Source organism: Microbacterium wangyouchuni (genome assembly GCF_054072595.1).
The window spans coordinates 281222-336798 of record NZ_JBSVRM010000005.1; the positions used below are offsets into that span (position 1 = coordinate 281222).

The window sequence follows — 55577 nt, forward strand, 5'->3', positions numbered from 1 at the left end:
CGGCTTCCTCCGCCTTGCGGATTTCGCCGCGGTAGAGGATGTTGACGGCGCCCTGGCCGCCCATGACAGCGATCTCGGCGGTCGGCCAGGCAAGGTTGACGTCGGCACCGAGCTGCTTGGAGCCCATGACGATGTACGCGCCGCCGTAGGCCTTGCGGAGGATCACGGTGACCAGCGGCACGGTCGCCTCGGAGTAGGCGTAGAGCAGCTTCGCGCCGCGGCGGATGACGCCGGTCCATTCCTGGTCGGTGCCGGGAAGATATCCGGGAACGTCGACGAGGGTGACGATCGGGACGGAGAACGCGTCGCAGAAGCGGACGAAGCGGCTGGCCTTCTCGCCGGCTTCGATGTTCAAGGTTCCTGCCATCTGCGAGGGCTGGTTGGCGATGATGCCGACGGTGCGTCCTTCGACGCGACCGAAGCCGATGAGGATGTTCGGCGCGAACAGGGGCTGAACTTCGAGGAAGTCGCCGTCGTCGACGACGTGCTCGATGACCGTGTGCATGTCGTAGGGCTGGTTCGCGGAGTCCGGGATGATCGTGTTCAGCGTGCGATCAGCATCCGTGGTTTCGAACTCGAAAACGCCCTCGTAGGAGGGGAGCTCCGCCATGTTGTTGTCGGGCAGGAAGCTGAGGAGGGTACGTGCGTAGTCGAGCGCGTCGTCCTCGTCTTCGGCGAGGTAGTGCGCGACGCCGGAGCGGGTGTTGTGCGTGTATGCGCCGCCGAGCTCTTCCATTCCGACGTCTTCGCCGGTGACGGTCTTGATGACGTCGGGGCCGGTGACGAACATCTGGCTCGTCTTGTCGACCATGATGACGAAGTCGGTGAGAGCCGGGGAGTACACGGCGCCGCCCGCGGCCGGCCCCATGATGATGGAGATCTGCGGGATGACACCGGATGCGCGAGTGTTCAGGCGGAAGATCTCGCCGTACTTGCCGAGGGCGACGACGCCCTCTTGGATGCGCGCTCCGCCCGAGTCGAGGATTCCGATGCAGGGCATGCCACCGGCGAGGGCGTATTCCATGATCTTGATGATCTTGTCGCCGGCGACCTCACCGAGCGAGCCGCCGAAGGTGGAGAAGTCCTGCGAGTAGACGGCGACCGTGCGGCCGTGGATCGTGCCGACGCCGGTGACGACGGAGTCGCCGTAGGGGCGGGAGCGATCCATGCCGAAGGCGGTGGTGCGGTGGCGCACGTATTCGTCGAACTCGACGAAGCTGCCCGGGTCGACCAGGCATTCGATGCGTTCGCGGGCGGTCATCTTGCCCTTGGCGTGCTGCTTCCCCTTCGCGACCTCTTCAGCGTCGACCACGGCCTCGGTATAGCGGGCGCGGAGGTCGGCGATCTTGCCGGCGGTGGTAAAGAGGTCAGGAGTGTCCGTCACGGATTCCACACTAGTAGGGGGATGGCGCCGGGCGTTGGATGCCTCGCACAATGGGTTGCCGGATCCTTTGCAGGGTTCCACCCATCCGATGCAAAACGATGTACGAATCGGATTCGTCGAGTTCGAGTGTTCTGCATTTGCACCGGAAGCCGCACGCGAACAGTTCATGCGACTCGCCGGAATCGTCGTGGCGGTGGATCGATGTCGTTGAACGCATAGCGGAGGGCGAGTCTTCGATGGAGTATGCGACTGCCGCCGGATGGATCGTGCAGCACGAAGTCGCCGTCCGGATCTCGTGCGATCGACCAGCCGCCGTTGTGCAGTTGCAGGTGATGGAATCGACACAGCAGTATGCCCCGGTCGATGTCGGTGCGTCCGCCAGTTGACCAATGATCGATGTGGTGGGCTTCGCCGTAGGAGGCGGGTCTATCGCATCCCTTCCACCGGCAACCGCCGTCGCGTATCGCGAGCGCAATGCGCTGTTTCGTCGTGAACAGGCGCTGTTCTCTGCCGACGTCGAGTGGATTGCCGTCGCTGTCTACGCTGATCGGTATGAATCCGATGTTGCATGCATGTTGAGCAGCGAACGCTGCGGGGATCGGTGTCACGCCGTCCTCGGTGTGGACAGGGCCGTGGGTGCCGTCGGTGTTCAGGGTCTGCACCAGCCGCAATCCGGCCTGCCGGACGCCGAACACTGTTTTTGCATCGGCCAGCGCGCCAGCGCGCAGCACGTCGATCATGAGGTCGTGCGCGAGTTGATCGTTGGTGCGCGGGTCGTCTGCGAGGTCTTTTGCGGCGGCTCGTTCATCGGAGTCGACGAAGCGCGGTCCGCCGCGGCGCGGGCGAAGGGCTGCATCATGGATCGTGCGGACGAGGGCGGCTGCTTCGTCGTCGAAGATGAAACTGCCGTGGTGCACGCCGTCGGCGTCGGTCCAGAGCCGGAACGAGCGCCTCGCGTAGCGCTCTTCGAAGCGAGCGGCTGCGCCTTCGGGGTCGAGTTGGTCGCGGATCATCCGCGCAGTGGAGCCGAGTTCTTCGACTGTGCGATCCGCTGCTTCGGTGATGAGCTGTTCGGCGGCAAGCTGCCATGCTTCGCGCCACGTCTCTTCGAGTCTCGCGGCATCTTCGGGTGAGTTGAGCGTTGCACGATCAATCGTCGGTGGTTCGCCCAGGCCGCGACGGATCACGTCGTGTTGCGCGCCAGTGATAGCGCCGTTCAGCAGCGCTCGGCTCAATGGTGCGTGCCAATTGGGCGGGGGAGGTGTCGGCTGGGACGCGCTGTCGCTGCTCGGAGCGTCTTCGCTGCCTGAGCTGCCGTCATCGGTGCCCCACGAGATGGTGGGGTCATCCCCGCCATCTCCAGCGCCAGCCCCAGTGCTGCTCCCGCTTCCCGTCCCGGCATTGTTACCAGGTGCCGCCGCGTCGCCGTTGCCATAGTTCGGTGCTTCGCCCGGTCCGCCGAGCCAGCTAGAAGAGCCAGGCTCACCAGGGCCGGTGCCAGTGCCGGTGGCCCAGCCTTTGGCATCTGCTTGGCCGTCGGACAGGAGCGTCTGGCCTACCCGCGCCATGCGGTGAGCTTCGGCACGGGTTGAGCCGGTGATGTCTTGGATCAGCGCGCTCGCGCTGCGATGACCACGCGACTGTGCGAGTCCGGAATGCCCCGTCCCGCGTGATGACCGGACGGCAACGACGCCGCTCGCTGCGAGTCGGATCTGCTCTAGCTGGTTGACGAGTTCGGTGGCTTCGGTGAGGGTGGCGACGATCGCCGCGTCATCCATGGCGTTCAGTTCGATGGGCACCGTGCATGCGACACCGGCGCACTGTCCCCGCAACGCGGGGATCAGGTCGAGTACGTCGCTGAAAACTGCCATAGTTCATACTGACACTGACCTCAGACATTCGTTTTAATCTACGATAGGCGATGCGGTTGTTCGTGTCCTGATTGCTCAGCACGGCGCCGGTGACGGCATCCGTCAGATCGGGTGATTCGAGGAACTGCTTCTGCGAGTTGACCTGTGGTGAAGTCGTCGTCAGCGCACAGTTCGTTCAACCGTACGAGGATCTCGGCGAGCCACACGAGGAGTGGGTCTTTCGTGGTCCCTGTCCCGGCCGGAGCCCGCGGGGTCCATCGACCGTGGAGAAATCGAAATGATCCGAGACTGCTCACAAGACGGACTTCTGGTTCGCGACATACCCGTGCGTAAGGACGCGACAGATCGAGAAGAACCAGATCAAAACAGGCACGCCAGACGATGGCATATAAGCCCAAGGCTATAGGCCTGCGGAAGGAGCGCCTAGCGCCGGGATGCTTAAAGGATGAAAGCGCCCCGGTCTCGAGCATCTGAGCATGTTGGAATGCTCGTTCGGGAACTGCGTTCCAAAGCGACGATCAGTCGGGCGAAGCTCGCCGAGCGTGCCGACATGGATGTGTCGCACCTGGCTCGGATCGAGGGTGGCAACGGCAACCCGACGCTCTTCGTGCTGATTCAGCTCGCGACCGCACTCGAGGTTGAGCCCACGGTTTTCCTGAAAGGGCTCACCGCGTCAGATCTCCCTGAAGATCTGAAACCGTACTCCGAGGCAGATTTCCGGCGTGAGCTGCGCCGCCGCGAAGGCGAATAGTCGCTGCGCGACCGCGCATCCTCAGACAACGAACCTCCAGACGTACTCCAGCCCGTCAGCCTGGCGGAACCACGCGAGAGTAACCGTCGCGTTGTCGGTGTCGACTGCGCACAGGCACAGCTCGATCTGCTCTGCCGGAAGTACCTGCCCCCACAGCTGGGGCGGGCCGGTGGCACCATCATCGTCGTGAAATACCCGCACAAAATCCGCGGAATCCCGTCCGTCGTTCACGATGATCGGATGCTCCGGATCGTTGCGCAGCACACGCCACGGAACACGGTAGGCGGGTGGAGGCGGGAGCTCGGTCAGATCTAGCGGTCTCAGCATGCCCGCCACGGTAGGAGTGGCATCCGACGCCAGTTCGCCCGGAGATGGACCTTCTACGCGGGCGGGGGATAAGTCCTAAGAATCCCTATCCGTGGAGGAGGAGTCGAGGCTTTCGATCTCCGTTGCCTTCGGCTTTCGCCGTGCCACGGAACCGACCTGGTGCCCGATCCATCCGGCGCCTCGGGCGATGCTTCCGGCAGCACCCGCAACGGCGCCGCCGGCGTAGCGCGCACCACGCAGCATCCGTAATTCCAGCTTCTCAGCTCCTGCGACCGGTTCCAGGGCGTACGGCAGCACGGCCGGGGCAACGCCGAACGCACGCCGCGATGTCGTGAGCACACGACGACCAAGAAGATGGTTTCCGGCTCCACCGACCGCCGCCCCGAGCCCGAACGGCAGTGCCTTTCCGAGGAAGGATGCACTACCCGCCGCTGCAAAATGCTTCATGAACATCGTCTTGAGCTGATCGACCACGGGCCCGACCGCCGCGCGCGGGAGCGACTTCGTGATGAGCTCGCCCCAGTAGGCGGAGCGGCTCGCGCCTCGTCCGGTCGCCTGCTTGGTGAGCTGGCCGACGAGATCGACGCCCTCTTTGCCGAGCATCAGCGTCATCACGAGCGCACGCGCGCGATCCGGGTTCTCGATGGCGATGCCGTGGACTTCGGCGACCGACTGCGCGAACAGCGCCGTCGACTCCACGAATCCGACGGTCTCCACGCCCGACAGGGCCAGCGTGATTCCGGTGCCGATTCCCGGGACGACCGCTGTCGCGCCGACCGCCGCGCCCCCGGTGGTGACCGCGGCGAGATATCGACGTTCGAGAATACGCACGAGCTGAGCCGGCGTGGCATCCGGATTGCGCAGGCGGATGCTGCGGATATGAGCGATCACGAGGGGCCGCTGAATCGACAGCACGCGATCCAGCCCGCGCACGGTGAACGGATGCTCGTCGGAGCCGACGGGAGGAACTCCCGTATCCCACGGGGCATCCGTGGGAAGGGAGTGGATCGTGTGCACCTTCTTAGCCATCATGTTGATCTTAGAATCGCCGTCCGGGAAAACGCAGAGAGCCCGCCCCATCGAAATAGGGGCGGGCTCTGCGTGGTGCAGCGAAGTATGAAGATCAGACGAAGAGGTTCGCGCGCTCCAGGTCTTCGGCGAAGTCGACCTCGACGGCGTACAGGTCCGAGACGTCCATCGGCTCGAGCAGCAGACCGTCTTCTGCGATCGCGAGCTCAAGACCGCGCTCGAAGTAGTCCTGGTCCTCGACGCGCTGCAACTGACGCATGAACGCCTTCTTGTGCGTCGAGGAGATGTAGTTGATTCCAACAGCCTCGCCGAGCCCGCCCTTGACGGTCTTGGAGAGCTCGTTGATGAAGCCCTCGGCCGTGACCGTGTACTTCACCTCTTCGTCGCTGACCTTGGAGGTGTTGACGGTGACGAACGACTGGTCGCGCTCGATGAACTCAATTGCACGTCCCAGGATGCGCGGGTCGAAGACCACGTCGCCGTTCATCCAGAGCACGCCGCCCTTGCCGGTCGCGCTGAGAGCGCGCAGCAGGCTCTTGGACGTGTTGGTCTCGTCGTAGCGCTCGTTGTGAACGTAGTTGACGTTGGGGAAGGCCTCGATGATGGTCTCAGCGCGGTACCCGACAACAGCAGTGATGCGGGCGTCGCTTCCGAAAGCAGCGCGGATGTTCTCGTGCTGCTGCTGCATGATCGTGCGGCCGTCGCCGAGCTCAGTGAGGGGCTTGGGCAGGGCGCGGCCCAGGCGCGAGCCCATGCCAGCAGCGAGAATGACGGTCTGAAGAGTCACGAATACTCCTAAAAAGAATCTGTGTTCACGGTCGGTTAATCGACCAGACACTTCTTCGTGCCGCCCTTATGCTAGCGACGACCCCTGGGAACCCGCGGGGTATGACGGCGACGTTGCCATTTCGTGATCAGGTACACACCAGATGCACAGGTGGCAATTATTTCGCTCGATCCGGAGAAAGTCCATCCCGATTGATAGCGTAAGACAGTGACTTCTCCCCGCGATGACCGTGCTGATCAGCAGAAAAAGGCGACCGCCGCCCGTGCGCCAAGATCTGCCGAGGTGAAGGCGGCGCAAGCGCGTTCGACGACGGCGGCGAAGAAGCCAGCATCCACGACGACCTCGGCGAAGGCTGCCGCTCCGAAAAAGTCGTCATCGAACGCCTCTACTGTGAAGTCCTCGACCCCGAAGTCGACCCCGAAGTCGACCGCTGCGAAGTCCTCGCCCGCGACGTCGACCGCGGCGAAGACTGTGGCAGCGCAATCCGCGGCGAAGAAGACGGCGGCGAAGAAAGCAGCATCCAAGACCGCTTCGGCCAAGAGCGCAGCAGCAAAGACGACGGCAGCCAAGACTGCCGCGGCGAAAAGGGCAGCGGACGCGAAGGCAGCCGAGCAGGCCGCTGACGAGGCGAAAGCAACCAAGACTGCTGAGAAGACGGATGCCGTCGCAAACGACGCCGTCGTCGAAGCTCCCGAGCAGGATGCCGCACTCGAAGTTGCCACCGAGAAGACGCCGGCCAAGCGGAAGCCCCGTGTGAAGTCCGCCGTGGCCGCCGATGCCGCGGCGCCCGTCGCCGACGCAGTCCGAGCACCGGCCGAACCCGAATCTGCCGCGGAGCTCGCCGAATCCGAACCCGCCGCAGAGCCGGCCACGGAACCCGCGGCCGAGCCGGCGGCCGAGTCAGCCTCCGAGCCGGCCGAGCCAGCCCCGGAACAGGCCGCCGACACCGCAACCGCAGCAGACACAGCATCCGACGCTGTTGAGGCCCTCACCGCGGTCGTCGCAGACGCCGTCGGCGCGGCATCCGCCACTGACGCGGTCAAGATCCGCGGACTCATCAAGGACTTCGGTGACCACCGCGCTGTCAACAACATCAATCTGACGATCCCGACCGGATGCTTCTACGGCATCGTCGGCCCGAACGGCGCGGGTAAGACGACCACGCTGTCGATCTTGGCGGGACTGCTGCGTGCTGATGAGGGCGAGGTGGTGGTGTGCGGCATCGACCAGGCCGCTGACTCCCAGGGCGCCAAGCGCGTCATGGGTGTGTTGCCCGATCGTCTGCGCACCTTCGATCGACTGACCGGGCGTCAGCTGCTGCATTACTACGGTCTGCTGCGCGGACTCTCCGCCGATGTGATCGAGAAGCGCGCCGCCGACCTGGTGCGCGCCTTCGATCTCGTCGACGCCGTCGGCCGGGTCGTCTCGGACTACTCCGCCGGTATGACCAAGAAGATCATGCTGGCCGGGGCCATGATCCATTCACCACGCGTTCTCGTACTCGACGAGCCGTTCGAGGCCGTCGACCCCGTGTCCTCTGCTGTGATCCTCGACATCCTCCGCGCTTACGTCTCCCACGGCGGCACGGTCATCCTGTCCAGCCACGGCATGGACCTCGTGCAGCAGGTCTGCTCGCGTGTCGCGATTATCGTCGGCGGTGAGGTGCTGGCCGAAGGAACAGTCGACGAAGTGCGCGCCGGGCAGACGCTTGAGTCTCGTTTCGTTGAACTCTCGGGCGGCATCGGCGAGGTGGAGGGCCTGGAATGGTTGCACACGTTCTCCGACTGAGAGTCGCGTTGATGCTCGGCGCGCTTCGTGGCGAGCGGACTGTGCGCACCGTCATCGGTTTCATCATTCTCGTATCGGCGACGGCTGCCGTCTGCACCGCCATCCTGAGCCTGGGCGATGCCCCGCTGCCCGTCGCGCGTACGGTGCTCGTGCTCGGGGGCGCGGCGATCTTCCTCGGCTTCCTGCTGGGACCGATCCTGACCGGTGCCACCGATCAGCTCGACCCGCGGCGCTTCGGTGTCTTCGGCGTCAGCGAGCGGCAGATGCCGTGGATCCTCGCCCTTGCCTCGCTGGTCAGCGTGCCCTCGTTCGCACTGCTCGCGATCATCGTGTGCTCCACCATCGTCACCATTCAGCTCGGTATCCCGTGGCCGCTGGCAGCCGCAGTGGGCGTCGTGCGCTTGTTGGCGCCGACCGTTGCCGCTCGGATCGGAATGGCAGTGTGCGCACTGCTTCTTCCTGAACGCCGCTCGCGTGAACTGACGGCGCTGTTCGTTCTGATTCTCGTCGTCGTCGCCTTTCCCGCCGCGGTCTTCTTCGCCTCGCTGGAATGGGACCAGCAGGCACCTGAAGCACTCTCCGCCATCGCAGACGTCGTCGGCTTCACCCCGCTCGGTGCGCTCGTAGCCTTCCCGCTGGCAGTCGCAAGCGGCGACGCCCTCGGAATCTGGATCACCGCCATCCTCTCCGTCGTGACACTCGTCGGGTTGTGGATGCTGTGGTCCTGGCTGGTTCGACGCCTGCTGACCACCACCGACCGCCCGGTAACGTCTCGTGAGCGCTCCGGCCTCGGCTGGTTCGCTCTGCTGCCTGCAAACGCCCTCGGCGCAGTCGCCGCGCGGAGCCTCATCTACTGGCTGCGCGATCGCCGCTACATCGTCAACTTCGTCATCGTGCCGATAGCCGGTGTACTGACGGTGTTCCCGTTGCTGGTCGCCGGGGTGCCGCTGTACCTGGCAGCGCTCGTCCCCGTTCCACTCATGGCGCTGTTCTTCGGCTGGTTGCCACACAACGACGTCGCCTATGACTCCACCGCACTGTGGACGCATGTGGCCAGCGGTGTGCGCGGACTGTCCGATCGACTCGGCCGACTCGCTCCGATCCTTCTGGTCGCGCTTCCGGTGCTGGCAATCGCCATCCCCCTGACCCTGGCCACGGTCGAAAGCTGGTACCTGCTACTGCCGATGATCGGACTGGCCGCCAGCCTCTTCCTCTCGGGCCTGGGACTGTCCAGCATCTCCTCTGTCGTCTCGCCGTACGCGGTTTCACGTCCCGGGGACAGCCCGTTCGAGCAACCGCAGCGATCAGCATCCCGTGGCGGGTTCGGGCCTGCAGCCGCCTTCATGGGCGCAATTGTGGTCAGCGCACCCACCCTGTGGCTGTTCATCATGACGGTAATCGCCGATGGGGTGTACAACCCGCTCACCTTCTGGGTCGGCATCGGCACCGGCATCGTCATTCTCGGAGTCGGAGCGGTCATCGGCGGACGGATCTACGACCGCAGCGGTGAACGGCTCATGGAGTTCGTCGAGACAGCGTGAGAGACGGCATCCGCGACCCGCGACGTCGCGATGCCAGTTAGAATCGGCGCTATGAGTACTCCGCTGGACAGCCCCGATCAAGGCGGCATTGCAACACTTGATCGCGAACTGGAAGAACTTCTCAAGGAAGAGAACGTCGAACCGGGCGATCATGAGCGCTTCTCCCATTACGTGAAGAAGGACAAGATCCTCGAATCCGCGATCTCCGGCCGGCCGGTGCGCGCGCTGTGCGGCAAGAAGTGGACACCGGGACGCGATCCGGAGAAGTTCCCGATCTGCCCGACCTGCAAGGAGATCTACGAGTCGATGGTCGGCTGAGGCCGATTACCCGGCGTCGACGAACCGTGTCGGGATCGCCGGATCCGACTTGCTGAGCGCAAGTGCCCGCACGGGCAGCTCCTCGCGAACGCTCATATGGTGCTCACGAGCGGATGCCGCACCCGCAGCACCCTCGTAGGAACTGTCGATCTCGCCGCCATCGACGAGATTGACCTGCAGCGGCCGCGAATCCGGGTACTCTGCGGCGCTTCCGAGCGCCTCGAAGCCGTCGGATACGACAACCGTCTCCGCGGTGGCCGTACCGCCGCTGAGCGTGCGGAACGCTGCCTTGCGTCCGCCCTTGGACCCTTTGTCAGTCGACGCCTTCGCCACGGCGACCCAGCCGCCGCTCGGATCCTGCCGTGCGACGAGCTTGTAGACCATACCCGCGGTCGGATACCCCGATCCGGTCACGACAGACGTGCCGACACCGTAGAAGTCGACAGGGGATGCTGCCAGCGCTGCGATCGCGTACTCATCGAGGTCGCTGGTGACGGTGATCTTCGTGTTGACCGCTCCCAGCTCGTCCAGTTGTGTGCGCACCGCGGCGGCGACTGTAGGCAGGTCGCCGGAATCGAGGCGAACACCGCCGAGGCCGGTGCCGGCGACGCGGATCGCGGTCTCGACGCCGGTGCGGATGTCGTAGGTGTCGACCAGCAGCGTGGTGTCGGTGCCGAGGCTTTCGACCTGCGCGCGGAATGCGTCTTCTTCGGTGTCGTGCAACAGCGTCCAGGAGTGTGCTGCCGTGCCCATCGTGGGGATGCCCCACTGGCGACCTGCTTCTAGATTGCTGGTCGCACTGAAACCGGCGATATAGGCGGCGCGGGCCGCAGCCACCGCTGACATCTCGGCCGCACGGCGCGAGCCCATCTCCGCCAGGGGACGCTCGCCGGCGGCGATACTCATGCGTGAGGCAGCTGTCGCGACTGCGGAATCATGGTTGAGCACGCTCAGCGCGAGCGTTTCGAGCACAACGGCGTCGGCGAAGCTGCCCTCCACGGTAAGGATGGGCGAACCAGGGAAGTACAGCTCACCTTCGCGGTATCCGTGGATCGACCCGGTGAAGCGGTAGTTCTCCAGATACTTCAACGTCTCAGCATCCACCACGTCGCTATCGCGGAGGAAGCGCAGCTCATCGTCACCGAACCGGAATTCTCGCAGCAGCGACAGCAGCCGCCCGGTGCCAGCGACCACACCGAAGCGCCGACCACCGGAGAGCCGTCTGGAGAACAGCTCGAACACGCTGGGGCGCGCTGCGGTGCCATCGCGAAGTGCGGCACCGAGCATGGTGAGTTCGTATCGGTCCGTCAGGAGAGCCGTCGACGAGTTCATGCGCTCAGTTTAGTGAGCGTGGCGACGCCGCCATGACTTCTGGGCGCGGGTAGGCTGGTGAGTCATGAACGATGCGCCGATCGGAATTTTCGACTCCGGTGTCGGCGGGCTCACGGTGGCTCGCGCGATCCGGGCTCAACTGCCCCGAGAATCCTTCATCTATATCGGTGACACTCAGAACTCGCCCTACGGGCCGAAGCCCATCGCCGACGTCCGCCGCTATGCGCTCGAGGTGCTCGACACGCTGGTCGACCAGGGCGTGAAGATGCTCGTGATCGCGTGCAACACGGCGTCCTCAGCGATGTTGCGCGATGCGCGTGAGCGTTACGACGTCCCCGTCGTCGAGGTCATCGGTCCGGCTGTGCGCCGGGCCATTTCAACGACTCGCAACAACCGCATCGGCGTCATCGGCACGGTCGGCACGATCGGTTCCCGCGCCTATCAGGACATGCTCGAGGTGGATGAGCGTTTCGACGTGTTCACCGCCGCCTGCCCGCGCTTCGTCGAGTTCGTCGAGGCGGGCATCACCGGCACCCCTGAGGTGATCGCCGCCGCGGAGAACTACCTCGCGCCGCTGCGCGAAGCCGACGTCGACACCCTCGTGCTCGGATGCACGCACTACCCGTTCTTGCGCGGCGCGATCAGCTACGTCATGGGTGAGGGCGTCTCGCTCGTTTCCAGCGACGATGAGACCGCCGGTGACGTGTACCGGCAGCTCATGCGCGGTGATCTGCTCGCGCCTCCGGATGCTGTGGCACGGTACAAGTACGAAGCCACCGGCGAATCCACTGAGGAGTTCACCGCTCTGGCCAACCGGCTCATGGGCGCCGAGGTGCGCGATGTCCAGCATGTGCAGACCGGCGTCATCACTCTTCCCGATCTTTCCGAGCTGGCCGAGGCCGGCATCTCCAATGCAAAGGAACTTCATGACTGACATCGTTCGTGCGGACGGCCGCTCCGTTGACCAGCTCCGCGAGATCACGATCGAACGGGGTTGGAGCTCGCATGCTGAAGGTTCGGCTCTTATCAGCTTCGGCGGCACCAAGGTGTTGTGCACAGCGTCGTTCACCAACGGCGTTCCGCGCTGGCTTACCGGCAAAGGCAAGGGCTGGGTCACCGCCGAGTACGCGATGCTGCCCCGGGCGACCAACAGCCGCAACGACCGCGAGAGCATCAAGGGCAAGGTCGGCGGGCGCACCCACGAGATCTCGCGCCTGATCGGTCGGGCGCTGCGCGCCGTCGTCGACACCAAGGCGCTGGGGGAGAACACGATCGTCATCGATTGCGATGTGCTGCAGGCAGATGGCGGCACGCGCACCGCGGCGATCACCGGCGCGTACGTGGCGCTCGCGGACGCGATCGAGTGGGGCCGTACGAAGAAGTTCATCGGCAAGAACGCCACTCCGTTGCTGGACTCGGTCGCAGCTGTCTCGGTCGGCATCATCGACGGTGAACCCATGCTCGATCTGGCATATGTCGAGGATGTTCGCGCAGAGACCGATATGAACATCGTCGTCACCGGCCGCGGTCTGTTCGTCGAGGTGCAGGGCACCGCCGAGGGCGCGCCGTTCGACAAGCGCGAACTCGATGCGCTGCTCGAGCTCGGTGTCAACGGCTGTGCCGATCTGAAGGAACGGCAGCTCGCTGCCCTCGCGGGGGAGTGACGGCATGACCAAAGTCGTTCTCGCTACGCACAACCCGCATAAGATCGCCGAGTTTCAACAGATCATCGCGATGACGAGGCCCGACCTCGAAGTCATCGGCTATGACGGTCCGGAACCGGTTGAAGACGGTGTGACGTTTGCCGAGAACGCGCTGCTCAAAGCGCGCGCAGCGGCAGAACTCACGGGACTCACCGCGTTCGCTGACGACTCCGGTATCTGCGTGGATGTGCTGGGCGGATCGCCCGGCATATTCTCCGCGTACTGGGCCGGGCAGAAGAAGGATGCCACGGCGAACCTCGAGCTGCTGCTCGACCAGCTCGCCGACATCGCCGATCCGCACCGCACCGCGCAGTTCATCTCCACGATCGCACTCGTGACGCCCGATGGCACCGAACACACGGTGGCAGGAGTGTGGCCGGGGCGTCTCGCGCACGAACCCTCCGGCGCGAACGGCTTCGGCTACGACCCGATCTTCATCCCCGACGGTCAGCCTGCTGGCGCCGAGCGCACCACGGCAGACTTCAGCAGTGAAGAGAAGCAGTCGCAGTCACACCGGGCGCGCGCTTTCGAAGCGTTCGTTCCGCTGCTGCAGGCCATCTGAACCGCGCTGGCCCTACTGAGAATCGTTACCCTTCCCGACTAGTCATAAGGGGCCTCTCCGCGTGCTGGCCCGGGCTAGCCTGGTGGCATGCACGATCACGCACCGCGAGGAGGAATTCGCGCCTTCAGCAACCGCCGGTTGCTGACCATCTCGCTCTGCCTGACTGCCACGGTGATGATCGTGCAGGTCATCGGCGCAATTCTGACCGGCTCGCTTGCGCTGCTGGCCGACGCGGCGCACATGTTCACCGATGCCTCGGCGCTGGTGATCGCGCTGATCGCCAGCACGGTCGCTGCCCGCCCCGCGGACGATCGCCGCACGTTCGGTTATCAGCGTGCCGAGGTGTTCGGCGCGCTGATCAACGCGATCATCCTCATTGTCTTGGCAGCGACGGTCGGAGTCGAGGGTGTCAAACGGCTGCTGGAGCCCACCGAGACCGAGGTCGCCGGGCCGCTCATGCTCGTCGTGGCCGTCATCGGCCTGATCGCCAACGCGATTGCGATGTGGTTGCTCAGCTCCGCTCAGAAGACCAGCATCAACGTCCGCGGCGCTTACCTCGAAGTGCTCGGCGACATGATCGGCTCTGCCGCGGTGATCGTTGCAGCCATCATCATCGTGACGACCGGCTGGATGCCAGCCGATGCCATCGCTTCCCTGTTCATCGCGGTCATGATCATTCCGCGAGCGATCGTGCTGCTGCGGGAAGTGTTCTCGGTGCTGGCCGAATCAGCGCCAGCGAATACGCACGTCAGCGAGATCCGCGATCATCTGCTCGCGCTCGACGGCGTCACCAGCGTGCATGATGTGCACGTATGGCAGCTGACCCGAGGAGCTCCAGTCTTCACCGCACACGTCAAGGTCTCGCAGCAACTCCTGGCCGAAGGGCGCACCGACGAGCTTCTCGAGCACCTGCAGAGCTGCCTCATCGACCACTTCGACGTCGCGCACTCGACATTCCAGATCGAGTCTGACGCGGCAGCGGACTGCGAGGAGGCTCACGCCTGATCTCACTGCTCGAGCGTGATCTCCTCGACCTTCTTGTCTGGCCTGAGACCCCGCCAACGGGCATGGCGCAGGACGCCGTCCGGAGTCCAGTTCGCAAACTCCACCTCGCCGACGATGACCGGCTGGACCCACAGTGCGTCGCTCGCATCCGCGCGAGGGACACCGTGAATCGAACTCTTCTGGATGCGCAGTGGTGTCAAGCGTTCATCAAGATCGTGAAGCATCCGATCGTCGAAGCCGCTGCCCACCCGTCCGATGTAGCGCAGGCCATCATCGTCGGGTATCGCGAGCAGAAGCGAGCCGATGCCACCGGATCTACTGCCCTTGCCGGGACGGATGCCCGCGATCACGACCTCTTGCATGCGGGTGTGCTTGATCTTCAACCAGGAGCCGGAACGCGTACCCGGCCGATAACGAGAGCCCGATTCCTTGACGACGACGCCTTCGAGCCCGAAGTCGCGGCTGAGCTGCATCGCAGCATCCAGATCGTCGAACACCGGCGGCACGACAACCGGTATGTCCGCTGTTTCCGCGAGACTCTCCAGCAACTCTCGACGATCACGCAGCGGGAGCGCTGTGAGATCCTGACCGTCGAGGCTGAGAAGATCGAACAGGTGGTAGGCGACCGGAGTGCGCACCACCTCGCGTTCGATCTCCCTCGCATTGGTCAGGTGCATCCGACTCTGGAGTTTGCTGAAGCTCGGGAGCCCGGAGGAGTCGAATGCGACGATCTCGCCGTCGACCATCGCCTCTGGTGAGGCGAGATGCGGTGCGCCGTCAGCGGTGATCTCCGGATAGCGGGCCGTGATGTCTGTGCCGCTTCGGGCGTACAGGCGCATGCGCCCTTCTCGCCACGCACCGATCGCGCGGATCCCGTCCCATTTGATCTCGCTCCACGGCGCACGCAGCGATCGCGCGAGGCCCGGCGTGCCTGATTCGGCGAGCATCGGGCGCGGTGCTGTGTGTGACCTCTCTGTCATCCGGTGCAGCAGCCACGAGGACTTCTCGCCGGATCCGCCGGTACGGATCAACGCGAGTCGCGCGCTTCCGAGCGGTCCGGTGCCGAGGAAGGTTCCGATGACCTCGTCCTCGCGCCATTTCTCGATCTCGACTGTGCCGGTGTCCCAGATAGTCATGGCACCAGCGCCGTATTCGCCCTTCGGGATCTCGCCGTGGAACGTCAGATACTCCAGCGGGTGCGGCTCGGTCATCACCGCGAGGTGGTTGCGATCACTGCGCTCGGGCACACCTTTGGGCACAGCCCAGCTCACGAGCACCCCGTCGCGCTCGATGCGCAGGTCGAAGTGCAGGCGCCTGGCGTGGTGCTCTTGGATGACGAAACGGGGAGCTGCTTTCGGTTGGAGCGCGGAGGCTTGCTGTGGCATGGGCTCCGGCGTCTTCTCGGCACTTCGCTTGGCGAGATACGGCTCGAGTGCGGTGTTCTGCTGCGACGGGAACATCGCAGCGAAAGGGTCGATCCCCGCGTCGAGCCGGGCGGTGATCTCATCGAATGTCAATTGCCGGAGCCCCGGCTCCTCAAGCTCTTCCCACGTACGTGGTGCCGCCGCGGTCGGCCTTGTGCGACCGCGCAGCGAGTACGGCGAGATAGTCGTCTTCGACCCGCTGTTCTGACTCCAGTCGATGAAGACCTTGCCACCGCGTTCAGCCTTCGCCATGGTGCTGGTCGCGAGGTCCGGGTGGTCGGCTTCGATCGCCCGGGCGAGTTCCTTGGCTACGGCGGAGGCCTGATCACTGGTGGAGGCGCCATCCAACGGGGCATAAAGGTGGACCCCCTTGCTGCCGCTCGTGACCGGTACCGGGTCCAGACCCATGTCTGTCAGGATCGCGCGAGCGAAGCGTGCGATCTGGGCGCACTGTGCCAGATCGGCACCCGGGCCGGGATCGAGGTCCAGCACCAGCCGATCCGGGTTCTGCCGTGAGCCGTCAGCGCTGAAGCGCCACTGGGGCACGTGCAGTTCCAGACTTGCGACCTGCGCGAACCAAACCAGGCTGGCCAGATCCGCGATGAGGGGATAGTCCTTGGGCCCTCCGGAGTGCTCGATCGCTCGCCGTTGCACCCAATCCGGTGTACCCCGCTCTAGCTGCTTCGCGAAGAACACCTCGCCCGGGGCATCCGCTGTTCCGACGCCGTTCACCCAGCGCTTTCTGGTGACCGGCCGTCCGGCCAGCAACGGCAGCATCCGCGGAGCGACGGCGGTGTAATAGGCGATGATCTCACCCTTTGTCGTCGAGGTTTCCGGGTAGAGAACCTTGTCGAGGTTGGTCAGGCGCAGGCGTCTGCCGTCGACTTCGACGACCTGCGCGGCTCGTGACATGACGAAAGACTATCCACAAGCCCCTGGCATCGGCGGACTTTACGGTGTCTCATGGTGTCATGAGGACGATCTGGAAAGGTGCCCTGACATTCGGGCTCGTGAACGTGCCAGTAAAGGTCTACTCGGCCACCGAGGATCACGATGTCTCGCTGCATCAGGTGCACGATGAGGACGGCGGGCGCATCCGATACAAGCGCACCTGTGAGGTGTGCGGCGAGGTCATCGCATACTCCAACATCGACCGGGCGTTCGAGGACGACGGCCAGATGGTTGTGCTCACGAAGGAAGATCTCGAGGCACTCCCCGCCGAACGAAGCCGTGAGATCGACGTCGTCGAGTTCGTGCCGAGCGAGCAGGTCGATCTGCTCACTCTCGACAAGGCCTACTACCTCGAGCCGGATTCGAAGTCCCCGAAGGCCTACGTGCTGCTGCGCCAGACGCTCGAACAGACTGATCGCACGGCGATCGTGCGCTTCACGCTCCGGCAGAAGACGCGGTTGGCTGCGCTGCGCGTGCGCGGTGACGTGCTCGTGCTGCAAACGCTGCTGTGGGCTGACGAGGTGCGCGAGGCCTCATTCGAGTCGTTGAACGAAGAAGTCAAGATCTCGAAGAAGGAACTGGAACTGTCGGCGAGCCTGGTCAAGAGCTACTCGTCCGACTTCGATCCGGAATCGTTCGTGGACGAATATCAGCAAGAGCTCAGGACCCTCATCGACGCGAAGATCAAGGCCGGTGAGACCTTCGATGTCGCCGAGACCTTCAAGTCTGAAGACACCGAGGACACCGGTGGCGAAGTCATCGACCTCATGGAGGCGCTGCGGGCGAGTATCGCGCGCTCGAAGGAGAAGCGCGCCGATACGGCCTGATTCAGCCGGGGCTGACCTCGCTGGCGCGTTCTTGTCTGACCCGGCGGCGTTCCGCGAGGTAATGCCATAGGGTGACCACCGCGGTACCGCCGACGGCGACGAGCAGGATGAGGTCGATGTACTCGGTCACGAACCAGGCCACCGGGGGGATGTAGGCGATCAGATAGCCGAGCATCGTGAGCCCGAATCCCCACAGCAGCGCGCCGATGAGGTTGTAGAGGCTGTATCGCCTCCACGGCATATGGCCGACGCCGGCCGCGACCGGAGCGAAGGTGCGCACGATGGGAACGAAGCGCGCCAGGATGACGGTGATGCCGCCGTAGCGTGTGAAGAACGCATTCGTCCGCTCGACATTCTTGCGGCTGAACAGCCCGGAATCCCTGCGTTCGAACACGGCGGGGCCGCCCTTGTGCCCGATGAGATAGCCGACCTCGCCACCGACGAATGCGGCGAGGGCGATGAGCAGGGAAACCCACCAGACATTGAGCCCGAACACGTCGCTCGTGTGCGTGAGCAGCCCGGCGATCAGCAACAGCGTGTCGCCCGGCAGGAGGAACCCGACAAGCAGCCCGGTTTCGGCGAACACGATGAAGCACACCACCAGCAGCGCCCACGGCCCTGCCGCCCCGATGATCACCTCAGGATCGAGCCAAGGGATGAGTGCGATGTGTTGCATGTGCGGAAGATGGGACTTGAACCCACACGCCCGAAGGCACAGGAACCTAAATCCTGCGTGTCTACCAATTCCACCACTTCCGCGCGGCTCACCCATTCTATGTGCGTGATCCGACATCCCAATAGCTGGTAAGCCCCGCCGGGCGATTCGGGAAAACCAGAAATCTTGGCGGCATCATCTCGTGTGAAAAAGATGGCCCTGTGGATAACTTCCGAGGCTGATCGCCGATCCTTGCGAGGATGCCAGAGTGAGTCAGCCCTCCCTCCTTGTCGCCGAGCGCGTGCGCCGTCGCCTGCGGACAGAGCAGACGGATCCGTCCCTCGCACCGGAGGAGGCGAGGCGCATTGCACAAGCAGAAGTGCGACGGCACAACGATCTCGCACTGTCGCGTGGGGAAGCGACGATTGATGATGAGGTTGCTTGCGTGCGAGATGTGCTCGCCTCGGTCAGCGGCTTCGGGCCCCTACAGCCTCTTCTCGATGATCCCGAAATCGAGGAAATCTGGCTGAACGGACCCGACCGTGTGTACGTCGCACGCGGTGGTGTGTCCGAACGTGTGGCATTGCGGTTGACCGACGCGATCGTGCGCGACCTCGTAGAGCGGATGCTGCAGGCCACTGGTCGACGCGTAGATATCAGCCAGCCGTTCGTGGATGCCTCATTACCGGACGGGTCACGCCTGCATGTTGCGATCGCGGATGTGGTCAGGGGCTCGTGGGCGGTCAACATTCGCAAGTTCCTGCCGAGTCATCGGACGCTGCAGTCGCTGGTCGAGGCAGGCTCCGTACCCGTCGACGTTGCCGAACTGCTGAATCGTGCGATGCACGATGGTCAGAGCGTCATCGTCTCGGGGGCGACGCATGCGGGGAAGACAACGCTGCTGGGAGCGTTGTTGGGAGCCTGCGCGCACACGCAGCGGATCATCACGGTAGAAGAGACATTCGAGCTCGCCGTCGATGGGCCGGACGTCGTTGCGCTCCAGGGAAGACAGGCCAGTTTGGAGGGGACGGGGGAGATCACGCTGCGTCGCCTCGTCAAAGAGGCCCTGCGCATGCGCCCGGAGCGACTGGTCGTCGGTGAAGTGCGTGACGCCGAGGCGCTGGATCTCGTGCTTGCGCTGAACACAGGTGTTCCCGGCGCTGGTACCGTCCACGCCAATTCAGCCGTCGAGGCGCTCGAGAAGCTCACGCTCCTGCCGCTGCTCGCCGGGCGGAACATCGATCGATCCTTCATCGCACCGGCGCTCGCAGCATCCGTCTCGCTGGTTGTGCACTGCGCGCGCGATGCCGCAGGCAGGCGCTTCATCGGTGAGGTGATCGCGCCGACCGGCGAGGTGGTCGAGGGCCGCCTCATCAGTCGAACGCTCTACCGGGCGGAGGAGCGCAGATGACACTATTCGTTGGCGCGCTGCTCGCCGCGGGTCTGCTGTTGTGCGCGTCACCATGGTTGTGGCCGCGACTGCCGCAGGAAGATGAAACCCGCACGCCGTCGGCGTCCGGTCGCCTGGCACGGCTGATCGAAGAAGCGGGCTTCGGGTCGGTAGAGCAGCGCACCGTGATTGCGGTCATCGTGGCCGTGGGGCTTGTGGCGGCGTCCCTGGTGTGGCTGTTCACCGGGATCGTCGTGCTTGCTGTGGTCGCCGCGATCGCCGCCGGGTCCGCACCGATCGCCTTCCTGCGATCCCGCAAGCTCCGACTGCTGAAGGCGCGCAGGCAGCTGTGGCCCGATGTGTGCGATCTCCTCATCGCCTCGATTCGGGTGGGGTTGTCACTGCCGGATGCTGTGGCGAGCCTCGCAGACTCGGCCCCAGTGATGGTGCGACCGGCCTTCGCGGTGTTCGCCAGAGATCTGCGTGCCACCGGACGCTTCGAGAGCAGTATCGAGCGGCTCAAGAGCGCACTGGCCGATCCGATCGCGGACCGTATCGTCGAGTCGTTGAAGATGGCGCGGCAGGTCGGTGGCACCGAGCTCACCGGTGTGCTTCGGGCACTGGGATCGTCGGTCCGCGCCGATGCGGCGCTGCGGGGAGAGGTCGAAGCACGTCAGTCCTGGATTCGCGGAGCTGCGGTGCTGGGCGTCGTTGCGCCCTGGGTGATTCTGGCGTTACTCGTGATGCGGCCGGAGGGAGCCGAGGCCTACGCCAGTCCGGAAGGCGTTTTGGTGATCGGCGGCGGCGCGGTGGTCTCTGTGGTCGCATTTCGGATCATGGTACGTATTGGCCGCCTTCCCGAACCCCGGCGGTGGTTCGCATGAACGCGATCACGGATGCTGCGATGGCAGTGCTGCTGGGCGGACTGCTGGCTACCGGCATCCTGTGCATTTTCGCGGCGGCGCCGCGGTGGCGGGCCGCATCGCTGACCATTCGCATCGCTCCGTATGTGCGCGATGCCGTCGACGACGCGGTACTGCCCGCGGGGGTCCTGCCGCGGTTCGGGGTTCTGCCTGCGTACGCGGCAACAGGTATCGCTCGGGTGAAGACGGCTGTGCTGCACGGATTCGGCGACAGTGACGCGCTCGCGCAACGGCTTTCGCAGGCCGGCAGCAGTGAGCAGCCGGCCGCATTTCGAGCGCGGCAACTGGGATGGGCGCTCGCCGGGTTCGGCGGGGGAAGTGTCGTTGTCATCTTCCTCGCGCTGACCGGACGGATGACGCCGCCCGCTGCCGTGCTGCCGGTGGTCTTCAGTGCCGCAGCGGCGGTGGCACTGGACGTTCTGCTGACGAGTCGTGTCAAGACCCGATTGGCCAGGCTCAGTGACGAGTTGCCCACGACGCTGGAGTTTCTCGCGCTGTGCTTGTCTGCCGGAGAAGGATTCCTCGATGCGCTGCGCCGGGTCGCCGCGATCGGCTCGGGCGAGTTGACCGCTGAGCTGCGGCAGGTCGTGCTGGCTGCCGGAACCGGATCGCCTCTGGCTGAAGCTCTTGCTGAGATGGACACCCGCCTGCGCCTGCCCGGGCTCTCGCGAGCGACCGATCAGATCATCGCCGCGCTCGAGCACGGTGCGCCGTTGGCCGCGGTGCTGCATGCTCAGGCATCCGACGCACGCGACGAAGCGAAGCGACTGCTCATCGAACAGGCCGGGCGACGCGAAATTTTGATGATGATGCCGCTTGTTTTTCTGATTTTGCCGCTATCTGTGCTGTTTGCGGTGTTTCCCGGGATGTTCATTCTCCGGCTCGGCGTGGGCTGAGCCGGACCAATCACCGAAGAGAGGATCGATAATGAATCAAATTGCGAACTGGTGGCAGCGAGCGACCGCCGAGGCACGAAACTTCGCCGAGGACGATACCGGCGACGTTCCGGGATGGGTTCTGGTCACGTTGATGACCGCCGGCCTTGTTTTCGTGATCTGGGCGGTGGCCGGCCCTGCGCTGGTCGGAGTGTTCGAGCAAGCGATCTCCAGCGTGTCCGGAATCTGATGTGAGCCGGCGAGCATGGGCGCAGGATGAGCGCGGGTCCAGTCCCGTTGATTTCATTCTCGTCGGCTCGCTGCTCACTGTGCTCACTCTGGCCGTCCTGCAGCTGGGCTTCGCCGTGTATGTGCGCAACGTGGTGCACGATGCCGCCGTCGAAGGGGCGCATTACGCGGCCCTCGCCGACACCACTCTCGCCGAGGGCGCCGAACGCACCCGGATGTCGATCGTCCGTGCTGTCGGAGAGGGGTTCGCCGAAGACATCAGCGTGATCGAAAGCGATCGATTGGGGCATCCCACGGCCATCGTGACTGTGCGCACGACGTTGCCGATCATCGGACTGCTGGGCGTGCCGTTGGGATTGGAGGTGGATGCCGATGCGCCGATGGAGTCGCTGGACGGGGGATGAGAGCGGTTCGGCCGCGCTGGAGTTCCTGGCAGCCGGAGTGATCTTCCTCGTGCCGCTGGCGTACCTGGTCATCACGCTCGGAGTGATCCAGCAGAGCACCCTGGGTGTTGAGGCCGCCGCCCGCCACACCGCCCGCGTGATCGGCCAATCAGATGATCAGGAATCCGCCGCCCGGAGCAGCGCCGCCGTGCTGGCCAATGTGGTCGATGAGTACGGCTTGGGCGCCGAAGATGTCGGGGTATCTATCTCGTGCACTCCAGCCGGCCTGCCGTGCCCGTCAGCCGGCGTGACCGTCTTCGTCACCGTGGATGCCGTGGTGTCGCTGCCGTTCGTGCCGGCCGCATTCGGTTTGGACCAGCTTGCACAGATCCCCCTGCAGGCAGAGGCCGCGCACAAGATGTCGAGGCTGTGGGGGAGCGGATGAGAATGATGCCCGGGAACAACGACGACGGCAGCATCCTGCCCCTGCTGCTCGGCTATGTCGTAATCGCGCTGGCAGCCATCACCGTGTGCGTCTGCGCCACGGACCTGCACATCGCGCAGAAGCGGTTGGATTCGCTGGCTGACTCTGCGGCGCTCGCCGGAGCTGACGGTTTCACGCTCGTGGTCGACGGGGATGCCGTCCACGCGGTTCTCACGGATGAGGGTGTTCTCGAGCAGGCCGTCGCCATTGTGGATGCTGTTTCGCTGCCCTCGACGGTGGTATCGGCATCCGCAGCTGATGATTCCACCGCGCGGGTGACCGTCGCCGCGGCGTGGCATCCGCCGTTGATCTCGCCGTTCGTGCCCGACGGCATCCGGCTCGAGGCGACGGCGAGCAGCCGCACCGCGCTGCGCTAATCGGTCTCGCCGGGGTCGCATTCTGGCTCGCGCCGCGGAATCCAATGGAAGAACCCGTACGCTCCGATCAGCCCGATCGCGCCCATCAAGGCGGCGGCCACAGACAGCGATGCGACCGCTGTCACTCCAGCGATGAGGAGCGGAGCCAGTGCTCCGCCGGCATCCGTCAGCGTGCGCCACGACCCCAGGAAGGCCGCCGGATTCTGTCGAGGCGCAGCATCCGCGCCGAGCGTCATGAGAATGCCGCTGGAGAGACCGTTCCCCACTCCGAGCACACCGGCCAGCATCCCGAACCACAAGATCGCGGCATCGCCATCATGGGTGAGCGAGAGGGCGAGGAAGCCACACCCCATCAGCAGCATTGCCGGCATTGCCGCCCACAGTCGGCCGAAACGGTCCATCACCTGGCCGCTGGCGTAGAACAGCGCGAAGTCGATCGCACCGGAGACGCCGACCACCAACGCGATCGTCTGTGCATCGAGACCCAGCGAGATTCCCCACAACGGCAGGACGACCTGTCGTGCCGAGCGCAGCGAAGACAGGCTGGCCGCGGCGAGTCCGAGACGGCCGAGGACCCCGCGGTAGCGCCACATCGTCTGGAACACCCCGATGCGCTCGAGCGTGGGAATCGATCCGGTCACCACCTCTCCGGAATCTTCGGTGAGCGAGACCGAAACCGCGACGGCGGAGACCGTCTTCTCCGGATCCGGGCCGAACAGCACGAGCACGATCATGACCAGCAGACAGATGAGGAAGAACCAGATCGCCGTGCTGGTATCGCCGAAGAGCTGAAGCAGCCCGGCCGTGACGAACGGCCCGACGAAGGTGCCGAAACGGAAGCTGCCGCCCAGAAGCGCGAGCGCGCGGGCTCGATACGGCAGCGGCACCCGGGTCGTCATGAACGTGTGCCGGGCCAGACCGAATGCGGCCGCACAGAACCCCAGCAGAAAGACCGCGGACGCGAACACCCCGATCACCGGAGCGAGAATCATCCCGATCACTGCGACCATCGCGGTCGCGCCAGCGATCACCATCGTGAAGCGCTCGCCAATACGGGCAACAGCCCAGCCCGCGGGGAGATTGCCGCAGAGTTGGCCGACGACGAGTGCCGCGCCGATCAACGCTGCCGCCGCGATATCGGCGCCCATAGCGGCCGCGATCACGGGAATGAGCGGGATGACGGCGCCCTCGCCCATCGCGAACAGGATGGTGGGCAGGTACACCATGGGTCCGAATTGCCTCAGGACCGACGATGCACTGCTCACGGGTTCACGCTACCTCCCTCGCAACTGCACGCATGCACGCACACAGCCAACCAGGATAGGCTGGGGTGTCATGCTCGAACTCGATCTCTCCGCCGCCATCCAGACGCTCAAGCACACCTTCGCCGACATCAGCGAGGTCGTCGATGTCAAGCGCGTCCGTGAGGACATTGCCCGACTCAGCGAAGAAGCCGGCGCTCCCGACCTCTGGGACGACCCCGAGCAGGCGCAGAAGGTGACCAGCGCTCTCAGTCACCGGCAGTCCGAGCTCGGGCGCATCACGGGAATCGCCCGGCGACTCGATGACCTCGAGGTTCTCGTCGAACTCGCGAATGAGATGGAAGACGAGGACTCCGCTCAGGAGGCCCGCACCGAGCTCGAAGCGCTGACGGCCACCATCAACCAGCTCGAGGTGCAGACGCTGCTCGACGGCGAATACGACGATCGCAATGCGATCATCACGATCCGCTCCGGCGCCGGCGGCGATGACGCCACCGACTTCGCCGAGATGCTCATGCGCATGTACTTGCGCTGGGCCGAACACCACAAGTATCCGGCGAAGGTCATGGACACCTCCTACGCGGAAGGCGCCGGAATCAAATCCGCCACTTTCGAGATCACCGCCCCCTACGCTTTCGGAACGCTGTCGGTCGAAGCGGGAACGCATCGACTGGCGCGAATCAGCCCCTTCGGCTCGGCGGACAAGCGGCAGACGAGCTTTGCCGCGGTTGAGGTCATTCCACTCATGGAAGAGGCCACGGCGGTGGAGATCCCGGAAAATGACATTCGCGTTGATGTGTTCCGCTCCTCTGGCCCCGGCGGACAGTCGGTCAACACCACCGACTCCGCTGTGCGACTGACCCACCTTCCCACCGGCATCGTCGTGTCGATGCAGAACGAGAAGTCGCAGATCCAGAACCGCGCCGCCGCGATGCGCGTGCTGCAGACTCGCCTTCTGCTGCTGCAGAAAGAAGAAGAGGCTGCGAAGAAGAAGCAGCTGGCCGGCAACATCACCGCGAGCTGGGGCGACCAGATGCGCTCGTACTTCCTGTACGGCCAGCAGCTGGTCAAGGACCTGCGCACCGGACATGAATCTGGCAACCCGGCAGCTGTCTTCGACGGTGACCTCGACGATTTCATCTCCGCAGGAATCCGCTGGCGAAAGCGCCGCGACGACGACGACTGACCGCACAGCGAAGGCCTCGGGAGTTCGACTCCCGAGGCCTTCATCGTCGCCTGGTCGATTACGGCATCAGGCAGGTAACCATGGCACTGGCCAGCGTCGTGCCCAAGACCTCTGCGGCCACCTCGTCGGTGACGGCATCGTATCCGTCCGCGACCGTCTGCAGCGTCTCATTGTCGATGTCGGATTCGACCAGCGCGTCGCCGAGGCAGGTGAGTTGCTCCTCAGGGTAGGCGCCCGCACCGCTGGAGGCGAAGATCTCACCGAGCCCAATGCCGACCTCTTCGCCGGTCGGGCGCTGTGAGGCATCCGTGTCGCTCTCGGGAAGATCCGGCGCATCTGAGGGTGCGTCTGACGGCGCATCTGACGGTGCATCCAACGGCGCCGAAGACGCCGAGGGCGACGGGACTGCGACCTCTTCGACGTAGCTGGTCAGTGCGACCGCGGCGGCGACGATAGCCACGACAATGGCGATGATGGTGCCGACCACTGAGATCGAGATGGCCGTGATCGGAGCCCACTTCTTGCCCGCGATGAAGAACGCGATGATCGACAGCACGAAGGCGATCGGCAGCAGGATCCAGCCCACGACCATCGTGAAGGGGATGCAGGCGAGGATCGTTCCCAGCACGGCAGCACCGAGCGCGATGAGTCCGATGATCGACGGCTTCGTGGCTAGGGGCTTGACTGCGGCCGGCTCGACAGGCATCGCCGGTGCTGCCACAGCGCCCGGCGCGCCCGACTCGGGTGCGTAGTGCTCACTCCACTGCTGTCCATCCCACCACCGCTGGCGTCCAGATCCATCGTCGTACCAGCCTGCAGGGGTGTTCATGAGAGTCCTTCGTGATTAGGGATACAGATCGGGAGTGACACAGTCGCCCCCACATTCATGGTTACCAGCGACACTATGCCAGTGCACATGGGGAGCGATCCCCATGGTTGCTCGTCACAGCGCACAGGGGGTGTCGCTCGCAGTTAGGAACGAACGCGCGCTTAGGCTCGTAGACGCCATGATTCGGTTCGAGAACGTCACCAAACGCTACCGCGGAACGAAGCGCCCGGCCCTTGCTGGCGTCGACTTCGAAGTCCAGCGAGGCGAGTTCGTATTCCTCGTTGGAGCGTCGGGATCAGGGAAGTCCTCCTGCCTCCGTCTGATCCTTCGTGAGGATGTCCCCACGTCCGGGCGGGTCGCTGTGCTCGGGCGTGATCTGCGCTCGCTCGCGAACCGTAAGGTTCCCTACTTCCGGCGCCACATCGGCTCGGTTTTTCAGGACTTCCGTCTGCTTTCTTCCAAGACCGTTTTCCAGAACGTCGCCTTCACGCTCCAGGTCACCGGATCGTCGCGGGGGTTCGTGCAGCAGGCGGTTCCGGAAGCGCTCGCTCTCGTCGGTCTCGCAGGCAAAGAGAAGCGGATGCCGCATGAGCTCTCTGGCGGTGAGCAACAGCGTGTCGCGATCGCTCGCGCCCTCGTGAACCGTCCGCAGGTGCTGCTCGCCGACGAGCCGACCGGAAACTTGGACCCGGCGACATCCGTAGACATCATGCAACTGCTCGCCCGCATCAACGCTGGCGGCACCACTGTCTTGATGGCCACGCATGAGGCCGCGTTCGTGGATCAGATGCAACGTCGTGTGATCGAGTTGCGCGACGGTGAGATCGTCCGTGACGAGGTCCAGGGCGGTTACGGCGATCGCTCGATGATTCCGCAGTTGGCGCCCCAGCAGCAGCGCGGTGTGGCTGCGACGGCCGCGCTCACCGCAATGCTCGAAGTACAGCGCCAGACCGAATCGCTGGAGCCGCTCACCGCCGAGATGCTCGCCTCGATGAAAGCTGCTCGTGATGCTCCGAACCACGTGAGCGCATCCGAGACGGCGCCCGCAGCGGAAGAAACCCCCGCGCCGGCGTCGGCCGGTCCCCGAACGCATCCCCTCGCCCTTCCTGAGGTCGACGTCGCTGAACTCGGTGTCGCCGACCGTCTGGGCCTGTCCGATACGGACGGCGACGAAGAAGTGGGGCCGACATCATGAGGGTGGGACTGATCCTCATGGAGGCCCTCGGGGGCCTGAGGCGCAATATCTCAATGGTGATCTCGGTTGTGCTGGTCACCTTCGTCTCGTTGACGTTCGTCGGCGCTGCGATCCTCATGCAGGGGCAGATCAGCACCATGCGCGGATACTGGACCGAGCGGGCGCAGGTGTCGGTCTCGATGTGTTCCCCGGTTTCGCAGGGGGAGACCTGTGTGGACGGCCCCGCCACCGAGGAACAGCTCGAACAGGTGCGTGGCGAGCTGGAAGGCAGTGCTCTGGGCTCGCTGATCAGCGATCTGCGATTCGAGACGAAGGCTGAGGCCTACGCCAACCTCACCGAACTGCTCGGCGAGGAGCAGGCCAGCGTCCTGACCGAAGAGCAGATGTCGGAGAGCTTCTACGTCACGCTCAAGGATCCCGGTATGTCTCAGGTGATCGTCGAAGCCTTCGCCGGTGTCAACGGCGTAGAAGAGGTCCGAGATCAACTGCAGTATCTCGACCCGCTGTTTTCTGCTCTCACCGTTGCCACCTATATCGCCGTGGGTATTGCGGTACTCATGCTGATCGCCGCGATCCTGCTGATCGCGACCACCATCCGTCTCTCGGCCTACGCACGCCGCAAAGAGATCGGGATCATGCGTCTGGTGGGCGCATCGAACCGCTTCATTCAGACCCCGTTCGTGCTCGAGGGCGTGTTCGCGGCCTTCCTGGGATCGGCCCTGGCCAGCGCCGCGGTGATCGCCGGGATGCACTTCGGTGTGAACGGCTATCTCAAGGGGCGGGTACCGTTCATCACCACGTGGGTGTCGATGTCGGATGCGATCCTCGTCGTGCCGGTGCTCATCGGCATCGGTGTGATCCTGGCAGCGCTGTCGGCTGGCTTCGCGATCCGTCGCTGGCTGCGCACCTGATCCAACGGCCGTTCCCGCCGCTTCGACAAGCTCAGCGATCGGACGGTAGGCTGAAGGGCTGTTCACCGGAAGTTAGGAACCATCATGCCCAGGGAACGCGGGGAGAAGGTCATCGCGACCAATCGTCGCGCACGTCACGACTACAACATTGAAAAGTCGTACGAGGCGGGGCTGGTGCTCACCGGCACCGAAGTGAAGTCATTGCGGCAGGGGCGGGCGAACCTGTCCGACGGCTACGCCTTCATCAAGGGCAATGAGATCTTCCTTGACTCCGTGCACATTCCGGAGTACTCGCAGGGGCACTGGACGAACCATTCGGCCAAGCGCATCCGCAAGTTGCTGATGCACCGCGAAGAGATCCAGAAGCTCGATCACGCCGTTTCGGCGGGCGGATACACGCTCGTTCCGATGAAGCTCTACTTCCTCGACGGCCGTGCCAAGGTCGAAATCGCTCTCGCTAAGGGCAAGCGCGAGTTCGACAAGCGTCAGACCTTGCGCGAACGTCAGGACACGCGCGAAGCCGAACGTGCCATGCGCCTGCGTAACCGCACCGGCGAGTAGAACGTCAGGCGTCGGATTCACTCCCTGAGCGGGGCGCCGGGATCGAAGGGGTAAACCCGAAGGCCCGGCCCAGGAACGTCAGCTCCCGCTCCAGTGCATCCACGATCGTCTCGGCCCGGCGGAAGCTGTGCCCCTCGCCGGGATACAGCACGTACTCGTGGTCGATTCCACCGGCGGCAAGCGCATCGCGAATCGCTTCGGACTGTGACGGCGGAACGACCCGGTCATCCGCACCCTGCAACAGCAGTACCGGCACGTCGATCCGCTCCGCGTGGGTGAGCGGCGAGCGGTCGATGTAGAGCTGCTCGGCGTCGGGAAGCTGGCCGACGAGTCCGTCGATGTAATACTTCTCGAAGTCGGGCGAGTCCTGTGCCAGCATCCGCAGATCAGTGACGCCGTACCGACTGATACCCGCGGCGAACACGCCGCCCCGCACGAGGGCCGAAAGCACGGTCCAGCCGCCTGCTGAACTGCCGCGGATAGCGATTCGCTCCGGGTCTGCGCGTCCGGATTCGGCGAGGCCGCGCGCAGCGGCGAGCACATCGTCCACGTCGACGACGCCCCATTCGCCGTCGAGGCGTTCGCGGAAGGCGCGACCGTAGCCAGTGGATCCGCCGTAATTGACATCGAGTACGCCGATTCCACGACTGGTGTAATACGCGATCGCAGCGGACGCGGCACCGGTAACGTGCGCGGTCGGTCCGCCGTGCACGAACACGACATACGGCGGCTTCTCATCAGCCGGGGCCGTGGCATCGGGGTTGGCCGGGGCGTAATCGAACGCGTGCACCGAGCCGTACGCGCCTGCAAAACGGACGGGCGTGGCTGGCGGCATCCATGCCGGATCTGCCGGGGTGCCGCCGCGAATGCTCGTCACGACGCCGGAATCCACATCGACGCACCACAGCCCAGCAGTGGCGGTCGCGCTGCCGCCCGTGAGCAGCACGCGGCTGCCGGAGACATCGTCGACGCTGACGTGCCCGCTTGCCGGTGTGTCCAGCGTGTCGACCGAGCCGTCTGCTTGGATCACGACGACCTCATCAGAGCCATTGGTACGCACGGCAACGATCCGTCCGTCGGCAAGCGGACGGTACCACCGGTTGCCGAGCACCCACAGCCCGTAGCCGGTGTCGGCGTCGGCATCGGATGCGGCAACGGGCTCGGGCCCTGACGCATCGAGGCCGTCGATGCGGAGCCGGAACAGCGCCCATCGCCCGCTCGGATCATCGGCGTAGAGGAGTTCGGAATCGCTGACCCACTCCGGCTGCAGGGCTGCACGCGTGCGGACATCGGCGAACACGTCGTCGCCCACCGTCGCGATGCGTAGCAGGGCGCTCTGCCAGGGCATCTGCCGGCCGGACCACTCCACCCACGCGATCCGTGTGCGATCGGGGGAGAGCGCCGGGTGCGCGAAGAAAGCGGTGCCCTGTACGAACACATGGACCGCCGACGCCTCGGTGGCGGCAGAGCCGTCGGTGGGAATCTCAACGAGCGCCCGCAGATGCGGCTGCACGGTGAGGTCTTCGCGGACGGCGAGCAGGCGCCCCTGCTGCATTGACAATCCACCGTGACTGGGGCCCGCCGGCGTCAACGGCTGCGGGCGCTCGCCCCGGCGCATCCGATACACCCGCTGGTCCCGCGCGTCGACGAAGAACAGCGTGCCTTCGGCATCCGCCGTCCACGCTCCGCCGCCGTACTCGTGGACGCGAGAGCGAGCGCTCCAGGGGGCCGGCAGTAGCACCTCACCGCTCGAGCTTCGCACCGTGAAGCGGCCCCCCTCGTCGGGAACGGACTCGCCCCACCAGATCTCCTCGCCCACGAATCGCGCGCCGTCGATGCGCGGGGTGGCGGACGCGATGTCAGCGGCTCGAAAGGGCGATGGCCAAGTACCGTACGGCTGCATTCTTCGAGCCTAGGCGGTGCCGCCGGGCGCGCGGAGCTGAGGCTTCGACACATGGCGTCACACACAGTGCGCGTCCGGGTGCCGGTGCCATAAATTCGTGGAAACGGCCGGTTCACCCTGGCTGTGGAGCGACAGCCGAGCCCGGCACCCGCCCGCGAACGGTCCGGATCCACCGGCGTCATTCGTGGCTGTGCACTGCCCACTCTGTCATCCAGGAGCACCATGTTTTCTGAGTCCTCACCCGCCGCCGCGCGCGTGCCGTTCTCCTTCGAGCTCTACCCGCCACGCTCCTCCGCGAGTAACGATGCGCTGCGCGAGACGGTCCTGCGACTGGCTGAGAGCGGGCCGGCATTCCTGTCGGTCACCTATGGCGCGGGTGGCTCCACTGGCGGGCGCTCGCTTGAGGTTCTTCGCTTCATCCGGGAGAACACCGACGTCGAGCCTCTCGCGCACCTCACCTGCGTGGGCAACACGTACGCCGCAGCGGCCACGTTGATCCGCGAGTTCCTGGATGCCGGCATCCGCAGTTTCCTCGCGTTGCGCGGGGATCCACCGCACGATCAGCCGGAAGGGTTCCTCGGCGATCTGGAGAGCTCTGCGCAACTCGTGCAGCTCATAGATCGGGTCCAGGCAGAGCATGCCCCCTATGAGGAGACGCCTGTTCCGGGCATCCCGGGCGCCGCTCAAGTCGCTCCGCGCCGCAGGGTCGACATTGCCGTGGCAGCCTTCCCGAAGGGGCATCCGCGCTCAGCACACCGTACGCAGGACGTCGAAGCCCTGCTGGCGAAGCAGGCGGCCGGTGCCACCTTCGCGATCACCCAGCTGTTCTTCCATGCCGACGACTACTTGGCATTCGTCGAACGGGCGCGCACTGCAGGAATCACCATCCCGATTCTCCCCGGCATCATGCCGATCACGTCTCCCGCTCGGCTGAACCGGGTGCTCGAGCTCACCGGCGCGGACCTGCCGAGCGAGCTGTCCATCGCGCTGGAAGTGGAACCCACCGTCGAGGGGCGTCGCGAGATCGGCATCGAATGGGCAGCCCGGCTGACCCGCGAAGTCGTCGACGGCGGCGCACCGGGCGTCCATCTGTACGCCTTCAACCAGCACGAAACCGTGCTCACCGTCCTGGCAGAAGCAGGCGTGACTCCTGCTCTGCGTCGCTGAACCCATCCCCGAAAGGAAACATCATGACCGCACTCCCACAGGGGACGATCCTCGGTTATCCGCGCATCGGACCCCGACGCGAACTCAAGAAGGCTGTCGAGGCATTCTGGTCAGGCCGCAGCGATCTGAACACACTCGAGTCCACCGCAGCACAGTTGCGCGCTGCAACGCGGGAGCGACTGACAGCACGTGGATTGGGTCGCGCCGATTCCGCCATTCCGGAATCCTTCTCGTTCTACGACCAGGTGCTCGACGCCGCCGTCACCGTCGGTGCGATCCCCGCTCGTTTCGAGGGTCTGCGTGAAGCGGACGGATCGATCGGACTGCCGGCGTACTTCACGATCGCCCGCGGCGAGGGTGAGCGGGCGCCGCTGGAGATGACGAAGTGGTTCGACTCGAATTACCACTACCTGGTGCCGGAGATCGGCCCGGAGACGGCGTTCTCGCTGTCCAGCGACCGGTTGGTTCAGCAGGTCGCCGAAGCCATCAGCGCAGGCTACGTCAGCCGTCCGGTGATCGTCGGTCCGGTCACGCTGCTGGCGTTGGCGAAGGCGTCGGATGCCGCGCCGGAGGGCTTTGACCCGCTGTCGCGCTTGGACGATCTCGTGCCGGTGTACGTCGACCTGCTCGCCCGCCTGCGCGCTGCCGGCGCGGAATGGGTGCAGCTCGATGAGCCGGCGCTGGTCAGCGAATCGCTGCCCGCTTCGGTGGAGCAGCTGGGGGATGCTGCCGCGCGTGCGCTGGCGGTCATCGGCGCCGCAGCTGATCGCCCGTCGATCCTCGTTGCGGCTCCCTACGCCGCGCTCGACGCGAATTTCGCCGTATTGGCCGCTGCACCGATCGAAGCGATCGGAATCGACCTGGTGCGCGGGGATATACCCGCAGCTGTCGATGGTCTCTCCGGCAAGGCGCTCGTCGGCGGCGTCATCGACGGTCATAACATCTGGCGCGGTGACCTCTCTGCCGCTTTCGACAAGCTCGAGGCTCTGGGGGCGCTCGGTGCTGGGCAGGTCATCGCATCCACGTCGACGTCGCTGCTGCACGTTCCGCACGATATCGCCGACGAATCGAAGCTCGATGACCGTCTGGTGAGCTGGCTCGCATTCGCCGACCAGAAGGTCGAGCAGGTGGTGACGCTGGCTCGCGGACTCTCCGAGGGGCGCGCCGCGATCCAGGACGCGTTGGATGCTGCATCCGCAGCCCTTGCCGACCGTGGAGATGCTCCGGGGGTACGAGACGGTGTGGTGCGCTCACGTGAACTCGCCGAAGGCGACTTCTCACGGGTGCCGTACGAACAGCGTGAGAGCGCGCAGGACGAAGCACTCGACCTGCCGGCACTGCCGCTGACGACGATCGGCTCCTTCCCGCAGACCGGTGACATCCGACGCGCCCGTGCGCAGTACATTCGCGGCGAGCTTTCGCACGATGAGTACGAAGAGTTCCTACGCCGCGAGGTTGACACGGTCATCGAGCTGCAGGAGAACCTGGGGCTGGATGTGCTGGTGCATGGAGAACCAGAACGCAACGACATGGTGCAGTATTTCGCGGAGAACCTCGACGGCTTCGCAGTGACCGAGCACGGCTGGGTCCAGTCGTATGGCTCGCGCGCCACCCGGCCATCGATCCTCTGGGGCGATGTCTCGCGCCCTGCCCCGATCACCGTGGGATGGTCAAGCTACGCGCAGTCGAAGACGGCGAAGCACCTCAAGGGGATGCTCACCGGCCCGGTGACGATTCTCGCGTGGTCGTTCGTTCGCGACGACCAGCCGCTGCAGGCGACCGCCAACCAGGTCGCATTGGCTCTCCGTGATGAGATCAGCGACCTGGAGCACGCCGGAATCCGGATCATCCAGGTCGATGAGCCCGCGCTGCGGGAACTGCTGCCGCTGAAGAAGCATGACCAGGCGGCGTACCTGGAATGGTCGGTGGCATCGTTCCGTTTGGCGACCGGTGGGGCGGCGCCAGCGACACAGGTGCACACGCACTTGTGTTACTCGGAGTTCGGCGTGGTGATCGATGCGATTCGTGCATTGGATGCTGACGTCACCTCGATCGAGGCGGCCCGCAGCCGGATGGATGTGGTGACCGACATCGCCGAGGTGGGATTCACCCACGGCATCGGGCCGGGTGTGTACGACATCCACTCACCCCGTGTTCCCACCGCCGACGAGATTGAATCGTTGCTGCGTCGGGCCGTCGATGAGATCCCGACGCGTCAACTGTGGGTCAACCCCGACTGTGGATTGAAGACTCGTGGCTACGAGGAGACGACCCAGTCGCTGCAAAACATCGTCGAGGCGACGCGCCGCGTGCGCGCCGAGGTAGCGGTGACCGCCTGACGCCGGACAGTCCGCGCTCTCTAGAGTCTTACTGCACCGAGAACGCAGAGACCGCCCTTCCCCAGGCCGGGGAGGGCGGTCTCTGCGTTGTGGATCAGATGAGCGGCTCAGACCGCGCGCAGCACCGCCACGACCTTGCCGAGCACGACGGCGTCGTCGCCAAGGATGGGCTCGAAGGAGGAGTTGCGAGGGAGCAGCCAGGTGTGGCCATCGCGCTGGCGGAACGTCTTGACGGTCGCTTCGCCGTCGAGCATCGCGGCCACGATCTCACCGTTCTCCGCGGTGTTCTGTGTGCGGATGACAACCCAGTCGCCGTCGCAGATGGCGGCGTCGATCATCGACTCGCCGGAAACTTTGAGCATGAACAGATCGCCCTTGCCTACGAGCTGACGGGGGAGCGGGAAGATCTCCTCCACCTGCTGGTCGGCGGTGATCGGCACGCCGGCGGCGATCTGGCCGACCAGAGGAACCATCGCGGCATCACCGACGGGCGTGCTCGTATCTGCGGGGTTTTCGCTGCTGGTGCCGGGCAGATCGATCAGCACCTCCATGGCGCGCGTCTTACCGGGGTCGCGGCGCAGGTAGCCGCTGAGCTCGAGCTGGCCCAGCTGATGCGTGACGCTCGAGAGTGACTTGAGGTTCACGGCATCGCCGATCTCTCGCATACTCGGCGGGTAGCCGTGCTTTGCGATCGACGTCTGAATGACCTCGAGGATCGCCAGCTGCTTCGGGCTGAGGTTCTTGCGCCGACGTGTGCGCGGTGCCCCCGGGTCAGGGGCTGAGTTATCGCTCATGAGTGGCTCCTTTGTGCGCGCTGCCGGTGCTCGTCTTCGAATGTCTGAGGTCCGTGATGGTGTGTCTCTATCGAAACCGTATCCGAGAAACGGTCACATTCGGAAGATCTGTTCGAGCGTGTCGGTGAAATTCTCGGTGAGGTTTCGAATAAGTCTTGACAGATGTTCGAATTCGAAGATACATTCGGTACGTAGCTTCGCATTCGCCGCTCCCGGCCGAGTGGTGAATGCGAACGCTACGCCAAAGAGGCAGAGGAGAAACTCATGAGCACCATCAGCATTACCGCCCCCGCAGTCCGCCCCGTCCGCGCCACGACGCGCCTGCGGCTGACGACGCGCGGGCGCCGCGTGCTGCTTGCTCTTGCTGCCCTGCCGCTGGCGGCCGGGATCGGATTCGCCGCGCTCAGCGGAGGGTCAGCGCTCGCGTCCGGAGAAGCTGCCGAGCCCGTGCAGTTCGAGAGCGTGATAGTGCTGCCCGGCGATACTCTCTGGTCGATCGCGGAGTCAATCGCACCGGGCGCCGATCCGCGTACGGTGATCGATGACATCCAGCAGCTGAACCTGCTGGGCGGCGGATCTCTGCAGTCTGGTCAGAGCCTGGCCATCCCCGCGCAGTACACCAACTGAACCCAGCATTAGCATGGGAGGGTGACTGCTTCTCTTGACGACTTACCTCTTCGCGACGATCTTCGCGGGCTGACACCCTACGGCGCACCTCAGGCTCCGCTTCCGGTTGCGTTGAACGTCAATGAGAATACTCATCCCGTTCCCGACGAGGTGGCCAGCGACATCCTCGATGACATCGCTGTCGCGTTGCGCGACGTGAACCGGTACCCCGATCGCGAGTTCACGACGCTGCGTGAGGGTTTCGCCGAGTATCTCGGTCACGGACTCGACGCCTCGCAGATCTGGGCTGGTAACGGCTCCAATGAGGTGCTACAGCACATCATGCAGGCCTTCGCAGGTCCTGGACGCACCGTGTTCGGGTTCGCGCCGACGTACTCGATGTATCCGCTGCTCGCGCAGGGTACCGGGGCACGCTGGGTCACGGGCACCCGCGAACCCGACTACACGTTGACGGCAGAAGATGCCGCAGCGCAGGTCCGCGAGGCAGACGCCGACGTCGTGCTGCTGTGCCGCCCCAATAACCCGACGGGAACTCCTCTCGGTCTTGACGTGATCGAAGCGGTCTACGAGTCTGCCCGTGGCGTGGTCATCGTCGATGAGGCCTACTGGGAGTTCGCGCCTCGCGAAGCGCAGTCTGCCCTCACTCTTTTGGCTGGGCGTCCCCGCTTGGCGGTATCGCGCACGATGAGCAAAGCGTTCGCATTCGCCGGGGCTCGGGTGGGCTACCTGGCAGCGGACCCTGCCTTTATCGATGCACTGCGGTTGGTACGCCTGCCCTATCACCTCAGCGCTCTGACACAGGCGGCTGCCGTGGCAGCGTTGCGCAACGCGTCCACCATGCTGGGCATGGTCGACGAGATCGTTGAACAGCGTGACCGCATCACAGCGACTCTAGAAGCTCTCGGTTACACACCGCATGAATCGTGGTCGAACTTCGTCTTGTTCGGGGGAGTGGCCGACCCGCAGGCGACGTTCCAGGCGCTGTATGAACGGGGCATCCTCGTGCGTGATGTCGGCATCCCGAACCACTTGCGCGTCACCGCCGGCACCGAGACCGAGACCACGGCGTTCCTCGACGCTCTGGCCTCGATAGAATCAGCCTTATGACCGCTTCCCGTATCGCGAGCCGTGGCCGCAGCACTTCCGAATCGACCGTCGAGATTGAACTGAACCTCGACGGGTCGGGCCAGAGCCAGATCGACACCTCTGTGCCATTCTTCGATCACATGCTCACCGCATTCGCGAAGCACTCGCTGACTGATCTGACGGTGCGCGCGACCGGTGACACGAACATCGATGCACACCACACGGTGGAGGACATCTCGATCGTCCTCGGCCAGGCGATTCGCGAGGCTCTGGGCGACAAAGCGGGCATCTCCCGCTATGGCGATGCCCTGGTTCCCCTGGACGAGGCGCTCGTCCAGGCCGTCGTCGACATCAGCGGCCGTCCGTACCTGGTGCACTCCGGAGAGCCAGTCGGTTTCGAGCACCACTTGATCGGCGGTCACTTCACGGGGTCACTCGTCAGACACGTCTTCGAAGCGATCACCTACAACGCGGCACTCACCGTGCACGTTCGTGTGCTGGGCGGCCGCGACCCGCACCACATCGCTGAAGCGGAGTTCAAGGCATTCGCTCGCGCGTTCCGTCAGGCGAAGGCGCATGACCCGCTGGTGTCGGGTATTCCGTCGACAAAGGGCGCACTGTGACGCGCAGACCCACTGTTGCGGTCTACGACTACGAGTCAGGAAACGTCCACTCCGCGGTCAAAGCGTTGATCGCGGCTGGAGCCGATGCGACTCTCACAGGTGATCGCACCGAAGCCCTCGCGGCGGATGGTCTGTTCGTGCCCGGGGTGGGCGCGTTCGCAGCGGTGCGTGGGGCTCTCGTTGCCCAGGGCGGAGACGAGATCATTGACCGCCGCCTCGCCGGCGGGCGTCCCGTGCTCGGTGTGTGCGTGGGCATGCAGGTGATGTTCTCGCACGGTGTCGAGCGGGGCCAGTACGTCGACGGTCTCGGCGAATGGCCGGGAACGGTGACTGAGCTTGAGGCGCCGGTGCTGCCGCACATGGGCTGGAACACGGTGACACCCGACGCCGGCAGCGTGCTCTTCGACGGCATTGCCGACGAACGGTTCTATTTCGTTCACTCGTATGCTGCGCAGCAGTGGGAACTCGACGTCATCCCGCCGTTTCCCGGGCCGAAGCTGACCTGGACCACATACGGCAAGCCGTTCCTGGCAGCCGTGGAGAACGGGCCGCTTTCTGCGACACAGTTCCATCCGGAGAAGTCCGGCGATGCCGGCATCCGTCTGCTGACGAACTGGGTCAACAACCTCTGATCAGGGCGCTGGCGTCAGAGCCCGCGCGCAACTGCTGCTGCAGCTGACAGCCAGGCGCGCTGAGTGCGCTTGGCCAGGGAACCGTAGTGCAGGTGCCCGTCGACCATCTCGTGATCGAAGGGGATGCTGACGACTTCGCGGGCGAGTTCCTGGTAGCCATTGACGATGTGATCGACGTCCGCGGCCGTCGCCTTCGGGTCTGCCTGCGACACGACGACGATCGACTGCTCGGCGAGGCGTGCGGAACGCTCGTCGCGATCTTCGAGGGCTTCCAGGAGCAGCGCGCCGGCTTCGGCGTGGTCATCGCGCGTCGTGGTCGCCACGACGATCTGATCGGCCTGGTCGATCATGCGCAGCCACATCGGGTCGGATTCGTCGTTACCGGAATCGATGATGATCAGCCGGTAGAACTTCGCGGCAACCGCGTGAATGGCGTCGACGTCCTGCGGATGCAGACGGTTCTCATGCGCGAGCCGGATCGGCTTCGACCGAAGCACATCGTACTTCTCACGCGGCTGATGGTGAACGAAATGGGCCAAGTCTGCCGACTGTGCTCCAGTGCCGAGCAGACGCTCGGTCTCCGGCAGCATCTCCAGCAGCGTGCGGTCGTGGGCGCCTGCCTCGGTGCGCCAGCCCAGCGTGCCTCGCGTCTGGTTGTTGTCCCAGGCGAGAACGCCAGCACCGCCGTAGCGAGCGAAGACCGCGGACAGCAGAATCGTCGTCGGGGTTTTTCCTGCGCCGCCCTTGCCGTTGACAACGGCGATCGTGCGGGGGCCGGGCCAGTGGCGGCTGACGGCAGTCTCATCATCGCGCTCGGATTGCTCGGTGGCGTTGGGGGAGACCTTGAACCCCAGCTTGTTCAGTGCTCCGCGCGCACCGTGGCGCGCCGGCTCTTCTGGTCGGTCGGTCTGCAGGAAGGACTGCCGCTCGCGGGCTTCGCGTCGTTCGCGCCGTGACGGTGGGATGGCATCCGAAACCGAGGAATCGGCCGGACCGGCTCCGAGGGTCTCCGTGTCGGCTGGCTCGGGCAACGAGCTGCTCCTGCGGTACTGCGGGATGCTGGATGCCTCGCCCCGTGGCTGCGTCGGAGCGGGAAGGAGGGGCGACTCCGCAAGCGGGACGGAGCTGATGACGGCATGATCGTCGCCGCCCACTCGAATCGGAAGTTCGCCGGCAGGCTTTGCTGCTTCAGTATCACCAGACATCGCCTGAGAGCCTACCGCTCCGGCCTGCACTACGCCTGCATAAATCCACGTCATCTGCGCGTCACCGAGCGTCTCGCATTTGAAGCGTGCTCGAGCGCGGGGTAGCCTCAGTTCTCGTGCCCGTCTACGGCGCTCTTCACCCCACCCGAGGATGACATGAACGACTTCGCGTCCACACCTAAACTCACCCTTCTTCCGGCGGTCGATGTCGCCGACGGCAAGGCGGTCCGTCTGACACAGGGCGAGGCCGGCACCGAGACCAGCTACGGCGATCCGCTCGATGCGGCCGGCGAATGGGTCGATCAGGGCGCTGAGTGGATCCACCTGGTCGATCTGGACGCCGCATTCGGCCGTGGCAACAACACCGCGATCCTCCGCCGGGTCATCAAGCAGTTCCGCGGCGTGAACATCGAACTCTCCGGCGGCATCCGTGATGATGCCAGCATCGAGGCCGCCCTGGAAAGCGGAGCCAGTCGCATCAACCTCGGCACCGCGGCACTGGAGAATCCGGAGTGGTCCGCTGACGTCATCGCTCGTTACGGCGAGGCCGTCGCAGTCGGGCTGGATGTGCGCGGCACGACGCTGGCGGCGCGCGGCTGGACGAAGGAGGGTGGTGACCTCTGGGAGGTGCTCGAGCGCCTCGAGGACGCCGGCTGCAGCCGTTACGTCGTCACCGATGTCACCAAGGACGGTACGTTGCGCGGCCCGAACCTCGAATTGCTGCGTGAGGTGACTTCGCGTACGCCGAAGCCGGTCATCGCATCCGGTGGCGTTGCCAACCTCGATGACATCGCGGCGCTGCGCGAACTTGTGCACCTCGGTGTTGAAGGTGCGATCGTCGGCAAGGCGCTCTACGCCGGTGCGTTCACACTGGCTGAGGCTCTGGATGTCGCAGGAGACTGACGACGCCTGCGGCTACGGTGCCGAGACGCCGGGTGATTCGGCGGGTGTTCCCTGGGAGGGGCGCAGCTTCGAGTCCAACCCGCACGCCGGCGATGACGGTTCTGCCGACCCTGCGCTGCTCGCGGCGCTGCTGCGTTTCCGTGCAGGGGAGGGCAGTCAGGTCGAGGTGGTCGACGCCTTTCGCTCGGCGCGGGTGCTGATCCCGCTCATCGCTGAGAAGGGCGAGGAGGGCGTTGGGCCGCACGGGCTCGCCGTCGACAAGACGCAGGAGCTCTCGATCGTCACGGTTGCCGCGCCCGACGGGCGCACGGTGCAGCCGGTGTTCTCCTCGGTCACTGCGATGCAGAAATGGGATCCCTCGGCACGGCCGATCCCCGTTGAGGCTGTGCGCGCAGCGCTGGCGGCATCCTCGGAGGATACCGATCTCATCGTTGTGGACCCGACTTCCGAAACCGAGTTCATCCTCCGTCGCCCGGCGGTTTGGGCGATTGCGCAGGGGCTGGCGTGGGAGCCGAGCTTCCATTCGCCCGAGGTCTTCGCTGCACTTCAGGAGAGCGTCGCGCATGAGCTCGCTGTGATCGACGTGTCGGTGGCATCCGGTGATCCGGACGCGCGCCTCGAGGGCCCCGAACTGGTGGTCATCCTCGAACTCATGGACGGCCTGGAGCGCGACACCCTCGACGCCGTGCTGGCGCGGTTGGCTCAGCGCTGGGCCGGCGATGACCGCATCGCGGTGCTCGCGGACTCGCTGTCTGTGAAGCTCACACGCAGCGCGTAGCGCGCCGCGAGAAATGCTTTCCCGCATGAAACAGGGCGTAGAAGCACCTTTCTCATGCGGGAAAGCATTTCTCGACGTCGGTTAGCTCGCGGCTCAGTTGACCGGGCCGGTGTACTTTTCGCCGGGACCCTTGCCGATCGGGTCGGGGATGACGGATGCTTCGCGGAACGCGAGCTGCAGCGAACGCAGTCCATCGCGCAGCGAGCGCGCGTGCATGTCGCTGATCTCGGGAGCTCCAGCGGTGATCAGGCCGGCTAGGGCATTGATCAGCTTTCGCGCCTCATCGAGATCCATCTCGGTGCCCGGGTCGTCGGCGAGGCCCACCTTCACAGCCGCTGCGCTCATGAGATGTACGGCCGCGGTGGTGATCACCTCGACCGCGGGGACATCCGCAATGTCTCGCGTAGCTGATGCAGCAGCCTCTTCTTGTTGCTGCCAGCGCTCGTGGCGCTCATCGTGGCCGTCGCCCTGAACCGGAATCGTCACTTTGCCTTGCCTTCTGTTAGACTTTGTCGGGCTTCAGAGCAGTACGCTCTGAAACGAAAGAGGATTCACTTCCCACCCGCGCTTGCCGTTCCAGGCTACCGGGTCTTGCACTCCACCGGCTCACGTCGGTAGACCGGACACTGTCCGGAGTTCAGGGTGCGAAGCCGGTGTCTGAATACCGGTGGGTGGGGAACGATTCCGATTTCGCCCGTGATGCAGTCAGCGTCATGGTGGCCAGATCCCATCGTTTAAGGAGTTCCGCATCAGCGATCCCCGTACCAATGAGCGCATCCGCGTCCCCGAGGTCCGCCTCGTCGGTCCCGCGGGTGAGCAGATCGGCGTCGTCCGCATCGAGGCAGCGTTGCGCCTTGCGCAGGAAGCCGATCTTGACCTCGTCGAGGTCGCACCCAACTCGAAGCCGCCTGTGGTCAAGATCATGGACTACGGCAAATTCAAGTACGAGGCTGCCCAGAAGGCGAAGGAAGCTCGCCGTAACCAGGCGAACACGATCCTCAAGGAAGTCCGCTTCCGGTTGAAGATCGAAGCACACGACTACACGACGAAGCTCAAGCGCGCTGAGGGCTTCTTGAAGGCTGGCGACAAGGTCAAGGCCATGATCCTGTTCCGCGGACGCGAGCAGTCTCGCCCCGAGCAGGGCGTTCGTCTGCTGCGCAAGTTCGCTGAGGACGTCGCCGAACTCGGCATTGTCGAGTCGAACCCGACGATCGACGGACGCAACATGGTCATGGTCGTCGCCCCGCTGAAGAACAAGTCCGATGCGAAGGCCGAGCAGAACGCCGTCCGCGTTGCGACCAAGCAGGCCGCGCGCAGTTCACACGAAGCAGATGCCCCGGCTGAGAAGCCCGCGGAATAATTCCGCCCACGCACTCCCGCACCGCGGGTTGAAACCGTCGCCTGAAAAGGCGCCACACGAAGGAAGAGAAGATGCCGAAGCAGAAGACCCACTCGGGTGCTAAGAAGCGCTTCAAGATCACCGGAAGCGGCAAGCTGAAGAAGCAGCAGGCCGGCATGCGTCACAACCTCGAGCACAAGTCGAGCCGCCGCACCCGCCGCCTCAACCAGGACCAGGTGCTGTCGAAGGCTGACACCAAGGTCGCGAACAAGCTTCTCGGTCGCGGCTAAGCGCGACGCAAGCACGAATAGGAACACAGGAAAATGGCAAGAGTCAAGCGGGCGGTAAACGCCCACAAGAAGCGTCGGGTCATCCTCGAGCGCGCCAAGGGTTACCGCGGTCAGCGTTCGCGCCTCTACCGCAAGGCCAAAGAGCAGGTCATCCACTCGCTCGTCTACTCGTACCGTGACCGTCGCAAGCGCAAGGGTGATTTCCGTCGCTTGTGGATCCAGCGCATCAACGCTGCTGCACGCCAGAACGGCATGACGTACAACCGTTTCATCCAGGGCCTCGGCATCGCCGGAGTCCAGGTTGACCGTCGTATGCTCGCTGAGCTCGCGGTCAACGAGCCGGCGACTTTCGCTTCGCTCGTCGAGACGGCTAAGAAGGCTCTGCCTTCGGACGTCAACGCTCCGAAGTCGGCTGCGTAAGCATCTTTCGGATAACGGGCGCTTCCCCTCGGGGAGGCGCCCGTTTCTGTGTTCTGGGGGACATTCGCCGGGACGGTCGTCAGCTGCGATCGGCACTCCGGCGCCGCATCGCCCTCGAGATCGCAACATCCACGATCATGGCGCCGATGATGGCGAATGCGTAGACGAGAAGGTCGCGCTGATCGAAACCGGCACCCAGGACGAGAACAGCCGGGGGAAACGCGGCCGCGGCCCGCGCGGGGATATCGGTGAGCTGCAGGAACTCGATCCCGGTGCAGAAGATGATCGCCAGCGCCGCGGGAAGAGAGCGGGCACCGCGCGGGATGAGGAAGACGAACAGCAGGTAGATCAGAACGCCGTACAGCGCGTCTCCGGCGATGTCACCGGGGATGCCACTGCCGAGCTCGTGCACGATGAGCCCGACCGCGACGGTCAGCACGGCGAGGGTGGCCACGATGAGGCGACGGGGAGTCGAGGAACGAGGATCGGGCGCAGGCACGCGGGAACTCTAATCCGGCAAACTGCGTGATCGCCGGGATGACGACGGGGGCACAGGTGCGCGCGAGCGAGGTCGATGTCCCTAGACTGGGAGCGTGCTCGAGAATCCCCGGTCCCCCCGTGTCCGAGCCGTAGCGAAGCTGACCAAGCGCAGCGCGCGTACGGAGACGGGTCTGTTCCTCCTCGAGGGGCCGCAAGCGGTTCGCGAGGCACTGGCTTACCATCCTGAGGCGATCGTCGAACTCTTCGCCACACCGTCCGGGTGGGAGAGACATCCGGATCTGCGTGCAGCGTCGGCCGAGAATAGCGTTCAGGTTCAATACGTCGCCGAAGAAGTTCTCAATGCGATTGCCGACACAGTCACCCCGCAGGGCGTGGTCGCCGTCGCTCGGCAGACGCCAGCGTCGGTGCGAGACATCTTCGAAGGATCTCCGCGCCTGATCGCGATCTGTCACGAGATTCGGGATCCGGGCAACCTCGGCACCATTATCCGGGCGGCGGATGCCTCGGGCGCGGATGCCGTGGTGCTCACCGGACGTACGGTCGATCTGTACAACCCCAAGGTCGTCCGTTCGACGACGGGCTCGCTGTTCCATCTGCCAATTTCGGTCGGGGGCGAACTCGAAGACGCGATCACGCGGGCACGCGCGGCCGGACTCTCCGTGCTGGCCGCGGACGTAAAGGGCGACGATCTGTTGCAGGCGCGCGCTGAGGGTGTGCTTGCCCAGCCGACGGCGTGGCTGTTCGGCAATGAGGCGCGCGGGCTGGATGAGGATGCTCTCGAGCTTGCCGATCACGTGCTCAAACTGCCGATCTTCGGACGGGCTGAATCGCTCAACCTCGCAACGGCAGCGAGCGTCTGCCTGTACGAAAGCGCGTTCACGCAGCGGGCGGCTGACGGGGTTTGAGCGCTCGAGCCGCTGCCGCCGCATGTTTCTGGTCGGTTACAACTCGATAACCCGACGAGCTTAGTGCTGGCTCCGGGGTCCGTGTACTCCTAGTGTGGGGTCATGACCGAGACTGGTGCACCCCTTGTCGTGGTGGAGAACGTTCAAAAGCATTACGGCGAGTTCCAGGCGCTGACCGATATCGACCTCACCGTCCACAAGGGCGAAGTCGTTGTGGTGATCGGGCCCTCAGGCTCCGGAAAGTCGACGCTGTGCCGCACGATCAATCGTCTGGAGACGATCACGAGCGGCACCATCAAAATCGATGGCAAGGTGCTTCCTGCTGAGGGCAAGGCTTTGGCTACCCTTCGTGCGGATGTCGGCATGGTGTTCCAATCGTTCAATCTTTTCGCGCACCTCACGATCCTCGAGAACGTGACGCTCGGGCCGATCAAGGTTCGTGGGCTCAAGAAAGCGGATGCTGACAAAGAAGCGATGCAGCTTCTTGAGCGCGTCGGTGTCGCACAGCAGGCCTCGAAGCTTCCCGCGCAGCTCTCCGGCGGTCAGCAGCAGCGCGTTGCGATTGCACGCGCCTTGGCGATGCATCCGAAGGTCATGCTGTTCGATGAGCCGACCAGCGCACTCGACCCCGAGATGATCAACGAGGTCCTCGACGTGATGATTCAGCTCGCCAAAGAAGGCATGACCATGATCGTTGTCACCCACGAGATGGGTTTCGCGCGCAAGGCCGCCGACCGTGTCGTGTTCATGGCGGACGGGCACATCGTCGAAGAAGACACTCCGGAGGAGTTCTTCACGAACCCGAAGAGCGACCGCGCCAAGGACTTCCTCTCGAAGCTCCTCACTCACTGACTTACTTCATACACAGCAAACGAAGGAGACGCTCATGCGACGTACACGGACACTGGCAGGAATCGGGATCGCGGCGGTCACGCTGCTCGCCCTGACCGCCTGCAACAGCGGAAGCCCGAGCACACCCGCCGGTGGCGGCGATGGTGGCGACGGTGGTAGCGGCGACGCGCTGTTCGAGGTCGCCCAGGACGTTACTCTCGAAGGCAGCCCGACATTCGACGCGATGGTCGAGAACGGGGGACCGGTGATCGGCGTCAAGGAGGACCAGCCCAACCTCGGTTACCTCGACGCCACCACCAACGAGCGCAGCGGTTTCGACATTGAGATCGCTCGCTGGATCGCGGCATCGCTCGGTTTCGAAGAGAGCGACATCGAATACAAACCGATCGCCTCTGCCAACCGCGAGCAGGCGCTCGTCAACGGCGACATCGACTACTACGTCGGCACCTATTCGATCACCGACTCCCGCAAGGAGCAGATCGACTTCGCCGGTCCCTACTTCATCACAGGGCAGGGTTTCCTGGTCTCAGCCGACAGTGAGATGACCGAGGTGAACGACGTCTCCGACTTCAACGGAATGATGGTCTGTTCGGCGACGGGGTCCACGCCGATCTCGAACATCAAGGAGAACTTCCCCGAGATTAAGACGCAGGAGTACGACATCTACTCCCAGTGCGTCGAGGACCTGCTCGCAGGCAAGGTCGACGCGGTCACCACGGACGCGGCGATCCTCATCGGCTACGCGGCGCAGAACCCCGATGAGCTGACGGTGCTCGATGGCCTGTTCACCGAAGAGCGCTACGGCGTCGGCATCCCGAAGGGCGACACCGCTCTGCTGGATCACATCAACACGCTGTTCACCGACGGTGGCGACACCTGGCAGGCGATCTTCGACGCGACCCTCGGTCAGTCGGGCATCTCTGTCGAGCAGCCGGCCGTCGACTGACGATCGCCTGATGCGGGGCGGTCCCACAGGCCGCCCCGCACCTGATATTTAAGAAGGAGGGCGCGTGGACGCCATCTTCGGCAACCTCGACTTGTGGCGCGAGGGTATAGCGAACACGCTGTTGGTGTTCTTCTTCGGCGGGATCATCGCGCTGGTGCTGGGCACCATCGTCGGCGCGATGCGCGTCTCGCCTGTGCCGGTCGCGCGTGCCGTCGGGACGGCGTACGTCACGTTAGTGCGCAACACCCCACTCACGCTCGTCTTCTTCTTCTTCGTTTTCGGTTACAGCGCGCTTGCGCTGCCCACGCTGTCCAATACCGTGCTCGGCATCCTGGCGATCGGCACGTACACGGCGACCTACGTCGCCGAAACCCTGCGCGCAGGCATCAACACTGTGCCGGTCGGGCAGGCCGAGGCTGCTCGCGCGATCGGGTTGCCGTTCGGTCAGGTCATGACTCAGGTTGTTCTTCCCCAGGCTTTCCGGTCGGTCGTGCCTCCGATGATGAGCGTGTTCATCGCTCTGCTGAAGAACACCACCGTCGCCGCTGGGTTCTCGATCGCAGTGCTGCCGCAGCTGCAGGCGACGATCTCCAACTCGCACACGCGTCCGGGTACCCCGATGGAAGTTTTGCTCTGGGTCGCCGCCATCTTCGTCGCTCTGGTCATGCTGTTGACCTGGTTGCAACGAACTCTTGAGAATCGCTGGAGGATCGTCCGATGACTTCCGTTCTCTTCGACGTCCCCGGCCCCCGCGCCCGTCGTCGAAACATGATCCTCGCGATTGCGACGGTCGGCCTCGTCGTCGCGGTCATCGCGTTCCTCATCTGGCGCCTTTCGCTGACCAATCAGTTCAGTGCCACGAAATGGAGCGTGTTCACCTACACCGCTGTGTGGATCTCGATCGGCGAGATGCTGCTGAACACGCTTCGCGCGTTCGCACTCGCTGCCGTGCTGAGCCTCGCGCTCGGATTCGTGCTGGCGATCGGGCGCATGTCCGATCACTCCTGGGTGCGCGTGCCGGTCACGGTGATCACGGAAGCATTCCGTGCGGTGCCCGTGCTCGTCATGATGATGATTCTTTACTACGGTCTGCCCACGCTCGGTGTGAAGGTGGATCCGTACTGGGCGGTCGTGGTCGCGCTCATGGTTTACAACGGCTCAGTGCTCGCCGAGGCACTGCGTGCCGGCATCGAATCTCTGCCCCGTGGGCAGAAAGAAGCCGGTTTCTCGATCGGACTGCGCAAGAGCGGTGTGATGACGCTGATCCTGCTGCCGCAGGCAGTGCGCGCCATGCTGCCCGTGATCGTGGCGCAGCTGGTTGTGACGATGAAGGACACCGCCCTGGGGTTCATCATCACCTACCAAGAACTGCTGTATTACGCGAAGCTCCTCAGCTCTCAGCCGGGGCGTCCCATTCTGCAGGCGGCCCTCGTCATCGGTGGCATCTACATCGTGATGTGTCTGATCCTGTCGGGCATTGCGAAGTGGGCAGAGATCAAAACGCGCCACTCGCCGAAGCTCAAGGCGCTCGCGGCCGACAACGCAGCGGTTATGCACGAGGGCACTGATACCGAGCTCATCGCAGCGCAGAAGCCGGCGACGGACTTCGATCAAGGTGGATCCGGGCTCGGCGGCACCCGCTAGTTCGGCCATCGGATCCCATGCACGCCAGTAGACTCATGTCTTGTGTCTGACGCTCCTGAAATCACGCCCGAGGCGGTGGAAACCGCCGTGGCAGCCGCACTCGCTGCCATCGGCGCCGCTGCCAGTACCGCAGAGCTGAAAGCAGCTCGTTCCGCGCACGTCGCCGAGGGATCGCCGCTGGCGGTTTTGAACGCTTCGATGCGTCAGGTCGCACCCGAGCACAAGGCCGCTTTTGGCAAACTCGTGGGACAGGGCCGCGGTCAGGTCACGAAGGCGCTCGCGGCTCGTGAAGCAGAACTCGCCGAGCTGGAGACGGCTGCCCGCCTCGAGTCAGAGCGCGTGGACATCACTGCTGTTTCGTCACGCACGCGCGTCGGCGCGCGGCATCCGCTCATGCAGTTGCAGGATGACATCTCCGACATCTTCGTCAGCATGGGCTGGGAGGTCGCGGAAGGACCGGAGCTCGAGCACGAGTGGTTCAACTTCGACGCGCTCAACTTCGACGTTGATCACCCCGCACGCCAGATGCAGGACACCTTCTTCGTCGATCCGGTCGATCGTCATCTCGTCATGCGCACGCACACAAGCCCCGTGCAGGTGCGCTCGATGCTCGACCGTGAGGTGCCGATCTATGTGCTGTGCCCCGGTCGGGTTTACCGCACCGACGAGTTCGACGCCACGCACCTGCCGGTGTTCACTCAGGTCGAGGGACTGGTCGTAGACAAGGGCATCACGATGGCCCACCTCAAAGGCACGCTCGATCACCTCGCCAAGCAGCTGTTCGGCGAGGAGGCGAAGACCCGTCTGCGTACGAACTTCTTCCCGTTCACCGAACCCTCGGCCGAGTTCGATCTGTGGCACCCGACGTTCACGGGCGGTGCCCGCTGGATCGAGTGGGGTGGTTGCGGCATGGTCAACCCCAATGTGTTGCGCGCAGCGGGAATCGACCCAGACGTTTACAGCGGCTTCGCATTCGGCATCGGCGTCGAGCGTGCGCTGATGTTCCGCAGCGACGTACAAGATATGCGCGACATGGCCGAGGGCGATGTCCGTTTCAGCGAACAGTTCGGGATGGTGGTGTGATGCGCGTCCCGCTTTCGTGGTTGCGTGAGTACGTGGATGTGGCACCGGATGCCACTCCTGAGGATGTTCTCGAGACTCTGGTGTCGGTGGGCTTCGAAGAGGAGGAGATCCACGGTTTCGAGATCTCCGGCCCCGTCGTCGTGGGGCAGGTGCTCTCCTTCGAAGAAGAGCCGCAGTCCAACGGCAAGACGATCCGCTGGTGCCAGGTGGACGTCGGCCTCGATAACGGAGGTGTCCGCGGCATCGTCTGTGGTGCGAGCAACTTCGCCGTCGGCGACAAGATCGTCGCGACGTTGCCCGGCTCTGTGTTGCCCGGCCCATTCCCGATCGCGGCGCGCAAGACCTACGGTCACGTTTCTGACGGCATGATCGCTTCGGCCCGCGAGCTGGGGCTCGGGGATGAGCACGACGGCATCCTCGTCTTGGCCTCGCTGGGTATCGACGCTCCTGTCGGCACGGACGCGATCGAGCTTCTCGGCCTGGACGACGTCGCCGTCGAGATCAACGTCACCCCTGACCGCGGCTACGCATTCTCCATCCGCGGCGTTGCTCGCGAGTACTCGCATGCAACCGGCACGGACTTCCGCGATCCGGCTGAGCACGAATGGGCCGACGTCGAGCCCGGCACCGGCTTCCCGCTTGCGGTCGATGCCCAGCCGCTGCGCGAGAACCCTGCGGTGCAGGAGTTCGTCGTGCGCATCGTGCGCGATGTCGATCCGTCTCGTCCCACGCCGCCGTGGATGATCGCGCGGCTGTCGCTCGCCGGCATCCGCTCGCTCGGTGTGCTGATCGACATCACCAACTACGTGATGCTCGAGCTCGGCAACCCGATCCACGGCTACGACCTCGACAAGCTCTCCGGCGGTATCACTGTGCGTCGCGCGCAGCATGGCGAGACGATGAAGACGCTGGACGGTCAGGAACGCACCCTCCACGTCGAAGACCTGCTCATCACAGACGACTCGGGCCCGATCGGCCTCGCCGGCGTCATGGGCGGCGGCACGACGGAGATGGGCGCTGAAACGCGCAACGTACTCGTTGAAGCGGCGATCTTCGATCCCATCTCGATCGCGCGCAGCGCCCGTCGTCACAAGCTTCCCAGCGAAGCATCCAAGCGCTTCGAACGCGGTGTCGACCCGCTGGTGCCCTTCGTGGCCGCTCGCCGGGTCGCCGACCTTATGGTCTCCCTCGCCGGCGGACGAATCGATGAGGTCGGTGGGGCGCTGTTCTCTGACGTCTCCATCGATGGCATCGATCTTCCCGCCGAGTTCGTCCCCGACCTCATCGGTGTCGACTACACCGATGAGGAGATCGTCGGCGCACTCGAGACGATTGGTGCAGAGGTCACTGAGACCGCTGAGGGCTGGCAGGTCATCCCGCCGAGCTGGCGACCCGATCTCACCGACAAGTGGACGCTGGCCGAAGAGGTTGCGCGTATCCATGGCCTCGACCGCATTCCATCGGTGCTGCCGACGCCGCCGTCCGGTCGAGGACTCACCGTGCTCCAGCAGGGCCGTCGTCGTGTCGCGAACGCGCTAGCGGCGGCGGGTCTCGTCGAGACGCCGGCCTTCCCATTCACGACCGAGCAGCAGAATCACCTGCACGGGTCGGCGTCGGGGGAGCACCTGCCCAGCATCCGAATGGCGAACCCGCTGGATGGACAGTCGCCGTTCCTGCGCCGTTCGCTGGTGCCTGGTCTGCTTCAGATTGCGCACCGCAACATCGCGCGCGGTCTGACCGATCTCGCGATCTTCGAGACCGGCCTGGTGTTCCTTCCCGAACCCGGCGTCGTCTACGGCACCGATGAGGTGCCGCCGTTGGGCGTACGACCCGCGGATGAAACACTGGCCGCGTTGAACGCCTCCATCCCTCCGCAGCACCGTCACGTGGCAGCACTCTTCACCGGCAACGTGTCCGCACGCCAGCCGGGTCGCGATGCCGAGCCGGCTGGCCTGTCGGATGCTCTGGATGCTGTCCGCGTGATCGCTGTTGCTGCCGGAGTGGAGATCGACGTCGTGCAGGGTGAGCGTGCGGCGTTGCATCCCGGGCGCACGGGCGTGCTCAGCGTCGGTGACACCGAGGTGGGCTACGTCGGTGAGCTGCACCCGAATGTTTCAGCTGACGCGGATCTTCCCGGCCGCGCCGTCGTGCTCGAGCTCGATCTCGACCGCATTCTGTCGCTCGCGGGTTCGCGCGTCGTCGCCGAGTCGCTGTCGACGTATCCTGCGGCAACGCAGGACGTATCGCTCGTCGTCCCGGCAACGGTGACCGCAGGCGAACTGCGTGCAGCTCTCGTGGAAGGTGCGGGTGAACTGCTCGAATCGTTGCGTCTGGTCGACGACTACCGCGGTCAGGGCGTTGATGACGGGCAGAAGAGCCTGACATTCGCGCTGCGCTTCCGCGCCGACCGTACGCTGACTGCCGCCGAAGCAACCGAAGCGAAGCTCGCCGGTGTCGCTGTGGCGACCGAGCGGTTCGGCGCGACTCTGCGCGAGTGACTCTCGTTGTGAAGTGACTCTCGGGTTGAGATGATGAGCGCCGGTGTTCCGTGAGGGATGCCGGCGCTCCTGTCTGGTCGAGTTTCCGCAAGCGGATAGTCGCGCCTGATGACCGCGGTAAAGTGCCAAGATGAGGAATCGCACGAGCTCGATACTCGTCGTCGTGGTTCTGGCTCTCACGATGACCGGGTGCAGTGGGACTTCGAACAACACTGACGCCTGTCGGGATCTGCTGAACATCCAGGGTGAACTTGACCTGCTCGTGGGCGAATCGCCTGAGGCATCAGCTCAGCTTGATCAGCTCGAAGATGACGCCAGAAGCATTGACGCCGAGGGAGACGTCAAGATCGCTGCGACGTCGCTGGGCAATGCGGTGGCGGACTGGTCTGACGCGCTGGCAGTTGCGGCCGAAGGCAGTACGACTGACAACCCGGTGAGTTCCGCTGACGCTGTCGCTTATGTCGACGCGGGCGTCGACGTGAGGAACGCGTGCGGCCAATACCTCCCATGAAGCGTCGCACAGCGTCCAGAGGCGAAAGGCCACGCCGGATACGCCCGCTCCGCCTCGGTGTGACTCTGCTGGTCGGCGCCCCAGTCGCCGTGTTTCTTGCGTGGCCGCAGGCTTTCGGGATGCAGACGTCGCTCCCCGTGGCGCAGCTCATCGCATTCCGTGCGCCGCTCGCACTGCTTCTCGGGACCGGAGCTGTTCTCATCGCAACGGTCGATGTGTTCAGACGACAGTGCGGAATCGCCGCGGGAGTCGCAATCGTTCTCGGTCTGGCATCAGTCGCCAATGGCGGTATCTTGCTCTCCCGTGGGTTCGAGGCCGCGATTCCGGACGGTGATCTGACCGTCATCGCGTGGAATACCCAGGGTGGCGCTGCATCCCCGAAGAGCGTCGCGCGACTCATACTGGCGACCGAGGCAGACATCGTGAGCTTGCCCGAGATGGATGATCTCGCAGCGTCGGAAGTGGCGCGGCTGGTGGCGAAAGACGGACACCAGATGAAGGCCGCGACCACGTACGGAGAAACTGGCGATTCGTGGATCCCTACATCCGTGCTCATCCACGATGACCTCGGCGACTATCGAGTCGACACGTCGGCGGGCTCGACGCCCGGGTTACCGAGCGCCGTGTGGCGTTCCGTGGACGGAACCGGGCCGACGATCGTCGCAGCTCACCCGTCGCCTCCACTTCCCGAGAGCATGGATGAATGGCGATCAGGGCTGCAGTGGATCGCCGCGCAATGCGACGCTCCCGAGGTGATCGTCGCGGGCGACCTCAACGCGACTGTCGACCATCTGTCCGGATTAGGTACCGGAGATGCGCTCGTCGGCGACTGCCAGGACGCGGCGGTAATGGCCGGCGCCGGAGCGATAGGCACCTGGCCAACGTCCGCGCCGGCCTGGCTCGCAGCACCGATCGATCACGTGCTGTTTGGAGCCGCGTGGACCGTTCGGGGAGTCCAAGTCGTCACATCACTGGACGAGGCGGGCGCCGATCATCGCCCCATCGTCGCGGTACTCGACGCGAGATAACGGACAGAGCCGCTACATGGCAGTATCACGCCGCGGCCAGCTGGCGCGCGACGGGTTCCCTGAGGCGCACAAGCCCAGGCAACACCGTGGCGGATGCCGTGAGCACCAGACCGAGCGCAGCCAACAGCGATGCGGCACCGACATCGACCACGGGAATTGCGGGGATGAACCGAGCCAGCGCGGTGGCCGCCACAACAGCGGTGCCGACGAGGACGAGACCGGCGAGCAGACACGCGGTCACCACATGGATGACGCCCTGCCACAGTGCTGACGCGAGGACTGTGCGCTCGGTCGCCCCGCTCGCCCGCAGCAGTGCTTGCTCGGCGCCCTGAGTGCGGTTGCTCATGAAGATCACCACGGCCGCGCCGACTGTTCCGAGCAGCACCGGTCCGCCGACCAGCAGCATCACCTGCATGATGTCCAGATCAAAGTTTCCGCCGAGGCCGGCGGCATCCATGGCGGCATTCGTCGTGGCAGACATCGTCATGAGACCGCCCAGCAGGGAAGCGCCGACGAACAGCGGGGTGATCGACGCGGTGCTGCGACTCAGATGGTAACGGGCCTGATGGCGAGCGAGATACCACGATGTCGAGGCACGTGCGGGGATGACGGCGGTCCAGCCCCGCAGCACGAGCGGGTACAGCACCGGGCCTGCTGCAGCGACGATCATCATCAAAAACGCAGGCAGCAGCGGAAACTGCGAGATCACGGTACTGCGTGCCTCAGCCCGAAGCGGCGCGATCACTCCGGCTCCTGCAGCGAAGAGCACGATGAGAAACAGCACCCATCGCCACCACCGCATCCGCTTCGCCTGCGGTTCAGGATCGCGCAGTGCCGCGAGCGGGGGTGTGCGCCCGGCGGACACCGCTGCGCGCAATCCGCCCAGGAGCGTGACGATCACTGTGAGTGGGATGACGATGCAAGCAGTGAAGGTCCCCGGGGTGATCGTGGCATCGGCCCACCAGCCGGTGTCCTGGGCGAAAACGGCGTTCAGGAACGCGGGAACGATCGCAATCGATGCAGCGTAACCAAGAACTCCGCCGATGACACCCATGCACGCCAGCTGCACGAGGACAACGGTCGATGTCTGTGCGGGCCCGACACCGCTCAGCTGCCAGCGCGCGTACACCGGGCGATGCAGATCGACAGCGAGGCGTGCGATCGCAGCGATCACGATCGCGCCGCCGGGGATGTTGAATATGAGCAGGACCGACAGGAAGCTTGTCGATGCCTCGAGAATCTCTCCGCCTTCGCGCAGTCCGCGCTCCAACATCGCGATGGCCACTGAGAACGTCAGCGCGCTGATGGTTGTCACGGCGATGAGCCCTGCCCAACTGGCCCATCCGCGTCGCAGCTCCGCCCACAGCAACCGGGTCACGCGACGACCCCAGCGACATCGGCTGCGCCAATCGGCGCCTGCATCACGGACAGGATCTCTGACGCCGTGGCCTGAACCAACGGCGCCACGATCACGCCGTCGCGCAGTATGAGGGTGCGGTCGGCGCGAGCCGCGGCATCCAGATCATGCGTCACCAGCACGACGCTGCGATCACCGCTCGCGTGCTCGCGCAGGAGATCCAGTACCTGCACGCCCGTCGCCGTGTCCAAAGCTCCGGTGGGCTCATCGGCGAAAACGACATCCGGTTGTGCGGCGAGCACGCGTGCGATGGCAACTCGCTGCTGCTGACCGCCCGACAGTGCCCCGGGCAGCTTCCTGCCGTGATCCGCCAACCCGACAGCGGCCAGCGCGGCCTGCACATCCGGTGTTCGTCGACGTGCTAATCGTGCGGGCAATGCCACGTTCTCACGCACGGAGAGGGAAGCGATGAGGTTATAGCTCTGGAAGACGAAGCCGATCCGGTTGCGGCGCATCCGCGCCAAACGCGCTGGTGAGGCGTTGTCGATCCGTTCCCCGACGACCGTGATCTCACCGCTGTCGATGCGCTCGAGACCTGCCAAGCAGTACAGCAGCGTCGACTTTCCCGATCCGCTGGGCCCGACGATGCTCAACATCTCACCCGGTGCGAGATCGACGTCGATACCCCGCAGCACCGGGGTGGAGCGCCCGCCGCGCACAGTAAAACTTTTGGTCACGCCGCGGGCGCGCAGAGCGGGAGCAGCGGGTATCGGCGGGGAAGTCTGTGTCATGCATCCAGTCCATTCCGGTTACGGCAGGTGCACACCAGCCTGGGGACGCGGACGAGGGTAGACCTGGCGCTACCTTCAGGCGGTTTCGCGGTCGACGGGCTGTGCGGATGCATAGGCTGAACGCATGCGCGCATCGACGATCTGGCAGGGGCTCATGCTGCCGCCCTGGCGCTTCGTCATCTCGCGCTGGCCGTGGTTGGCGCTCGTGCACGTGGTTCTCACGTCGGCTCTGTTCCTGATCACGCTGCCCGTGGTGGCCTTGACGGTGATCGCTCTGCCGCTGTCGGCGATCCTTCTCGCTGCTCTCGAAAGACGTCGCCTGCGGATGCTGGGCGCACCGCGCCGCACCAGCGGCCATGTGCGCATTCCCCGCGAAGAACGTCACAACTGGCTGAACGTCCGGCTCACGGAGCCCGCCACCTGGCGGGAGACCGCGGCGTTGCTGGCAGGTCTCGTGATCGGAGCGCTCGCGCTG

The 55577-nt window shown here is 64.8% G+C and carries 58 protein-coding genes and 1 tRNA gene (2 of these 59 running past the window's edge); 41 read left to right on the forward strand and 18 right to left on the reverse strand.

Annotation, left to right across the window (positions count from 1 at the left end):
- Both ACW5CM_RS10910 and ACW5CM_RS10915 read right to left on the reverse strand, forming a co-directional pair.
- Positions 1-1393 carry the 5' portion of an acyl-CoA carboxylase subunit beta gene (locus ACW5CM_RS10910; protein ID WP_438255132.1) on the reverse strand. The gene continues 206 nt to the left of window position 1, outside the view, so the window shows 1393 of its 1599 coding nt (coding positions 1-1393); its start codon is at positions 1391-1393; its stop codon lies off the left edge, out of view.
- A gap of 155 nt (positions 1394-1548) precedes the next feature.
- Positions 1549-3255 carry an HNH endonuclease signature motif containing protein gene (locus ACW5CM_RS10915; protein WP_457125005.1) on the reverse strand — a complete coding sequence of 569 codons (1707 nt, stop codon included), beginning with the start codon at positions 3253-3255 and terminating at the stop codon, positions 1549-1551.
- Between the two features lie 484 nt (positions 3256-3739).
- Here ACW5CM_RS10915 and ACW5CM_RS10920 point away from each other — a divergent pair, with 484 nt between their 5' ends.
- Positions 3740-4006 (forward strand): helix-turn-helix domain-containing protein, encoded by a 267-nt coding sequence (locus tag ACW5CM_RS10920; protein WP_438255135.1) that lies wholly within the window; start codon positions 3740-3742, stop codon positions 4004-4006.
- Positions 4007-4027: 21 nt separating this feature from the next.
- Here ACW5CM_RS10920 and ACW5CM_RS10925 read toward each other — a convergent pair whose 3' ends face one another.
- The 3 genes from ACW5CM_RS10925 to ACW5CM_RS10935 form a co-directional block, all read right to left on the reverse strand.
- Complete coding sequence (locus ACW5CM_RS10925) at positions 4028-4333, reverse strand: hypothetical protein (protein WP_439256024.1); 306 nt, start codon at positions 4331-4333, stop codon at positions 4028-4030.
- Between the two features lie 75 nt (positions 4334-4408).
- Positions 4409-5362: a hypothetical protein gene (locus ACW5CM_RS10930; protein ID WP_457125006.1), complete on the reverse strand. Its 954-nt coding sequence runs from the start codon at positions 5360-5362 to the stop codon at positions 4409-4411.
- Between the two features lie 94 nt (positions 5363-5456).
- Complete coding sequence (locus ACW5CM_RS10935; protein WP_438255140.1) at positions 5457-6149, reverse strand: phosphocholine cytidylyltransferase family protein; 693 nt, start codon at positions 6147-6149, stop codon at positions 5457-5459.
- Positions 6150-6356: 207 nt separating this feature from the next.
- On the opposite strand from ACW5CM_RS10935, the gene ACW5CM_RS10940 reads away from it, so the two are divergent.
- From ACW5CM_RS10940 to ACW5CM_RS10950, 3 genes are read left to right on the forward strand one after another with little or no spacing between them, the layout of a single operon-like run.
- Complete coding sequence (locus ACW5CM_RS10940) at positions 6357-7937, forward strand: ABC transporter ATP-binding protein (RefSeq protein ID WP_457125007.1); 1581 nt, start codon at positions 6357-6359, stop codon at positions 7935-7937.
- A gap of 11 nt (positions 7938-7948) precedes the next feature.
- Positions 7949-9478: a hypothetical protein gene (locus ACW5CM_RS10945; RefSeq protein WP_439256027.1), complete on the forward strand. Its 1530-nt coding sequence runs from the start codon at positions 7949-7951 to the stop codon at positions 9476-9478.
- Between the two features lie 51 nt (positions 9479-9529).
- The gene (locus tag ACW5CM_RS10950) at positions 9530-9796 is read left to right on the forward strand and encodes a DUF3039 domain-containing protein (protein WP_438255143.1); all 267 of its coding nucleotides are present in this window, start codon (positions 9530-9532) and stop codon (positions 9794-9796) included.
- 6 nt (positions 9797-9802) lie between these two features.
- Here the strand turns inward: ACW5CM_RS10950 and ACW5CM_RS10955 are convergent, their stop codons facing one another.
- The gene (locus tag ACW5CM_RS10955) at positions 9803-11128 is read right to left on the reverse strand and encodes a nicotinate phosphoribosyltransferase (RefSeq protein ID WP_439256029.1); all 1326 of its coding nucleotides are present in this window, start codon (positions 11126-11128) and stop codon (positions 9803-9805) included.
- A 64-nt stretch (positions 11129-11192) separates the two neighbouring features.
- On the opposite strand from ACW5CM_RS10955, the gene murI reads away from it, so the two are divergent.
- The 4 genes from murI (at position 11193) to ACW5CM_RS10975 (ending at position 14398) form a co-directional block, all read left to right on the forward strand.
- Positions 11193-12062: a glutamate racemase gene (murI, locus tag ACW5CM_RS10960; RefSeq protein WP_439256030.1), complete on the forward strand. Its 870-nt coding sequence runs from the start codon at positions 11193-11195 to the stop codon at positions 12060-12062.
- Complete coding sequence (rph, locus tag ACW5CM_RS10965) at positions 12055-12792, forward strand: ribonuclease PH (RefSeq protein WP_438255146.1); 738 nt, start codon at positions 12055-12057, stop codon at positions 12790-12792. The genes murI and rph overlap by 8 nt, the downstream gene beginning before the upstream one ends.
- A 4-nt stretch (positions 12793-12796) precedes the next feature.
- The gene (gene rdgB, locus ACW5CM_RS10970; RefSeq protein ID WP_438255147.1) at positions 12797-13393 is read left to right on the forward strand and encodes an RdgB/HAM1 family non-canonical purine NTP pyrophosphatase; all 597 of its coding nucleotides are present in this window, start codon (positions 12797-12799) and stop codon (positions 13391-13393) included.
- An 87-nt stretch (positions 13394-13480) separates the two neighbouring features.
- Positions 13481-14398 carry a cation diffusion facilitator family transporter gene (locus ACW5CM_RS10975; protein ID WP_457125008.1) on the forward strand — a complete coding sequence of 306 codons (918 nt, stop codon included), beginning with the start codon at positions 13481-13483 and terminating at the stop codon, positions 14396-14398.
- Positions 14399-14400: 2 nt separating this feature from the next.
- Here ACW5CM_RS10975 and ACW5CM_RS10980 read toward each other — a convergent pair whose 3' ends face one another.
- Positions 14401-16734, reverse strand: a complete 2334-nt coding sequence (locus ACW5CM_RS10980; protein WP_457125009.1) for an ATP-dependent DNA ligase — start codon at positions 16732-16734, stop codon at positions 14401-14403.
- A gap of 59 nt (positions 16735-16793) precedes the next feature.
- Between ACW5CM_RS10980 and ku the strand changes: the two genes are divergently transcribed.
- On the forward strand, positions 16794-17600 hold the full coding sequence (ku, locus tag ACW5CM_RS10985) for a non-homologous end joining protein Ku (RefSeq protein WP_438255152.1): 807 nt from the start codon (positions 16794-16796) through the stop codon (positions 17598-17600).
- A 1-nt stretch (position 17601) separates the two neighbouring features.
- Here ku and ACW5CM_RS10990 read toward each other — a convergent pair whose 3' ends face one another.
- The gene (locus tag ACW5CM_RS10990) at positions 17602-18276 is read right to left on the reverse strand and encodes a DedA family protein (protein WP_457125010.1); all 675 of its coding nucleotides are present in this window, start codon (positions 18274-18276) and stop codon (positions 17602-17604) included.
- A 1-nt stretch (position 18277) separates the two neighbouring features.
- Positions 18278-18359, reverse strand: a tRNA-Leu gene (locus ACW5CM_RS10995).
- Between the two features lie 164 nt (positions 18360-18523).
- On the opposite strand from ACW5CM_RS10995, the gene ACW5CM_RS11000 reads away from it, so the two are divergent.
- The 7 genes from ACW5CM_RS11000 to ACW5CM_RS11030 are packed head-to-tail and all read left to right on the forward strand — an operon-like array spanning position 18524 to position 22936.
- The gene (locus tag ACW5CM_RS11000; RefSeq protein ID WP_457125011.1) at positions 18524-19666 is read left to right on the forward strand and encodes a TadA family conjugal transfer-associated ATPase; all 1143 of its coding nucleotides are present in this window, start codon (positions 18524-18526) and stop codon (positions 19664-19666) included.
- Complete coding sequence (locus tag ACW5CM_RS11005) at positions 19663-20529, forward strand: type II secretion system F family protein (protein WP_438255157.1); 867 nt, start codon at positions 19663-19665, stop codon at positions 20527-20529. Before ACW5CM_RS11000 ends, ACW5CM_RS11005 begins: the two co-directional genes overlap by 4 nt.
- Complete coding sequence (locus ACW5CM_RS11010) at positions 20526-21464, forward strand: type II secretion system F family protein (RefSeq protein ID WP_457125012.1); 939 nt, start codon at positions 20526-20528, stop codon at positions 21462-21464. Before ACW5CM_RS11005 ends, ACW5CM_RS11010 begins: the two co-directional genes overlap by 4 nt.
- A 31-nt stretch (positions 21465-21495) precedes the next feature.
- Positions 21496-21693, forward strand: a complete 198-nt coding sequence (locus ACW5CM_RS11015) for a hypothetical protein (protein WP_439256040.1) — start codon at positions 21496-21498, stop codon at positions 21691-21693.
- 1 nt (position 21694) lies between these two features.
- Positions 21695-22096: a TadE/TadG family type IV pilus assembly protein gene (locus ACW5CM_RS11020; RefSeq protein ID WP_439256041.1), complete on the forward strand. Its 402-nt coding sequence runs from the start codon at positions 21695-21697 to the stop codon at positions 22094-22096.
- The gene (locus tag ACW5CM_RS11025; protein WP_457125013.1) at positions 22065-22520 is read left to right on the forward strand and encodes a TadE/TadG family type IV pilus assembly protein; all 456 of its coding nucleotides are present in this window, start codon (positions 22065-22067) and stop codon (positions 22518-22520) included. The genes ACW5CM_RS11020 and ACW5CM_RS11025 overlap by 32 nt, the downstream gene beginning before the upstream one ends.
- Positions 22521-22525: 5 nt before the next feature.
- On the forward strand, positions 22526-22936 hold the full coding sequence (locus tag ACW5CM_RS11030) for a pilus assembly protein TadG-related protein (RefSeq protein WP_457125014.1): 411 nt from the start codon (positions 22526-22528) through the stop codon (positions 22934-22936).
- Here ACW5CM_RS11030 and ACW5CM_RS11035 read toward each other — a convergent pair.
- Positions 22933-24162 carry an MFS transporter gene (locus tag ACW5CM_RS11035; RefSeq protein ID WP_457125051.1) on the reverse strand — a complete coding sequence of 410 codons (1230 nt, stop codon included), beginning with the start codon at positions 24160-24162 and terminating at the stop codon, positions 22933-22935. The two genes, ACW5CM_RS11030 and ACW5CM_RS11035, sit on opposite strands and share 4 nt — an antisense overlap.
- 109 nt (positions 24163-24271) lie before the next feature.
- Here ACW5CM_RS11035 and prfB point away from each other — a divergent pair, with 109 nt between their 5' ends.
- Positions 24272-25384: a peptide chain release factor 2 gene (gene prfB, locus ACW5CM_RS11040; RefSeq protein WP_438255167.1), complete on the forward strand. Its 1113-nt coding sequence runs from the start codon at positions 24272-24274 to the stop codon at positions 25382-25384.
- Positions 25385-25442: 58 nt separating this feature from the next.
- Here prfB and ACW5CM_RS11045 read toward each other — a convergent pair whose 3' ends face one another.
- Positions 25443-26213, reverse strand: coding sequence for a DUF2510 domain-containing protein (locus ACW5CM_RS11045; RefSeq protein WP_457125015.1), 771 nt, complete (start codon positions 26211-26213; stop codon positions 25443-25445).
- 178 nt (positions 26214-26391) lie between these two features.
- Between ACW5CM_RS11045 and ftsE the strand changes: the two genes are divergently transcribed.
- The 3 genes from ftsE to smpB all read left to right on the forward strand — a co-directional run bounded on the left by ftsE (position 26392) and on the right by smpB (position 28880).
- Positions 26392-27408: a cell division ATP-binding protein FtsE gene (gene ftsE / locus ACW5CM_RS11050; protein ID WP_457125016.1), complete on the forward strand. Its 1017-nt coding sequence runs from the start codon at positions 26392-26394 to the stop codon at positions 27406-27408.
- The gene (ftsX, locus tag ACW5CM_RS11055) at positions 27405-28319 is read left to right on the forward strand and encodes a permease-like cell division protein FtsX (protein ID WP_457125017.1); all 915 of its coding nucleotides are present in this window, start codon (positions 27405-27407) and stop codon (positions 28317-28319) included. The genes ftsE and ftsX overlap by 4 nt, the downstream gene beginning before the upstream one ends.
- Positions 28320-28403: 84 nt before the next feature.
- Positions 28404-28880, forward strand: coding sequence for an SsrA-binding protein SmpB (gene smpB, locus ACW5CM_RS11060; protein ID WP_457125018.1), 477 nt, complete (start codon positions 28404-28406; stop codon positions 28878-28880).
- Positions 28881-28884: 4 nt separating this feature from the next.
- Here the strand turns inward: smpB and ACW5CM_RS11065 are convergent, their stop codons facing one another.
- A complete protein-coding gene (locus ACW5CM_RS11065; protein ID WP_457125019.1) occupies positions 28885-30783 on the reverse strand; it encodes an alpha/beta hydrolase family protein in 1899 nt (632 codons plus the stop codon).
- Between the two features lie 222 nt (positions 30784-31005).
- Between ACW5CM_RS11065 and ACW5CM_RS11070 the strand changes: the two genes are divergently transcribed.
- Both ACW5CM_RS11070 and metE read left to right on the forward strand, forming a co-directional pair.
- The gene (locus ACW5CM_RS11070; RefSeq protein WP_457125020.1) at positions 31006-31950 is read left to right on the forward strand and encodes a methylenetetrahydrofolate reductase; all 945 of its coding nucleotides are present in this window, start codon (positions 31006-31008) and stop codon (positions 31948-31950) included.
- A 23-nt stretch (positions 31951-31973) separates the two neighbouring features.
- Complete coding sequence (gene metE / locus ACW5CM_RS11075; RefSeq protein ID WP_457125021.1) at positions 31974-34289, forward strand: 5-methyltetrahydropteroyltriglutamate--homocysteine S-methyltransferase; 2316 nt, start codon at positions 31974-31976, stop codon at positions 34287-34289.
- Between the two features lie 107 nt (positions 34290-34396).
- On the opposite strand, the gene lexA is transcribed toward metE, so the two are convergent.
- Positions 34397-35083: a transcriptional repressor LexA gene (gene lexA, locus ACW5CM_RS11080; RefSeq protein WP_457125022.1), complete on the reverse strand. Its 687-nt coding sequence runs from the start codon at positions 35081-35083 to the stop codon at positions 34397-34399.
- A gap of 264 nt (positions 35084-35347) precedes the next feature.
- On the opposite strand from lexA, the gene ACW5CM_RS11085 reads away from it, so the two are divergent.
- From ACW5CM_RS11085 to hisH, 4 genes are read left to right on the forward strand one after another with little or no spacing between them, the layout of a single operon-like run.
- The gene (locus ACW5CM_RS11085; RefSeq protein WP_457125023.1) at positions 35348-35710 is read left to right on the forward strand and encodes a LysM peptidoglycan-binding domain-containing protein; all 363 of its coding nucleotides are present in this window, start codon (positions 35348-35350) and stop codon (positions 35708-35710) included.
- A gap of 21 nt (positions 35711-35731) precedes the next feature.
- On the forward strand, positions 35732-36817 hold the full coding sequence (locus ACW5CM_RS11090; protein WP_457125024.1) for a histidinol-phosphate transaminase: 1086 nt from the start codon (positions 35732-35734) through the stop codon (positions 36815-36817).
- Positions 36814-37419, forward strand: coding sequence for an imidazoleglycerol-phosphate dehydratase HisB (gene hisB / locus ACW5CM_RS11095; RefSeq protein ID WP_438255181.1), 606 nt, complete (start codon positions 36814-36816; stop codon positions 37417-37419). Before ACW5CM_RS11090 ends, hisB begins: the two co-directional genes overlap by 4 nt.
- Positions 37416-38051: an imidazole glycerol phosphate synthase subunit HisH gene (hisH, locus tag ACW5CM_RS11100; protein WP_457125025.1), complete on the forward strand. Its 636-nt coding sequence runs from the start codon at positions 37416-37418 to the stop codon at positions 38049-38051. The genes hisB and hisH overlap by 4 nt, the downstream gene beginning before the upstream one ends.
- Positions 38052-38065: 14 nt before the next feature.
- Here the strand turns inward: hisH and ACW5CM_RS11105 are convergent, their stop codons facing one another.
- Positions 38066-39256, reverse strand: coding sequence for a MinD/ParA family ATP-binding protein (locus tag ACW5CM_RS11105; RefSeq protein ID WP_457125026.1), 1191 nt, complete (start codon positions 39254-39256; stop codon positions 38066-38068).
- A 156-nt stretch (positions 39257-39412) separates the two neighbouring features.
- Between ACW5CM_RS11105 and priA the strand changes: the two genes are divergently transcribed.
- Both priA and ACW5CM_RS11115 read left to right on the forward strand, forming a co-directional pair.
- Positions 39413-40159 carry a bifunctional 1-(5-phosphoribosyl)-5-((5-phosphoribosylamino)methylideneamino)imidazole-4-carboxamide isomerase/phosphoribosylanthranilate isomerase PriA gene (priA, locus tag ACW5CM_RS11110; protein WP_438255185.1) on the forward strand — a complete coding sequence of 249 codons (747 nt, stop codon included), beginning with the start codon at positions 39413-39415 and terminating at the stop codon, positions 40157-40159.
- Complete coding sequence (locus tag ACW5CM_RS11115) at positions 40143-40937, forward strand: SseB family protein (RefSeq protein WP_457125027.1); 795 nt, start codon at positions 40143-40145, stop codon at positions 40935-40937. Before priA ends, ACW5CM_RS11115 begins: the two co-directional genes overlap by 17 nt.
- Before the next feature lie 93 nt (positions 40938-41030).
- Here the strand turns inward: ACW5CM_RS11115 and ACW5CM_RS11120 are convergent, their stop codons facing one another.
- Complete coding sequence (locus ACW5CM_RS11120) at positions 41031-41417, reverse strand: DUF1844 domain-containing protein (protein WP_438255240.1); 387 nt, start codon at positions 41415-41417, stop codon at positions 41031-41033.
- Between the two features lie 244 nt (positions 41418-41661).
- Here ACW5CM_RS11120 and infC point away from each other — a divergent pair, with 244 nt between their 5' ends.
- The 3 genes from infC to rplT all read left to right on the forward strand — a co-directional run bounded on the left by infC (position 41662) and on the right by rplT (position 42986).
- A complete protein-coding gene (infC, locus tag ACW5CM_RS11125) occupies positions 41662-42297 on the forward strand; it encodes a translation initiation factor IF-3 (protein WP_438255242.1) in 636 nt (211 codons plus the stop codon).
- A 71-nt stretch (positions 42298-42368) separates the two neighbouring features.
- Entirely contained in the window at positions 42369-42566 is a 198-nt protein-coding gene (gene rpmI / locus ACW5CM_RS11130) for a 50S ribosomal protein L35 (RefSeq protein WP_087133207.1), read from the forward strand.
- Positions 42567-42599: 33 nt separating this feature from the next.
- Positions 42600-42986, forward strand: coding sequence for a 50S ribosomal protein L20 (gene rplT, locus ACW5CM_RS11135; RefSeq protein WP_438255188.1), 387 nt, complete (start codon positions 42600-42602; stop codon positions 42984-42986).
- A 79-nt stretch (positions 42987-43065) separates the two neighbouring features.
- Here rplT and ACW5CM_RS11140 read toward each other — a convergent pair whose 3' ends face one another.
- On the reverse strand, positions 43066-43485 hold the full coding sequence (locus tag ACW5CM_RS11140) for a ribosomal maturation YjgA family protein (RefSeq protein WP_457125028.1): 420 nt from the start codon (positions 43483-43485) through the stop codon (positions 43066-43068).
- A gap of 94 nt (positions 43486-43579) precedes the next feature.
- Between ACW5CM_RS11140 and ACW5CM_RS11145 the strand changes: the two genes are divergently transcribed.
- The 9 genes from ACW5CM_RS11145 (at position 43580) to ACW5CM_RS11185 (ending at position 52954) form a co-directional block, all read left to right on the forward strand.
- Entirely contained in the window at positions 43580-44392 is an 813-nt protein-coding gene (locus ACW5CM_RS11145; RefSeq protein ID WP_438255190.1) for a TrmH family RNA methyltransferase, read from the forward strand.
- A gap of 102 nt (positions 44393-44494) precedes the next feature.
- Positions 44495-45244: an amino acid ABC transporter ATP-binding protein gene (locus ACW5CM_RS11150; protein ID WP_438255191.1), complete on the forward strand. Its 750-nt coding sequence runs from the start codon at positions 44495-44497 to the stop codon at positions 45242-45244.
- Positions 45245-45278: 34 nt separating this feature from the next.
- A complete protein-coding gene (locus tag ACW5CM_RS11155; RefSeq protein ID WP_438255192.1) occupies positions 45279-46190 on the forward strand; it encodes a glutamate ABC transporter substrate-binding protein in 912 nt (303 codons plus the stop codon).
- A 64-nt stretch (positions 46191-46254) separates the two neighbouring features.
- On the forward strand, positions 46255-46911 hold the full coding sequence (locus tag ACW5CM_RS11160; RefSeq protein ID WP_438255193.1) for an amino acid ABC transporter permease: 657 nt from the start codon (positions 46255-46257) through the stop codon (positions 46909-46911).
- A complete protein-coding gene (locus ACW5CM_RS11165; RefSeq protein WP_457125029.1) occupies positions 46908-47834 on the forward strand; it encodes an amino acid ABC transporter permease in 927 nt (308 codons plus the stop codon). The genes ACW5CM_RS11160 and ACW5CM_RS11165 overlap by 4 nt, the downstream gene beginning before the upstream one ends.
- 42 nt (positions 47835-47876) lie before the next feature.
- Positions 47877-48917, forward strand: a complete 1041-nt coding sequence (gene pheS / locus ACW5CM_RS11170) for a phenylalanine--tRNA ligase subunit alpha (RefSeq protein WP_438255195.1) — start codon at positions 47877-47879, stop codon at positions 48915-48917.
- A complete protein-coding gene (gene pheT / locus ACW5CM_RS11175; protein ID WP_457125030.1) occupies positions 48917-51415 on the forward strand; it encodes a phenylalanine--tRNA ligase subunit beta in 2499 nt (832 codons plus the stop codon). Before pheS ends, pheT begins: the two co-directional genes overlap by 1 nt.
- A 130-nt stretch (positions 51416-51545) precedes the next feature.
- Positions 51546-51926 carry a hypothetical protein gene (locus ACW5CM_RS11180; protein WP_457125031.1) on the forward strand — a complete coding sequence of 127 codons (381 nt, stop codon included), beginning with the start codon at positions 51546-51548 and terminating at the stop codon, positions 51924-51926.
- A gap of 119 nt (positions 51927-52045) precedes the next feature.
- Positions 52046-52954 (forward strand): endonuclease/exonuclease/phosphatase family protein, encoded by a 909-nt coding sequence (locus tag ACW5CM_RS11185; RefSeq protein ID WP_457125032.1) that lies wholly within the window; start codon positions 52046-52048, stop codon positions 52952-52954.
- A gap of 25 nt (positions 52955-52979) precedes the next feature.
- On the opposite strand, the gene ACW5CM_RS11190 is transcribed toward ACW5CM_RS11185, so the two are convergent.
- Complete coding sequence (locus ACW5CM_RS11190) at positions 52980-54332, reverse strand: ABC transporter permease family protein (protein WP_439256061.1); 1353 nt, start codon at positions 54330-54332, stop codon at positions 52980-52982.
- The gene (locus ACW5CM_RS11195; protein WP_457125033.1) at positions 54329-55102 is read right to left on the reverse strand and encodes an ABC transporter ATP-binding protein; all 774 of its coding nucleotides are present in this window, start codon (positions 55100-55102) and stop codon (positions 54329-54331) included. Before ACW5CM_RS11195 ends, ACW5CM_RS11190 begins: the two co-directional genes overlap by 4 nt.
- Before the next feature lie 124 nt (positions 55103-55226).
- On the opposite strand from ACW5CM_RS11195, the gene ACW5CM_RS11200 reads away from it, so the two are divergent.
- Positions 55227-55577, forward strand: the 5' end (the start) of a protein-coding gene (locus ACW5CM_RS11200) for a sensor histidine kinase (protein ID WP_457125034.1). Its footprint extends 942 nt past the window's final position; 351 of the gene's 1293 nt are visible here — the first part of the coding sequence; its start codon is at positions 55227-55229; its stop codon lies off the right edge, out of view.

Bases quoted from the DNA above. Each gene is read 5' to 3' on its own strand.
- ACW5CM_RS10950 (WP_438255143.1), top strand. From the start codon at position 9,530: ATGAGTACTCCGCTGGACAGCCCCGATCAAGGCGGCATTGCAACACTT.
- prfB (WP_438255167.1), top strand. From the start codon at position 24,272: ATGCTCGAACTCGATCTCTCCGCCGCCATCCAGACGCTCAAGCACACC.
- hisB (WP_438255181.1), top strand. From the start codon at position 36,814: ATGACCGCTTCCCGTATCGCGAGCCGTGGCCGCAGCACTTCCGAATCG.
- ACW5CM_RS10915 (WP_457125005.1), bottom strand. From the start codon at position 3,255: ATGGCAGTTTTCAGCGACGTACTCGACCTGATCCCCGCGTTGCGGGGA.
- metE (WP_457125021.1), top strand. From the start codon at position 31,974: ATGACCGCACTCCCACAGGGGACGATCCTCGGTTATCCGCGCATCGGA.
- ACW5CM_RS11025 (WP_457125013.1), top strand. From the start codon at position 22,065: ATGCGCCGATGGAGTCGCTGGACGGGGGATGAGAGCGGTTCGGCCGCG.
- ACW5CM_RS11045 (WP_457125015.1), bottom strand. From the start codon at position 26,213: ATGAACACCCCTGCAGGCTGGTACGACGATGGATCTGGACGCCAGCGG.
- pheT (WP_457125030.1), top strand. From the start codon at position 48,917: ATGCGCGTCCCGCTTTCGTGGTTGCGTGAGTACGTGGATGTGGCACCG.
- ku (WP_438255152.1), top strand. From the start codon at position 16,794: ATGAGGACGATCTGGAAAGGTGCCCTGACATTCGGGCTCGTGAACGTG.
- ACW5CM_RS11155 (WP_438255192.1), top strand. From the start codon at position 45,279: ATGCGACGTACACGGACACTGGCAGGAATCGGGATCGCGGCGGTCACG.
- ACW5CM_RS11105 (WP_457125026.1), bottom strand. From the start codon at position 39,256: ATGTCTGGTGATACTGAAGCAGCAAAGCCTGCCGGCGAACTTCCGATT.
- ACW5CM_RS10975 (WP_457125008.1), top strand. From the start codon at position 13,481: ATGCACGATCACGCACCGCGAGGAGGAATTCGCGCCTTCAGCAACCGC.
- ACW5CM_RS11065 (WP_457125019.1), bottom strand. From the start codon at position 30,783: ATGCAGCCGTACGGTACTTGGCCATCGCCCTTTCGAGCCGCTGACATC.
- rph (WP_438255146.1), top strand. From the start codon at position 12,055: ATGACTGACATCGTTCGTGCGGACGGCCGCTCCGTTGACCAGCTCCGC.
- ACW5CM_RS10925 (WP_439256024.1), bottom strand. From the start codon at position 4,333: ATGCTGAGACCGCTAGATCTGACCGAGCTCCCGCCTCCACCCGCCTAC.
- ACW5CM_RS10980 (WP_457125009.1), bottom strand. From the start codon at position 16,734: ATGTCACGAGCCGCGCAGGTCGTCGAAGTCGACGGCAGACGCCTGCGC.
- ACW5CM_RS11180 (WP_457125031.1), top strand. From the start codon at position 51,546: ATGAGGAATCGCACGAGCTCGATACTCGTCGTCGTGGTTCTGGCTCTC.
- lexA (WP_457125022.1), bottom strand. From the start codon at position 35,083: ATGAGCGATAACTCAGCCCCTGACCCGGGGGCACCGCGCACACGTCGG.
- ACW5CM_RS11005 (WP_438255157.1), top strand. From the start codon at position 19,663: ATGACACTATTCGTTGGCGCGCTGCTCGCCGCGGGTCTGCTGTTGTGC.
- ACW5CM_RS11010 (WP_457125012.1), top strand. From the start codon at position 20,526: ATGAACGCGATCACGGATGCTGCGATGGCAGTGCTGCTGGGCGGACTG.
- rpmI (WP_087133207.1), top strand. From the start codon at position 42,369: ATGCCGAAGCAGAAGACCCACTCGGGTGCTAAGAAGCGCTTCAAGATC.
- ACW5CM_RS11015 (WP_439256040.1), top strand. From the start codon at position 21,496: ATGAATCAAATTGCGAACTGGTGGCAGCGAGCGACCGCCGAGGCACGA.
- ftsX (WP_457125017.1), top strand. From the start codon at position 27,405: ATGAGGGTGGGACTGATCCTCATGGAGGCCCTCGGGGGCCTGAGGCGC.
- smpB (WP_457125018.1), top strand. From the start codon at position 28,404: ATGCCCAGGGAACGCGGGGAGAAGGTCATCGCGACCAATCGTCGCGCA.
- ACW5CM_RS10955 (WP_439256029.1), bottom strand. From the start codon at position 11,128: ATGAACTCGTCGACGGCTCTCCTGACGGACCGATACGAACTCACCATG.
- ACW5CM_RS11030 (WP_457125014.1), top strand. From the start codon at position 22,526: ATGCCCGGGAACAACGACGACGGCAGCATCCTGCCCCTGCTGCTCGGC.
- rplT (WP_438255188.1), top strand. From the start codon at position 42,600: ATGGCAAGAGTCAAGCGGGCGGTAAACGCCCACAAGAAGCGTCGGGTC.
- ACW5CM_RS11195 (WP_457125033.1), bottom strand. From the start codon at position 55,102: ATGACACAGACTTCCCCGCCGATACCCGCTGCTCCCGCTCTGCGCGCC.
- ACW5CM_RS10920 (WP_438255135.1), top strand. From the start codon at position 3,740: ATGCTCGTTCGGGAACTGCGTTCCAAAGCGACGATCAGTCGGGCGAAG.
- ACW5CM_RS11115 (WP_457125027.1), top strand. From the start codon at position 40,143: ATGTCGCAGGAGACTGACGACGCCTGCGGCTACGGTGCCGAGACGCCG.
- ACW5CM_RS11185 (WP_457125032.1), top strand. From the start codon at position 52,046: ATGCAGACGTCGCTCCCCGTGGCGCAGCTCATCGCATTCCGTGCGCCG.
- ACW5CM_RS11085 (WP_457125023.1), top strand. From the start codon at position 35,348: ATGAGCACCATCAGCATTACCGCCCCCGCAGTCCGCCCCGTCCGCGCC.
- ACW5CM_RS11070 (WP_457125020.1), top strand. From the start codon at position 31,006: ATGTTTTCTGAGTCCTCACCCGCCGCCGCGCGCGTGCCGTTCTCCTTC.
- rdgB (WP_438255147.1), top strand. From the start codon at position 12,797: ATGACCAAAGTCGTTCTCGCTACGCACAACCCGCATAAGATCGCCGAG.
- murI (WP_439256030.1), top strand. From the start codon at position 11,193: ATGAACGATGCGCCGATCGGAATTTTCGACTCCGGTGTCGGCGGGCTC.
- ACW5CM_RS11035 (WP_457125051.1), bottom strand. From the start codon at position 24,162: ATGGTGTACCTGCCCACCATCCTGTTCGCGATGGGCGAGGGCGCCGTC.
- ACW5CM_RS10930 (WP_457125006.1), bottom strand. From the start codon at position 5,362: ATGGCTAAGAAGGTGCACACGATCCACTCCCTTCCCACGGATGCCCCG.
- priA (WP_438255185.1), top strand. From the start codon at position 39,413: ATGAACGACTTCGCGTCCACACCTAAACTCACCCTTCTTCCGGCGGTC.
- ACW5CM_RS11150 (WP_438255191.1), top strand. From the start codon at position 44,495: ATGACCGAGACTGGTGCACCCCTTGTCGTGGTGGAGAACGTTCAAAAG.
- ftsE (WP_457125016.1), top strand. From the start codon at position 26,392: ATGATTCGGTTCGAGAACGTCACCAAACGCTACCGCGGAACGAAGCGC.
- ACW5CM_RS10945 (WP_439256027.1), top strand. From the start codon at position 7,949: ATGCTCGGCGCGCTTCGTGGCGAGCGGACTGTGCGCACCGTCATCGGT.
- ACW5CM_RS10990 (WP_457125010.1), bottom strand. From the start codon at position 18,276: ATGCAACACATCGCACTCATCCCTTGGCTCGATCCTGAGGTGATCATC.
- ACW5CM_RS11165 (WP_457125029.1), top strand. From the start codon at position 46,908: ATGACTTCCGTTCTCTTCGACGTCCCCGGCCCCCGCGCCCGTCGTCGA.